A 55,475-nucleotide genomic window follows, 5' to 3' on the forward strand; every position below is an offset into this window, starting at 1 on the left:
GGGCGGGGATGGCAGGAACGCCTGTCCGGTCGGGCAGGAACGCCTGTCCGGTCGGGGGCCGGGCGGGGCACGGCATACCCTGCGTGCATGACCTCCGCGCTCGTCCTCGCCGCCACGCCCATCGGGGACGCCCGCGACGCGAGCCCCCGGCTGCTCGAGGAGCTCGCGAGCGCCGACGTCGTGGCCGCCGAGGACACGAGGCGGCTGCGGCGGCTGACCGAACGGCTCGGCGTGACCGTCGGGGGCGAGATCGTCAGCTACCACGAGCACAACGAGGCGTCGCGGACCCCGGACCTGGTCCAGAGGATCGCCGCGGGTGCGCGGGTGCTCCTGGTCACGGATGCCGGTATGCCGTCCGTCTCCGACCCCGGCTACCGGCTCGTCGCCGCGTGCGTGGCCGCCGACCTGCCCGTGACCTGTGTGCCGGGGCCCTCGGCCGTGCTCATGGCGCTGGCGGTGAGCGGTCTGCCGGTGGACCGCTTCTGCTTCGAGGGCTTCCTGCCGCGCAAGGCCGGCGACCGGGCGCGGTCCCTGTCCGCGCTGGCGGCCGAGCCCCGGACGATGGTCTTCTTCGAGGCGCCGCACCGGCTGGCGGCCACGCTCACCGCGATGGCGGACGCGCTCGGCGCGGACAGACCGGCGGCGGTCTGCCGCGAGCTGACCAAGACCTATGAGGAGGTCCGGCGCGGCGGGCTGGGCGAGCTCGCGGGATGGGCCGCCGAGGGGGTGAAGGGGGAGATCACGGTCGTGGTCGCGGGCCTGGACCCGGCCGCGCTGACGGCGCCCGACCCCGAGGACGTCGTGCCCGAGATCCTCGCCCGTGCCGCGGCCGGTGAGCGGCTGAAGGACGTGTGCCGCGACCTCGCGGCCAGCACGGGTCTGTCGGCCAAGGAGCTCTACGACCGGGCGGTCGCCGCCCGCTGAGCGGCTCGCGCGAGAGCGCCGGCGCGGTCAGGTCACGAGGACATCACGATGCGTCGCGCACGCCCCCCGGGGTCTTGTGCGACCGACCGTGATGCGGCATAGTCACGCGCGTGGTCCGACAACGGCGTCGGGCCCGTCTTGTGTCCCGGAGGAGCCCGTGTCCCCCAATCTCTCTGCACTTGTCTCCGGCCTGCTCGGCGGCCTCGTTGCCGGGGTCTTCTGCGCCTGGGCGACCACGCAGGTGCTGCCGGTCGGCACCACCGGCTACAGCACGCGCGTCGTCGGGCTGGCCGTCGCGCTGGCCGTGCTCGGGGCCGTGATCGGTGTCCTCGTGGGCTGGCTCGTGGCCGGCCGCCGGGCGCTGTCGCTGGGCCGGATCGCGGCCGTGGTCACGGTCGTCGGCACCTCGGTGGGTGGGACGGCGTGGGCCCGCCGGGCGATCGCGGAGCAGGCGGACGGCCATCTCGTCGGCACGATCCTGCTCGTGGGCGGTCTCGTCATCGTGCTCGCCCTGGCCGCCGGGTTCACCGCGGCCATGCTCGGCCCGGCGTCGCTCGACGACGGTGACGCGGACGGTGACGGGGACGCGGACGCGGATGACCGGCAGGAGCCTCAGCTGTAGCCCGCGTCGCTCATCAGCCGGTCCTCACGCGTCCGGCGCCGGCGGTGGGCCCGCCGCCAGAGCGCGAAGAGCGCCCACAGCAGGAGCAGCAGCAGGAAGATCACCAGCACGGGCAGGAAGATCGCGACGAGCGACAGGGTCAGCGACACCCCGTCCTCGGCGGCCGACACGACCGGGGTGCCCAGGCCGCCTGTCGTGGTGTTGACGACCGGGCGGGTGACCGCCTTGCCGGTGTGCACGATGCCCGCCGTGACGATGCCGAGCAGCACCCCGACCCAGGGGTTGTCCTGCATGAACGACGATCCCTGCTCGAAGTCCTCGGCGGCGGTGGTCGCGGCGAAGATCAGGCCACCGGTCGCCGGGCGCACGAACGTGCCGACGGCGTCGTTGACGTGGTCGACGAGCGCGACCTTGTCGAGCACCACCTCGGACAGCAGCAGCACAGCGGCGACCCCGATGGCCCACGGCGACTCGATCCAGGCGTACTGGTGCGGCAGGTTGATCACGTCGGTGTACCGCGCGATGAGCGCCACGAGGATGAACGGGATGTAGGCGTTCAGCCCCGCGGCCGCGGACAGGCCGGCTCCGGTGAGGGCAGCGAGCATGAGGTGCCTCGCCTTTCGTCTCGGCGTCCCCCGGCGGAGGACGTCGGTCCAGTCAACCACGGGGTATGCCGCGGATCTTCCCTCCGCGGCATACCCCGTGGTTCTTTTCTCCGCGCCGCGGAGCGGTCAGAGCACCCGCACGTCGATCTGCCTCACCGTGGCCGAGCAGCTGGCGCTGGCGTAGGCCCACGGCCCGCCGGCGCCGACCCAGGTCTCCACCTCGACCATCGCGGAGTACTGCCGCCCGCTGCCGCCCCAGAACTCCGTGGCCATCGTGATGCTGAGGTCCCTGGCGGTGATCTCGCTGTTCCAGAAGACCGCTGCGATCGCGCGTCCCAGGCTGCGCCGGTCGTGGGCGACCACCTGCGAGCCGTTCATGATGCGCAGGTTGAGGATCGCCTCAGCGGAGGAGTACCCGAAGAACGCGGGTGTCCAGACGCGGAACCACCCGACGTCGATGGCCGCCTCGGCCCGGATGAGCCGGGTGCCGGACGGGCCGTAGAAGGCGCTGCCGACCTGGGCGACGTTCTGGTAGGACCCGGCGATCGCGATGAACTGGTAGCTGTAGAGGCGTCCTGTCGAGCGGTCTGCCGTGGTGGTGTCTCCCCGCTTGTAGTTCAGCCCGTAGGGGGCGACCAGGGCGACCATCACTCCACCTCCATGACCCAGCCGAGGCTGTCGTCACCGGCCGTGGCAGGTCGGCCCCCGCCACCTTTGGCTCCGCGACGTCCCACCGCCCGGGCATGCTCCGGCACCTGCACCGTGGCCATCAGCTCCTCGGCCAGGTCGTCGGCGTCGATGCCGGCGGCGGCGAGCAGGTCGTCGCGGGACGGGCGGTGCTGCTCCGCGATGGCGGCACCGCGACGCTCGGCCTCGCGCGCCTCCTCCTCGGTGGTCACGGGCAGCCCGCGCAACGCCTCCAGGTCGGCCTGGAGGGCGTCACGGTCGACGCCGGCCTTGGCGGCCGCCTTCTCCGCCTTCGCCGCATGCTTGGCCTGCACCCTCTCCAGCGCCTTGAGCTCCTTGTCCAGCCGCGCCTTGCCGTCCTTGCGCTGCTGCTCGTCCGCCTGCCTGAGGCTGTCCTGCAGGGACGCCTCCTCCTGGCCCGGGGGCACCGGCCTGATCTCCTCCGTGCCCGGGTCGTCCTGCGGTGTCATGTGCTGCTCCCTCCGAGTCGTGCGGCGGGACCACCCGCCGGAGGCAGGATGCCTGCCCCGCCACGACGCTCCCACCGCTCCGCCCCGGGCGTCGTCAGCCGCGAGGAGGTGCTGCCTCATCCCTCGGGAGGATGCGGCCCCCAACCTTTCCGGTGGCCCGCTCCGTTACCGGGGGGAAGATAGGGCGACCCGGAGCAGGGGAGTGAGCAGGTGCGCAGCAGTGACGACGTGGCCTACGTCGAGTTCGTGGACGCGTCGAGAGCGACGCTCCTGGCCTACGCCTGGCTGCTGACCGGGGACGCGCACGCGGCCGAGGACCTGGTGCAGGAGACCTTCGTCCGGGTCTACGTCCGGTGGCGCAAGGTACGCGACGGCCGGCCGCTCGCCTACGCCCGCAGGATCCTGAGCAACCTGCACACCGACCGCTGGCGCAGCCGCCGCCGTGAGGTGCTGCGGGACGAGGTGCCGGAGACGGCATACTCCACCGACCCCATGACCACGGACCTGGTGCGGGCGCTGCAGCGGCTGTCACCGCGCGAGCGCGAGTGCGTCGTGCTGCGCCACTACCTGGACCTGTCCGAGAAGGACACCGCCGCCACGCTGGGGATCAGCGTCGGCAGCGTCAAGGGCTACACGTCCAAGGGCCTCGCGGGCCTGCGTCCGCTGCTCGCCACGACCGAGGAGGAGCGCTATGTCTGATCCGCAGATCACCGACCTGCTGGACCGTGCCGTGCACCACGCGCCGGCGATGCACCTGGACGCGGACGACATGCTCGCCGCCGGCAGGGGGCGGGTCCGCCGGCGTCGCGCCACCGCAGCCGGGGCGCTGGCAGGGTCGCTCGCGGTCGTCGCCGCGGTGTGGGGCGGTCTCACGGGTGGGTCCGACCTTCTCGGGACGCGCGAGATCCAGCCCGCCACCACGGTCTTCGAGGAGGGCGAGACCTTCGAGGCAACCCTGTTCGACGGATTCCAGACCGTCGACGACGACCAGGTGGGGCACTCCTACGACGTCCGGCTGTCGAGGACCACGGCGGACGGGGCGGTGACCCTCGTCCTGTCCGATGGTGGCGCCGTCGTCGAGGAGGTGCAGGCCGAGTCGCCCGTGCCGGGGCTGGAGGTCTTCGCCGGCGAGCGCCTGACGGTGGCGCTCTGGGTCGAGCCTGAAGGCGTCGTCGCGTCGGTGCCGCTCGTCGGCCCGGTCGACCCCGGTGGCCCCTCGGACGTGCGGCACACCGACGTGGACGGGCAGCAGGTCGCGTATGCCGTCTGGGCCGGCGACGTGGTCCCGATGCCCGACGCGGTGCGCGACGTCTATCTCGTGGGGCACGACGACGTCGTGACACTTTCCGGCAGGGACCTCGAGACCGCCGAGCTGCGAGCCGGTGACGAGCACGCTGTCGTGTGGTCCGACCCGTCCGTCGCGGTCTGGGGGTATGCAGTGACCGTCACCTGGGTGGGGCTTCCCCCGCAGACCGGACTGAGCCAGTTCGTCGACGGGCCGGCGATGCTGGCATCCAGCTCATGGACGTCGGAGGACGGCACCGTCGGGCTGAGCCTGCTGCCGGACGGTGCCGGACGGGTGGAGACCGTCGACGGCGGGGACCTGGCGAGCACGACGCTCGACGGCCGGGCCGTGGTGCTGACCGACACGACAGGTCCCACGGAGCTCACGGTCCGGTTCGGTCTCGGCGGCACGACATACACCGTCCAGGACTACTCCGCAGACCTCTTCACCCTGGACACCGCCGACGGCACGGCGGCATCCCTCCAGCCGCGTGTCGAGGCACGCGACCCGGCGTTGGCTCTCGTCGCGCACTCCGGAGCGCGGCTTCTGGAGGTCGGTGACGGCCACCTCCTCGCCGGGCCGGTCGTGCGAGACCTGGCTGGGGGCGCGGTCGTCCTCGTGACGGGTGGCGACCCGGTCCCGGCCGTGCTGACGGACCTGCGGGTCGAGGTCGCCGGCCGGTGGGTCACACCCGTGGATGTCGCGCAGGTGCTGCTGGCGGACGGGCGCATCGCGACGGCCGCCTCGGTCGCCGCCGCAGCCGACGAGGTCACCGCTGTCGGTCGTCTCGTCAACGGGCAGGTCGAGCGGTGGAGTCCAGGGGCCGGCTGACGAGAAGCTGCTGGGCGACCACTCAGGTGAGTGAGTTCTGCACGGCTGGGGCCGTGATGCCGTGCCTGAGCCACTCAGGTGAGTGGGTTCGGCACAGCTGGCGGGCCGGTTGGGGGTGGGGCCTGGTGGCCGCCGACCTTCCGGTACCTACCTCCGCACCAGCACCCGCACGAGGTGCTCCAGCGTCGCGGCCGGGTCCTCGGTCGTCCCGCCGTGCACCGGGCCCGGCTGGACGATCGTGCTGCGCGGCGCGCTGAGCCACCCGAACCGCGGGCCGAGCTTGTCCAGCCGCGGCGTGGTGGGAGAGTGCTCGCCGGCGGCGACACGGCATACCTGGGCGAGCGCGGAGCGCACCGCGTCGAGGTCCAGGTCGGGGTCGAGCGCCCACGCGCGCGCCTCGTCGAGCGCGAACTCGCCGCGCAGGAACTCGGCCTCCTGGCTGTAGAGCACGACGCCGACGTTGATGAACTCCTCGCGCTCGACGCGGGGGACGAGGCGCAGCACGACGTACTGGTAGTCCACGGTGGTGCTCATGCCGCGCCTCCCGGCAGCCAGACCTGCGGCGTCTCGACTCGCGCCAGCAGATGCTCGAGGTATGCCGCGCGCACCGCGGGTGCGTCCGGCAGGTGGTCCGTGGTCTCGAGCCACTCGTCCGGCACCTGGTCGAGCACGTCGGTGACGAGGTCGGCGGTGACCAGCGGCGCGAGCGCCTCGTGGGCGCGGGGCAGGTCCGTGGCGACGGCTCCGAGGACGTGGTCGTCGGCGCCGACGCGGAAGGGCTGCCGGGCGAACCGCTCGGCGTCGGGGGCCTTGCTCGGCCAGGAGTGGTGGAAGTAGAGCGCCGCGCCGTGGTCGATGAGCCAGGTCCTGCGGTGCCAGGTGAGCAGGTTGGGGTTGGACCAGGTGCGGTCGACGTTGGCGGTGAACGCGTCGAGCCAGACGATGCGCGAGGCGAGCGCCTCCTCCGGGGGGCGAGAACCGTCATACCCCAGCGCGCCGGGGAGGAGATCGACGCCGAGGTTGGTGCCGGGCGAGGCGTTGAGCAGGTCCTGGACCTCCTCGTCGGCCTCGTAACGGGCCATCGCCGGCGGCAGGTCGATCGTCACGAGGCGGGGCACCGGCAGCTCGAGCCGCCGGGCCAGCTCGCCGACGACCACCTCGGCGACGAGGACCTTGAGTCCCTGGCCGGCGCCGCGGAACTTCACGACGTAGGTGCCCAGGTCGGCGCCCTCGACCACGCCGGGCATCGAGCCGCCCTCGCGCAGGGGCGTGACGTAGCGGACGGCGGTGACGTGGTCGAGCACGAGCGACAGGCTAGTCGTTGGATCGGCTGGTGGAGACCGGATCTGAGGTTCCCATCGGCGGTGCGCGATCGTGGCTACACTCCCGTCCATGACGATGCGGGGCGGCAGGGGTGTGGCGGGGAGAGTGCTCGTGGGAGCGGTGATCGCGGCCCTCGCCGGCTGGCTGGCCGCTCTCGGGGGGTGGGGCGTCGGTGCGGCCGCAGCGGTCCCCGCTCCCGGGCGCGTCGCGGTCGCCCTGCTGCTCCTGCTCGGAGGGCTGCTGCTCGCCCTGCGGGTCGCCGGCAGCTACCGCGTCCACGGCTGGGGGGTCCTCGTCCTCGCGCTGGCGCTGACGCTCGGTCTCCTCGTCACGGGGTGGGTCATCTCGGGGCGGCGGGACCTCGAGGGCTGGGGCCAGATGACGATCGCCGCCGCCGCCCCGGTCGTGCTCGGCGCCGCAGTGGTGGTGGGGCTGGTCCTGCGGGCAAGGCTGGAGAGTCGCGGGATCGATCCGCTGCCCTGAGCGCAGCCGCCGGCCTGTGCCGAGAGCGTCCCGCGAGGATCGTCACGCGAGAGTCGGGAGGGGTCCCGACTTCTACGTGACGATCCTCGCGGGACGCTCGCGGCGCGACAGCGTGCTCGCGGCGTCCAGGCGTGCGCTCGCGTCAGCCCTCGAGGTCGGCGAGGGTCATCGCCTCGGGGTCGAACTCCTTCTTCTCCACCAGCAGCATCCAGTTGCCGGAGTTGTCGCGCATGAGCGCCTCGACACCGTAGGGACGCTCGGTCGGCTCCTGGAGGAAGGTCACGCCCTTGGCGCTCAGCTCCTCGTAGGTCTTGCGGCAGTCGGCGACGTTGAGCCCGACGCCGGGAAGCCCGCCATGTGCCTGGGCTCGCTTCATCGCCTCGATGAGCTCCGGGGACAGCGGCTCTCCCGGGGTGGTGAGGTGCAGGTGCAGCTCGGGCTGGTTGGGGTGGACGACGGTGAGCCAGCGGAAGTCGGGGCCCAGCCGCACGTCGTCGCCCTTCTCGAAGCCGAGGACGTCGGTGTAGAAGGCGAGGGACTCGTCCAGGTCGGTGACCCAGACGCTGACGAGGGCGACGTTGGTGATCATGGGCACGACGCTAGCCGTCACCTGCCCGCCCCGGCTTCTCCTGCGTTGCGGTCCTCGCACCGGGCCCCGCCTCTCCGTCGGCCCGCTCGGCCAGCCCCCACATGAACACGTAGCAGCCGGGGATGCGCGGGGCGCCGGACTCGGCATACCGGCGCTGGTAGGCGCTCGGCGTCTCGCCCGTGATCTGACGGAACCGGCCGCTGAACGACCCCAGGCTGCTGAAGCCGACGGCGAAGCACACCTCCGTCACCGTGAGGTTGCTCGTGCGCAGCAGGTCCTGCGCTCGCTCGACCCGTCGCTCGGAGAGATAGACGCCCGGGGTGCGCCCGTAGGCCAGGCGGAACATCCGCAGGAAGTGGTACTTGCTCAGCCCCGCGATCGCCGCCACGGTGTCCAGGTCGACCGGGTCGCGGTAGTGACGGTCGATGTGATCCCGTGCCCGCCGCAGGTGGACGAGCACGTCACCGGGGGCCCGGACCGACGGCATACCTCCAGACTCTCATCCGCGGGACAACCTTCCGGCGGGCGCCCACGGTTGGCCGCGCCTGATGGACCACCACTGGACGCGTCGGGTGGGTGGAGAGGCGACCTAGACTGGGGCCCCATGAGCCATGTCCTGACCGCGGTCGCCTGGCCGTACGCCAACGGCCCGCGCCACATCGGTCACGTCGCCGGGTTCGGCGTCCCCTCCGACGTCTTCAGCCGTTACATGCGGATGGCGGGTCACGACGTGCTCATGGTGAGCGGCTCCGACGAGCACGGCACGCCGATCCTGGTGCAGGCGGACAAGGCGGGCATGACCCCGCAGGAGTTCATCGACGTCAACCACCGGCTGATCGTCGAGGATCTGGTGCGGCTGGGCGTCTCCTACGACCTCTACACCCGCACGACCACGGCCAACCAGTACTCCGTCGTGCAGGAGATGTTCCTGGCCTGCTACCGCAACGGCTACATGATCGAGCAGACCCAGCAGGTCGCCATCAGCCCGTCGACGGGCCGGACGCTGCCCGACCGCTACATCGAGGGCACCTGCCCGATCTGCGGGTATGGCGAGGCGCGCGGCGACCAGTGTGACAACTGCGGCAACCAGCTCGATCCGGCCGACCTCATCGACCCGCGCTCGAAGGTGAACGGCGAGACGCCGGAGTTCAAGGACACCCAGCACTTCTTCCTCGACCTGCCCGCGCTCGCCGACGCGTTGGCCGCGTGGCTGGCCGAGCGCGAGGCCTCGGGCCTGTGGCGGCCCAACGTCATCGCCTTCTCCAAGAACATCCTCAAGGAGATCCGGCCGCGCGCGATGACCCGCGACATCGACTGGGGCATCCCGGTCCCGCTCGACGGCTGGCGCGACCAGAGCCACAAGCGTCTCTACGTGTGGTTCGACGCGGTCATCGGCTACCTCGCGGCCTCGGTGGAGTGGGCGCGCCGGCTGCCCGGCGACCAGGACGAGCGCTGGCGCGAGTGGTGGAACGACCCGGAGGCGCTGTCCTACTACTTCATGGGTAAGGACAACATCACCTTCCACTCCCAGATCTGGCCGGCCGAGATGCTCGCGCACAACGGTCGGGGAGCCAAGGGCGGGGAGCAGGGGCCGTTCGGCGAGCTCAACCTGCCGACGGAGGTCGTCTCCAGCGAGTTCCTGACGATGGAGGGCAAGCAGTTCTCCACCTCGCGGGCGGTGGTGATCTACGTCCGGGACGTCCTCGACCGCTACCAGCCGGACGCGCTGCGCTACTTCCTTTCCGCGGCGGCCCCGGAGACCGCGGACTCGGACTTCTCCTGGTCGGAGTTCCTCAAGCGCACCAACACCGAGCTCGTCGCCGCCTGGGGCAACCTGGTCAACCGCACGGCCTCGATGATCGCCAAGAACTTCGGCGAGATCCCGCAGGCCGGCGAGCTGGAGGACGTGGACCGGGCGCTGCTGGACCAGGTCCGGGCCGGGTTCGACACGGTCGGCGGCCTGATCGCCACGCACAAGCAGAAGGCCGGGCTGGCCGAGGCGATGCGGCTGGTCGGCGAGGCCAACGCCTACGTCTCGACCACCGAGCCCTTCAAGCTCAAGGGTGAGGACCAGCGCGAGCGGCTGGGCACCGTGCTCCACGTCCTCGCACAGGCGGTCGTCGACCTCAACACGATCCTCTCGCCCTACCTGCCGCACAGCTCCACCGCGGTGCACCAGGCGCTGGGCGGGGAGGGCGTCTTCCAGCCGATGCCGCAGATCGCGGAGGTGAGCGACCTCGACGACGCGGGACGCCCTGACTACCCAGTCATCACCGGCGAGTACTCCGCCGTCCCGCGCTGGGAGCACCGACCCGTCACCGTGGGGGCCCCTGTCGCTAAGCCGTCACCGATCTTCACCAAGCTGGACCCGTCCGTGGTCGACGAGGAGCGCGCGCGCCTCGGCCTGGTCGACGCGTCGTGACCGACCAGCGGCTCGCCGAGCGACCGGAGCTGCCCGACAGGCTCCCCCTGCCCGTCGTCGACAACCACTGTCACCTCGACATCCAGCGGGACGACTCCCCGGCCGTCGCCGTGGAGCAGATCATCGCCGAGGCCGCGTCGGTGGGCGTCGACCGCCTGGTCCAGATCGGCTGCGACATCGGCTCCGCCCGCTGGACGGTCTCGCTCCTCGACGACCACCCGGCCCTGCTCGGCGGCGTCGCCATCCATCCCAACGAGGTCCCCCGCCACGAGGCGGCCGGGGACCTCGACGAGGTCTTCGACGAGATCGCCTCCCTGGCAAGGCATCCGAAGATCCGCGTGATAGGGGAGACCGGTCTCGACTACTTCCGCACGGGACCCGAGGGTGTTGCGGTGCAGCAGGAGTCGTTCCGTCGTCATATTGCGCTGGCCAAGGAGCTCGGCGTCGCGCTCCAGATCCACGACCGCGACGCCCACGACGACGTGCTGCGCATCCTCGCCGAGGAGGGCGCGCCCGAGAAGACGGTCCTGCACTGCTACTCGGGCGACATGGAGATGGCCCGTGAGTGCGTCCGTCGGGGTTACTTCCTCTCCTTCGCCGGCACCGTGACCTTCAGGTCGGCCAAGGACCTGCGCAACGCGCTCGCGGTGACCCCCATGGAGCACCTGCTGGTCGAGACGGACGCTCCCTACCTGACCCCGACCCCGCACCGCGGCCGCGCCAACGCGCCATACCTCATCCCGCACACGGTCCGGGCCATGGCCGCGACCCTCAACACGAGCGTCCCCCAGCTGTGCCAGGCGTTGTCGGACAACAGCGAGCGAGTCTACGGGCCCTGGTCCTGAAGCCCGGCCCGACAGGGGTCCTTGACCCACGTGAGACTGCTTCCGCTCCGGAAGCAACTGACAGTCTGCGTCCGCTCCGGAAGCGGCGGACTGATTGCTGCCGGAGGGGAAGCAGCGGACTGATTGCTTCCGGAGGGGACGCAGCGGACTGATTGCTTCCGGAGGGGAAGCAGCGGACTGATTGCTTCCGGAGGGGAAGCAGTGTCACGTTGTCGCGGGACCCTCCTGGGTGATCGTCGCCAACGGCGCGTCGATCATCGCCCGGCCGGTCGGGCGCACGACACGGTCGACCTCCACGCCGTCGCGCAGGAAGATGAGCGTCGGCCAGAGCTTCACCCGGTAGGACCGACCCAGCCGCCGCCCCTTGCCGTCCTCGACGGCGATGACGGGCACCTCCGGATGCGCCGCGAGGGCAGGCGTGAGGTAGCGGTCGGCGGCCAGGCAGTGGCCGCACCAGGTGGTCCCGAAGATGACCACGGCAGGCCCCTCGGTGGCGTCCAGGTCGGCACGGTCCGGCTGCTCACTGCTGTAGGTGGTCATGGACCCAGCATCTGTCATCGCCTTCGCGTGGGATCATGCAGCCGTGACCCATCCCGAGGAGACCAGTCCCGAGGAGACCAGTCCCGAGGAGACCAGTCCCGAGGAGACCAGTCCCGAGGAGACCGCAGTCGAGACCCTGCTCGGCCCTGCCGAGATCCGCGACCTGGCGTCCCAGCTGGGGATCAGGCCGACCAAGCAATGGGGGCAGAACTTCGTCATCGACAAGGGGACGGTCCGCCGCATCGTCCGCGCCGCCGAGGTCACCGCCGGCGACGTGGTCCTCGAGGTGGGTCCGGGGCTCGGCTCATTGACGCTCGCGCTGCTGCCGCACGTCAGGCGGGTGACGGCCGTCGAGATCGACCCCGCACTGGCGGGCCAGCTGCCCCGGACGGTCGCCGCGCTGGCGCCGGACCTGGCCGACCGCCTCGAGGTGCTGCATACCGACGCCCTGCGGGTGCGCGACCTGCCGGGCCCGCAGCCCACCGCGCTCGTGGCCAACCTGCCCTACAACGTCGCGGTCCCCGTCGTGCTGCACCTGCTCGCGACCGTGCCGACCATCGAGAAGGTCCTGGTCATGGTCCAGCTCGAGGTCGCCGAGCGGCTCGCCGCCCAGCCGGGCAGCCGGGTCTACGGCGTGCCCAGCGTCAAGGCAGCCTGGTATGCCGAGGTGTCGGGGGCCGGACGGATCGGCCGCAACGTCTTCTGGCCCGCGCCCAACGTGGACTCCGGCCTGGTCCGCATGGTCCGGCGCGACCCGCCCAGCACCACGGCGACCCGCGAGGAGGTCTTCGCGGTGGTCGACGCGGCCTTCGCGCAGCGGCGCAAGACCCTGCGCGCCGCGCTCTCCGGCTGGGCCGGCTCCGGGGCGGAGGCGGAGGAGATCCTGCGCGCTGCCGGGGTGGACCCGAGGGCGCGCGGCGAGGTGCTCCGGGTCGAGGACTTCGCACGCATCGCGGAAGCGGCGCGGGCGCGCGCGGCCGGGTGATCGACTCGGGTGATCGACTCGGGTGATCGACCACCCCTGCGGCCACACCGGCGGTCCCACCTCGCCTATGGTGACGCCATGAGGTCAGCGGAGCTGTCGGGCGTCGTGTGCTGCCGCGTGCCCGGCAAGATCAACCTCGAGCTGGCGGTCGGGCCGCTGCGCGACGACGGTTACCACGAGCTGTCCACCGTCTTCCACGCCGTCAGCGTCTACGACCGGATCACCGTGCAGGCCGCGACCTCCTGGTCGGTGCACGTCACCGGCCCCTATGCCGACCGCGTCCCCACCGACGACTCCAACCTCGCCCTGGTCGCGGCCAAGGCCCTGGCCCGACGCCGGCCCCGCGGCATCCGCCTCACGCCCGTCCGCATCGACATCGACAAGCAGATCCCCGTCGCCGGGGGCATGGCCGGCGGCAGCGCCGACGCCGCGGGAACCCTCGTGGCCTGCCGCGAGCTGTGGGGACTGGACCACGTCGAGAACGACCTGCTCGAGGAGATCGCCGGCAGCCTCGGCTCCGACATCCCGTTCCTGCTGCACGGAGGCACCGCCATCGGCTCCGGCCGTGGCGAGCAGGTCACGCCGGTCCTCGCCCGCGGCGAGCTGCACTGGGTGCTGTGGGCGGGGGAGGGGCTGGGTCTGTCGACCCCGGCCGTTTATGCGGAGTGCGACCGGCTCCGCGCGGAGCGGGGCGAGGAGATCCCGCCCCCCACGCCGTCGGGCGAGCTGATGCAGGCGCTGCGCCGGATGGACGCGGACGCGGTGGCCGGGCACCTGCGCAACGACCTGCAGGAGGCGGCGATCTCGCTGCAGCCGGTCCTCGCCGAGGTCCTGCAGGCCGGCCGGGAGCTGGGCGCACGGGCCGGGATCGTCTCCGGCTCGGGCCCCACCGTCGCGTTCCTGGTGGGCTCGCAGGCCGAGGCGATCGACCTGTCGGTGGGTCTCGCCGCCCGCGGGCCGGCCGGAGACATCCTGCGCGCGATCGGTCCCGTGCCGGGGGCCCAGCTCGTGCAGTCGCGCGCCACCGCCCCGGCCGGGCCGACGGTGCCCCCGGTCTCCGGCTGAGTCCACCCGCTCACGGGCGCGACGTAGGATCGGGGGTCGTCCCACCCCGTCCCAGGAGTTCCCGTATGCCTGCTCCCGCCAGCCTCGTGGCGCTCGACCACGCCCACCTGCTGGCCGGCACCCAGGTGCTCCTCGACGACGAGTCCGTCGGTGTCCTCGACGGCGACCGGATCGGCGTGGTCGGCCGCAACGGCGGTGGCAAGTCGAGCCTGCTCGGCGTCGTCGTCGGGACGAGGCCGCTGGACGGCGGTCGGGTGATCCGCACGGGCGGGGTGACGACCGGCATGCTGGGACAGGTCGACGCGCTGGACCCGCGGGCGACGGTGGCCGACGTCGTGCTCGGAGACCTCGCGGAGCACGAGTGGGCCGGGGACGCGCGGGTGCGAGAGATCCTGGCCGGTCTGCTCGGGGGCACCGACGCGCAGGCCCTGGGCGGCTGGGACCGCGAGGTCGGCCCGATGTCCGGGGGCGAACGGCGCCGCCTGGCGCTCGCCGCACTCCTCGTCCAGGACCCCGACCTTCTCGTGCTCGACGAGCCGACCAACCACCTCGACGTCGAGGGGGTGGCCTGGCTCGCGTCATACCTGTCGACGAAGCGGCCCCGCCCCGGCAACGCCCTGCTCGTCGTCACGCACGACCGCTGGTTCCTCGACGCGGTCTCGACCCGCACCTGGGAGGTCGCGGACGGTCACGTGCACACCTACGAGGGCGGGTATGCCGCATACGTCCTCGCCAAGGTCGAGCGTGCCCGCGTGGCGCAGGTAACCGAGGAGCGCCGGGCCAACCTGGCCCGCAAGGAGCTGGCCTGGCTGCGACGCGGTGCCCCCGCGCGGACGAGCAAGCCGCGCTTCCGCATCGAGGCGGCCAACCAGCTCATCGAGGGGGAGCCGCCGCCGCGGGACACCGTCGAGCTGGTGCGGTTCGCGACGACGCGGCTGGGCAAGGACGTGCTCGACCTGCTCGACGCGACGGTCCTGGCCGGTGAGAAGACGTTGCTGGACAAGGTCACCTGGCGGATCGGGCCGGGCGACCGCTACGGGATCGTCGGGGTCAACGGCGCGGGCAAGTCCACCCTCCTGAGGGTCCTGCAGGGGCATCACCCGCTGGCGGCCGGCAAGCTCAAGACCGGCAAGACGGTGAAGATCGCCTGCCTCACCCAGGAGCTGCGCGAGCTCGAGCCGCTCGCCGGGTGGACGGTGATCGACGCGATCACCGAGGTGCGGTCGTTCACGACGATCGGCGGCAAGGAGGTCTCGGCGTCCTCGCTGGCGCAGCGGCTCGGCTTCAGCGGGGGGCGGCAGCAGTCACGCGTGGGTGACCTGTCCGGTGGCGAGCGGCGACGGCTGCAGTTCGTGCGGCTGCTCATGGACGAGCCCAACGTCCTCCTGCTGGACGAGCCCACCAACGACCTCGACATCGACACCCTGACCTCGATGGAGGACGTGCTCGACGGGTGGGCCGGGACGCTCATCGTGGTCTCCCACGACCGCTACCTGCTGGAGCGGATGACGGACCGGCAGGTGGCGCTGCTCGGGGACCGGGCGCTGCGCGACCTGCCGGGCGGCGTCGAGCAGTACCTCGAGCTGCGCCAGCAGCTGCGCGCCTCCGGCGGTGCGGCACCGGCACGCGCCGCGGCGCCGGCGGGCACGGGCGGCCCCGCAGCGGCAGCGGCATACACCCCGGCGCAGGTGCGAGAGGCGCGCAAGACCCTGGCCAGGGTCGAGAAGGCCCTCGACCGCATCCACGCCGAGGAGGCGCTCGTCCACGAGCAGATGGTCCAGGTCTCCACGGACCCGGCGCGGCTCGCCGAGCTGACCGAGGCCCTGCGCACGCTGGGCGAGCAGGAGGAGGCGCTGGAGCTCGAGTGGCTCGAGGCCTCGGACGTGGCGGAGGGCTAGCGGCCCGACGGCCGTCAGGCCTGAGGTGCTGCCTTGTCCTTCGGGACGATCGTGATGTGCCCCGAGGCCTCGAGCACCGCCCACTTGATCTGGTCGAGGCGTTCGAGCCCCTGTTTGTCGCGGGCCGCCTCCAGGATGTCGGCCTCCTTGACCTTGTTCGCGGCCAGCGCCTTCTTCAGGACCTCGCCGTCGGACACCAGCAGCGACGGGACTCCCTCGGTGACGCGGTCGAAGGCGTCGAACTTCCAGGCCAGGTAGTCGCTGCCCCGTTGGAGCAGGACCAGGCTGACGATGACCAGGGTCGCGTGCACGATCGAGAAGTCCTCGCCGAGCATCGCCTGCTGCGTCGACTCGCCGACGATGAGCAGGATGACCAGGTCGAAGGTCGTGATCTGGGCGAGCGTGCGCTTGCCGGTGAGACGGAAGACGACCAGCAGGATCAGGTAGATCGCGACAGCGCGGAGCACGGCGTCCACGGGGCCTCCTCAGGGCAGGATGAACTGGTCGACGGTGACGGTCGAGCCGCCCGCCGCAGCGGTCAGCTCGAGGTCGCCGAGCTTCTGGGGTCGGAAGCTCAGCACGATCGCGACGTCGCCGGGACGTTCTACGGCGAACTCAAGCACGGCGCCCCCGGGGACGACACGCTGGGCGTCCGGCTCCGGGAAGACGGCGGAGAGGTCGGTGCCCCGGAGCCAGTCGCCGGTGAGCTCGAGGTCGAGAGTGTCGCCGTCGATGGCCTCCTCGGCCACGTGGATCGTCAGGACGTCCTCGGCCTCGTAGTGGCTGACCCGCTGGTGCTCGACACGGACGACGTCGCCCTCCGCGCCTGTGGTGCGGTTGCTCCAGGGCCCGGCACCCAGGAACCCCACGAGACCCGCGAGGACGAAGAGTCCGAGGACCACCCAACCGACGTTGGCGAGACGGTGCTCGCGCTGGACGTGGGTCGGGTGGCCGCCGATCTCCAGTGCACGTGCCTGGTCGTCGCTCATGGCGCCATCCTGGCCCTGACGAGCTCGGTCCGCACGCCCGACCCGGGCGTCGGCCGCCGACCACGGCACTAGTCTCGTCGGCATGGGACGCGAAGGACGCCAGGTGCGCGCCGGCGAGGGAGTCGACGACGAGGTGGACGCTGTCGTCGAGGCCTGGCGCCGCGAGCGTCCTGACCTCGACGTCGCCCCGCTGGAGGTGCTCTCCCGGGTGTCCCGGCTCGCGCGCCTGCTGGACCTGGAGCGACGGAGGGCGTTTGCCGAGCAGGGCCTGGAGGCATGGGAGTTCGACGTGCTCTCGGCGCTGCGCAGATCGGGAGAGCCCTACCAGCTCACGCCCGGTGACCTGCTGCGCGAGACGCTGGTGACGAGCGGCACGATGACCAACCGCCTCGACCGGCTCGCCGACCGTGGGCTGCTGCGGCGCGAGACCTCGCCGCGCGACCGCCGGGCGGTGCTCGTCACCCTCACTCCCGAGGGTCTTGGGCTCGCGGACCGGGCGCTGGAGGCGCTGCTCGAGGGTGAGCGTGAGCTGCTCGCGGTCCTGGACGTGGAGGGCAGGGCCGACCTGGCGGCATACCTGAAAGAACTGCTCGTCGACCTCGAGCCGAGCCGGGCGCCGTCGCGGGGCTCCCGCGGGTAGCCCGAGCGGGCGGAGCGGTCGGCGGCTCCCCGGGAAGGAATCGAACCTTCGTCGCTAATCCTGATTCAAAGTCAGGCGGCCCCTGCCAGCAGAGCAACCGGGGAACGTCCCGAAGGACCACCCAAGCCTAGGCCACCGTGGGCCGGGCACCCGTCCGTGGCGGGACGGTCAGCCCCGGCGGGCGCGGCTGCGCAGGGTCGGCTTGGCCTCCATGCCGGCCAGGCCGTTCCAGGCGAGGTTGACGAGGTGGGCGGCCACGTCCTCCTTCTTCATCCGCCGGGAGTCCAGCCACCACCCTCCGGGGATCGCCACCATCCCGACCAGCATCTGGGCGTAGAGCGGCGCGGTCTTGGGGTCGAGCCGGCGGCGCCTGAACTCGGCGGCGAGGATGTGCTCGACCTGGCTGGCGATGTCGCTGATCAGGCTCGCGAAGGAGCCGGTCGACTGCCCCGGCGGGCTGTCGCGGACGAGGATCCGGAAGCCGTCGGTCGAGGTCTCGATGTAGTCGAGCAGGGCCAGCGCGGCCGCCTCCAGCAGCGCGCGGGCGTTGCCCTCGTGCTCGGTCAGCGCGTCGGTGATCTGCCCCAGCAGCGCCGAGATCTCGCGGTCGACGACGACGGCGTAGAGCCCCTCCTTGCCCCCGAAGTGCTCGTAGATCACCGGCTTGGAGACCCCCGCGGTCGCCGCGATCTCCTCGACGCTGGTGCCCTCGAAACCCTTCTCGGCGAACAGTGCCCGACCGATCGAGATGAGCTGCTGGCGCCGCTGCGGGCCCGTCATCCGGTTGCGGGTGGCGGTCTTGGGCGGGGAGGAGGTCACCGGCCCATCATGCCAAGTAGAGTCGGGCGGGTGACGACACACCATCCCGCCGCCGTCATCGTCCTGGCCGCCGGGGAAGGCACCCGGATGAAGTCAGCGACCCCCAAGGTCCTGCACCGCATCGGCGGGCGCACCCTGCTCGGTCATGCCCTGTATGCCGCGCGCCAGGCCTCCCCGCAGCACCTCGCCGTGGTGGTGCGTCACGAGCGGGACCAGGTCGCCGCGCACGTCGGCGAGCTCGACCCGCAGGTGGTCGTCGCCGACCAGGACGAGGTCAAGGGCACCGGTCGGGCCTGCGAGTGCGGGCTGGACGCGCTGCCCGCCGACCTCGCCGGCACCGTGCTGGTGACGATGGGGGACGTGCCCCTGCTGACCGGGCAGACGCTGGTGGAGCTGACCGAGCGCCACGAGAGCAGCGGCGCCGCCGTCACCGTGATCACCGCCGAGCTCGACGACGCCAAGGCCTACGGCCGGGTGGTGCGCGACGAGGCCGGCGACGTGGTGGCGATCATGGAGTACAAGGACGCCCTGGCCCACCGCTCGGCGGGCGACGACCTGGCGCACGTCGTCGACGTCCGCGAGATCAACTCCGGGATCTACGCCTTCGACGCGCAGGTGCTGCGGGCGGCCCTCGCCGAGGTCGGCACCGACAACGCGCAGGGGGAGAAGTACCTCACCGACGTCATCGCCATCGCCCGGCGGGACGGTCGCAAGGTCAGCGCGCACCTCGTCGACGACCTGTGGCAGACGGAAGGTGTCAACGACCGCGTGCAGCTGGCGGCCCTGGGCAAGGAGCTCAACCGGCGCACCGTCGAGCACTGGATGCGGGAGGGGGTCACCGTCGTCGACCCGGACACGACCTGGATCGACGCCGAGGTGACGATCGGCCGCGACACGGTGGTGCGGCCCGGCACCCAGCTGCTCGGTGCCACGACGATCGGTGCCGACGCGGTCATCGGGCCCGACACCACGCTGACCGACACCGAGGTCGGCGACGGCGCCAGCGTCGTCCGGACCCAGGCCGAGGCCGCCCTCATCGGCGCCGAGGCGACGGTCGGACCGTTCTCCTACCTGCGTCCGGGCACGGTCCTGGGCGCCAGGGGCAAGATCGGCGGCTTCGTCGAGACCAAGAACGCCCAGATCGGTGACGGCGCCAAGGTGCCGCACCTGACCTACTGCGGCGACGCCACGATCGGCGAGGGTGCCAACATCGGCGCCGGCACGATCTTCGCCAACTACGACGGTGTCGCCAAGCACCACACCACCGTCGGGCGGCACTCCTTCGTCGGCTCCGACTCCGTGCTGGTCGCGCCGGTCCACATCGCCGACGGGGCCTACGTCGCCGCGGGGTCGACGATCGAGGGCACCGTCGCTCCCGGCCAGATCGCCGTCGCCCGCAGCCGTCAGCGCAACGTCGACGGCTGGGTCGCCCGGCGCCGGGCCGGCACCAGGACCGCCGCCGCCGCCGAGGCCGCGCTGGCGGCGCAGGCCTCCGAGGCGCCGAGCGGGCAGGCACCGCATACCTCCGCCCCCACCCCACCACCCAGGAGAGCTGAATGACCGGCATCCAGAAGGCCACCCAGAAGAACCTCATGGTCTTCACGGGCAGGGCGCACCCCGCCCTCGCCGGGGAGATCGCCGAGAACCTGGGCACCGAGCTGGTGCCGACCGAGGCGTACGCCTTCGCCAACAGCGAGATCTACGTCCGCTTCGCCGAGAGCGTGCGCGGGTGCGACGCCTTCGTCATCCAGAGCCACACGGCCCCGGTCAACGAGTGGATCATGGAGCACCTGATCATGGTCGACGCGCTCAAGCGTGCCTCGGCCAAGCGGATCACGGTCGTGCTGCCCTTCTACGGCTACGCGCGCCAGGACAAGAAGCACCGCGGCCGTGAGCCGATCTCCGCCCGCCTGATGGCCGACCTGTTCAAGACCGCCGGCGCCGACCGGCTCATGGCGGTCGACCTGCACACGGCGCAGATCCAGGGCTTCTTCGACGGCCCCGTCGACCACCTGATGGCGCTGCCGATCCTGGCCGACTACGTGCGCGACAAGTACGGCGACGAGGAGCTGGCCGTCGTCTCGCCCGACGCCGGCCGCATCAAGGTCGCGGAGTACTGGTCGAACAGCCTCGGCGGGGTGCCGCTGGCGTTCATCCACAAGACCCGCGACATCACCCGCCCCAACCAGTCGGTGGCCAAGCGCGTCGTGGGCGAGGTCAAGGGCCGCACCTGCGTGCTCGTCGACGACATGATCGACTCCGGCGGCACGATCTGCCAGGCGGCCGACGCCCTGATGGCCGACGGTGCCGCGAGCGTCATCATCGCCGCGACCCACGGGTTGTTCTCCGGCCCGGCGATCGAGCGGCTGTCCGCCTCGGTGGCCAGGGAGGTCGTCGTGACCAACACGCTGCCGCTGTCGGAGGAGGCGCGCGCGCTGGACAAGCTCACCGAGCTGTCCATCGCACCGCTGATCAGCCGCGCCATCCGGGAGGTCTTCGAGGACGGCTCGGTCACCTCGATGTTCGACGGTCGGGCCTGAGGCGATTTCCGCTCCCCGCTCGACCCTGGCTAGAATGCCCGGGTTGCCTCGGCGAGGGACACCGCACGGACGTGCGGTGGCCGTGATTCGACGAAGCGCGTCGCGTCGCCCGACTGTCTCGGGTGAGTCCTGACGCCTCCGTGGAGCCCGCCGTGCCGTGTCCCGCGTCGAGGCCCACCGAAGTGATCACCCGAGAAGAAGAGGCCTAGACGCATGTCCGACCAGCTGAAGATCTCCGCCGAGAAGCGCACCGAGTTCGGCAAGGGCGCTGCGCGCCGCATCCGCCGCGCCGACAAGATCCCCGCCGTCCTCTACGGCCACGGCACCGACCCGATCCACGTCACCCTGCCGGGTCACGAGACCCTCCTCGCCCTGCGCGCGAGCAACGCGGTCCTGACCCTGAACGTCGAGGGCGACGAGCACCTGGCTCTTGCCAAGGACGTCCAGCGTGACCCGATCAAGCGCGTCATCGAGCACGTCGACCTCGTCATCGTGCGCCGCGGCGAGAAGGTCGTCGTGGATGTCCCCGTCCACGTCGAGGGCGAGGCCGGTCCCGAGACCGTCGTGACCGTCGATCACGCGACGCTGTCGGTCGAGGCCGAGGCGCTGCACATCCCGGAGACCTTCGTCGTCTCCGTCGAGGGCGCCGAGGCCGGCACCCAGATCCTGGCCGGCCAGGTGGAGCTGCCCTCGGGCGTCACCCTGGTCACCGACGCCGAGGCCCTCGTCGTCAACGTCACCCAGGCCATCTCCGAGGAGGCCCTCGAGGCCGAGCTCGCCGAGGCCGAGGCTGAGGCCGGCATCGAGCACGAGGAGTCCGACGCTGCGGCCGAGGGCGCCGAGGGCGAGGCAGCCGAGGGCGAGGCCGCCGAGGCCGACGCCGAGGAGAAGACCGAGGAGGCCTGAGCCCCCCGCTCTTCCGAGCACCGCACCACGCACGCGCGGCCACGTCCCCAGCCGGGGCCGTGGCCGCGCGGCGTTCCACCACCCCGTCCGGGCATCACACTCGCGACCGCGTCCTGTTCTGTGAGTCGGATGCATCAGACTCACAGAACAGAATCCGGTCGCGAGAAGCCCGGGCGGCAGACTGGCCCTCGGACCCACCACCTCGAAGGAGCAGCCCGACATGGACGCCCCCTGGCTCGTCGTCGGCCTCGGCAACCCCGGCCCGAAGTATGCCGGGCACCGCCACAACATCGGTGCGATGGTCGTCGCCGAGCTGGCGCGGCAGGCGTCGGCGACCCTGAAGCAGCACAAGGCGGCCCAGGCGTGGGCGGCCGAGGTGCGGCTCGGCACCGGCGCAGGCGGGGTCCCCGGCCCGCGCGGCGTGATCGCGCAGCCGATGACCTACATGAACGTCTCGGGCGGACCGGTGTCCGGCCTGGCGAAGTTCTACAAGGTGCCCGCCGAGCAGGTGGTCGTCGTGCACGACGAGCTGGACATCGAGCCCGGGCAGGTGCGCCTGAAGCAGGGCGGTGGCGAGGGCGGCCACAACGGCCTGAGGTCGATCAGCCAGAGCCTCGGCACGCGCGACTACCTGAGGGTGCGGCTCGGGATCGGGCGCCCTCCCGGCCGGCAGGACCCGGCCGACTACGTCCTGTCCGACTTCCCCGCCCGCGACAAGGTGGAGACCGAGATCCTGATCGCTGACGGCGTCGACGCCGTGGTGGACCTCGTGACGCAGGGGCTGCTCGACGCGCAGCAGCGCTGGCACTCGCGCTGAGCGACGACGACGGGCCCGGGCCGCCGTGACGGCGACCCGGGCCCGTGCGTCGGTCAGACCTGGTGTCGGTCAGCCGTGCTGCTTGAGCTGCTGCAGGCGCGCCTCGACCTCGGCGTCGCCGCTGGCGGTCTCGAGCTCGGCGAACTGGTCCTCCAGCCTGGTCGCCGCAGCCTCGGCGCGGCCCTGGACGACGGCCTCCTGTCGACGGATGCTGTCCTCCCAGCGGGCGAGGTCGCTCGAGGGGTCCATCACGTCGATGGAGGACATCGCGTCCTGCACCTTCTCCTGGGCCTCGACGCTGCGGGCGCGGGCGACCAGGGTGCCGCGACGCGACTTGAGGTCCTCCAGCTTGGTCTTCATCTGGGTCAGACCGTCCTTGAGCTGGTCGACCGTGGCGTTCTGCTGCGCGATGACGGGCTCGGAGGTCTTGATGTCGTTCTCGTGCTGGATCTGGCGGCTGAGCGCCACCCGCGCCAGGTCGTCGAACTTGAACGCCCCGTCCGGGTCGCCCGCCGCCCGCAGCTCCTCGGCCTTGGCGGAGGCGGCTGCGGCCTTGCGGCCCCACTCGGCCACGGACTCACGGTCGGACTGCAGGTCGGCCTCGGCCATCCGCACGTTGGCGATGGTCTGGGCGACCGCCTCCTCCGCCTCGGCGATGCTGTTGGTGTAGTCGCGGATCAGCTGGTCCAGCATCTTCTCCGGGTTCTCGGCGCGGTCGAGCAGCGCGTTGATGTTGGCCCGGGCGAGCTGGCTGATGCGGCCGAGGATGGTCTGCTTCTGGGTCATGCTCGTTCCTTTCCGTACCGCCGTGCCGGCGGGGCCTTCTCGGGTATGACGTGTCGTGCAGGTCTGTGGTCTGTGGTCAGTGCCGGTGGCCGGGCCTCTAGAAGCGGCCTCCTGTGAAGGTGCCGCCGCCGCCCCCTCCGCCGAAGCCCCCGCCGCCGAAGCCGCCTCCGCCGAAGCCTCCGCCGCCGCCGAAGGAGCCGCCGCCGCCCCACCCGCCGGAGTGGTGGTGACCGCCGCCCCGGCCGCCCAGCAGGATGCCGCCGAGGATCACGGAGAGGGGGTCGATGCCGCCGCCGTAGGTGCGACCCGGTCCGCCGAACCCGCCGCCGTAGCCGCCAGAGCCGCCCCAGGACGACAGGTCGTTCTGGGCCTCGGTGAGCGCCTGCTCGCCGAGCTGCTCGGCCCGGGTCAGGAGCCCCATGGCCACCCCGGGGTCGGTGCGGGCCTGCGACTGCGCCTCGTCGAAGACGCGCAGAGCCTCGGAGATCCGGGTGCGGGCACCGCTGCTCACCGCGCCGCGACGGGTCGAGATCGTCTCGTCGATGCTGCGCAGACGGGCCCCGACCCGGGCCACGCGCTGGTCGAAGTTCTCGCGCATCCGGGTCAGGTGGGCCTCGGCGTCACGCATCGGCTGCAGGAGGGTGTCGAGGTCGTGCTCGGCGCGGTCGAGCTCGGCGAGCGCACGGAGCGGGTCGCCGGTGGAGCGGCTGGACTGCGCCGACTCCACCGCAGCGCGGGCCCGCTGGACCGCCTGGGCAACGACGGGCTCGCGCGGGGCGAGGCGCTGGGCGTCCTGCAGGTCGGAGCTGATGGAGGTGACCCGTCGGCTCAGCTCGGTGGAGGCGTTCTCCAGGTCCTCGCCGGCGCGGGAGATCTGGTCGAGGAGCCTGCTGGCCTGCCCGATGGCCTCCTCCGCTGCACGGGCCGCGGCGACCGCGGCCGGGCGGTCGTCCCGCTCCACGGACTGCCGGCCTGCGGTGACGAACCCGTCTGCGGATCGCAGGAGGGAGTCGACCTGCGTCAGGTGCTCGCGGACGGTGCCCAGGGCCTGGGCCGGGTAGCGCGCGGCGAGCCCTTCGACCTCCTGGCTGGCCGCGGGCACCCGCTCGCGGGTCTCCCGCGCGCGGGTGGCCAGCTCGTCGAGGAACTGCGGCGCACGGTCCTGCAGCGAGCGCAGGGTCGCGAACTCCTGGGTGTGCTCGTCGAGCGTGCGCCGTGAGGTGCCCGTGAGCTCCACGATGCGCGCGAGCATCGAGCGCTGGACGTCCTCGGGCTCCTGCTGGTCGTCGTCGAGCTGCTGGCGCAGCGAGAACGCCTCCGTGGCGGCCTGCCGGGCCTGGCCCAGGACCTCGCGGAACTGCTCGGTGCGCTGGGTCCCGAACTGGGCCTCGGCGAAGGCGAGCTCCTCCTCGGCCGAGCGCAGCGCGTTGTCCATCCCGACCAGGGCCTCGGACGCCTCGCGCTGCAGGTCCTGCAGCGAGACCCCCTGCGCACCCGCCGGCACCGGCACCCCGGCACTGGGGCGACGCCTGCGGCGCGCCACGGACCTGATCAGACCGGAACCGACCAGCAGCACGACCGGCGCGCCGATGAGCAGGCCGGGGATGGCGCCCATCCCGAGCCCGCTGTCGGTGTCGTTGTAGACCGGGCCCTGGGGCTCCAGCGCCCCGCCAGAGCCCCCGGAGTACTCCCGAGCCAGTCCCTCGACCGCGCCGCTGACCGCGCCTGCCCAGTCGTCCTGGCTCAGCGCCGGCTCGACGTCCTGGAGCTGCACGTCCTGGAGCTGGCCCTGGGGCAGGGTGCTGCCGACGTCGCCCAGGCCGTACTGGCGCTGCTCCACCGCCACCGCGAGCACCAGGTCGCCGGTCCCCAGGCCGGAGGCCTCGGCGGTCAGCTCGGCCCACGTGGGCCCGTCCACCTGCTCGCCGCTGTCGGTGAACTCGTCCACGAAGGCGACGAACAGCTGGAGCCCGGTCTCCTCGCGGAGCTGGTCGATCTCCTCCTGCGCCCGCGCCTCCTCGGCGCTGCTCAGCGCGTCGGCCGGGTCGTAGACGCTCTCCTGAAGGTTGAGCGGCTCCTCGGCGGACGCCGGTGGAGCGGCCACCAGCGCGCCCACCACGAAGGTGAGGGCGGCGGCATACCCAGCACGTCGGGCCCTGCGAACTGCACTGACCATCACGACTGTGATCCTCCCTGACCTGGTTCGCGCGCGTCCACCGCAAGCGGTGGCAGGTGCTCCCAGCATGTCACGCCCACATCGAGGGGCTGTCGGCCCCGGCACCTAGAATCAGGAGGCCACCGACCGCCCCTCCCGGCCAAGGATCCTGCACCCATGCACCTGTCACCCGTCGTCGACCTGCTCTGCGCCGACCCGGCCTTCTCCGCCGTGCTCGACGCCGCCCGCAGCGGTGAGCCGACCGTCGACGTCTCGCTCGTCGGCGGCGCGCACGCTGCCGCGGTGGCGGCGCTCGTGCGCAGCGACAGCAGTCCGGTGCTCGCTGTCACGGCGACCGGGCGGGAGGCCGACGACCTCGTGGCGATGCTGGGCGAGCTGCTCGACGAGGACGGCGCCGCCGGGGTGGCGGGGTTCCCGAGCTGGGAGACGCTGCCGCACGAACGGCTCAGCCCCCGCTCGGACACGGTCGGCCGCCGGCTCGCGACCCTGCGGCGCCTGGCCCACCCGGAGCCGGAGGACCCGCAGGCGGGCCCGGTGCGCGTCGTCGTCGCGTCGGTCCGCGCGCTGCTCCAGCCGATCGTGAGGGGTCTGGGCGAGCTTCGCCCGGTCCGGCTGCGTGCGGGGGACGAGCGGCCGCTGGCCGAGGTGGTCGAGGCGCTGGTGGGCGCGGCATACACCCGCACGGACATGGTCGAGCGGCGCGGCGAGTTCGCGGTCCGCGGCGGCATCCTCGACGTCTTCCCGCCGACCGAGGAGCACCCGGTCCGCGTCGAGTTCTGGGGAGACACGGTCGAGGAGGTCCGGTGGTTCAAGGTGGCCGACCAGCGCTCGCTCGAGATCGCCGCGCACGGCCTCTACGCGCCGCCCTGCCGTGAGGTGCTGCTGACCGACGACGTGCGCGAGCGTGCACGGCAGCTCGTCGGCAGCCTGCCGGGCGCCGCCGAGATGCTGGCCAAGGTCGCCGAGGGCGTGGCCGTGGAGGGTATGGAGTCGCTCGCGCCGGTCCTCGTCGACGGCATGGAGACTCTCGTCGACGTCCTGCCGGCCGGGTCACGGGTCGTGCTGCTCGACCCCGAACGGGTCCGGACCCGGGCGCACGACCTCGTCGCGACCTCCGAGGAGTTCCTGCAGGCCAGCTGGGCAGCGGCGGCGACGTCGGAGGCCGCCGCGCCGATCGACCTGCAGCGCCTGCTGGGCACGGCGTCGTCGTGGTCCCTGGGCGACATGCGTCAGCACGCGCTCACGACCGGGCGACCGTGGTGGTCGCTCACCCCCTTCCTCGTCGACACCGAGCTCGAGGAGCTCACGGACGGCGCCGACGACCGCGTCGCGACCCTCGTGGTGCCCAGCGCCCCGATCGAGTCCTACCGCAGCGACGCCGAGGCCATCGTGCGCGACCTGCGCTCCTGGCTGGACGAGGGACGTCGCGTGCTGGTCAGCCCGGACGGTGCCGGTATGGCGCGCCGCGTCGCCGAGGTCCTGGGCGAGCACGGCATACCTCATCGGTTGGTGAGCCCGCTAACCAGCGCCGACGACGTCACCGCGGACCTGGTCACGGTGACGACCGGGGCGGTCGGGCGCGGGTTCGTGCTCACGGGGACGGGCTTCGTGCTCGTGGGCGAGACCGACCTGACCGGTCAGGCGGGGTCGGGCGGCTCGACGCGCGACATGCGTCGGATGCCCTCGCGTCGGCGTCAGCAGGTGGACCCGCTGGCGCTGCGGCCCGGCGACTACGTCGTGCACGAGCAGCACGGCGTGGGCAAGTTCGTGGAGATGGCCAAGCGGCAGGTGCAGGGGGCCACGCGGGAGTACGTCGTGCTCGAGTACGCCTCCTCCAAGCGGGGGCAGCCGGCCGACCGGCTGTTCCTGCCGACCGACCAGCTCGACCAGCTGACCAAGTACGTCGGCGGAGAGGCGCCCACCCTCAACCGCCTCGGTGGATCGGACTGGCAGAAGACCAAGGCGAGGGCACGCAAGCACGTCAAGCAGATCGCGGCCGAGCTGATCCGTCTCTACTCCGCCCGGATGGCGACCGAGGGTCACGCGTTCGCTCCGGACAGCCCGTGGCAGCGCGAGCTCGAGGACGCCTTCGCCTTCGTCGAGACCCCCGACCAGCTGTCGACGATCGACGAGGTCAAGGCCGACATGGAGAAGACGGTCCCGATGGACCGCCTGATCTGCGGCGACGTGGGTTACGGCAAGACCGAGATCGCGGTGCGTGCGGCCTTCAAGGCGATCCAGGACGGCAAGCAGGTGGCGGTGCTTGTGCCGACGACGCTGCTGGTGCAGCAGCACTTCAACACCTTCTCCGAGCGCTACGCGCAGTTCCCTGTCACGGTGCGGGCGCTGTCGCGCTTCCAGAGCGACAAGGAGGCCAAGGAGACGATCGATGGTCTGGCCGACGGGTCGGTCGACCTCGTCATCGGCACCCACCGCATCTTCGGGTCGACGGTCCGCTTCAAGGACCTGGGCCTGGTGATCATCGACGAGGAGCAGCGCTTCGGCGTCGAGCACAAGGAGCAGCTCAAGGCGCTGCGCACCAACGTGGACGTGCTCGCGATGTCGGCGACCCCGATCCCGCGGACGCTCGAGATGGCCGTGACGGGCATCCGTGAGATGTCCACGCTGGCGACCCCTCCGGAGGAGCGCCACCCCGTCCTGACGTTCGTCGGTGGCTATGACGAGAAGCAGATCGCCGCCGCGATCCGGCGCGAGCTGCTGCGCGAGGGACAGGTGTTCTACGTCCACAACAAGGTGGGCACGATCGAGAAGACCGCGTCGCGGCTGCGCGAGCTCGTGCCCGAGGCTCGGATCCAGACCGCCCACGGTCAGATGGGGGAGCACCGGCTGGAGCAGGTCGTCGTGGACTTCTGGGAGCGCAAGTTCGACGTGCTGGTCTGCACCACGATCGTCGAGACGGGCCTGGACATCTCCAACGCCAACACCCTCATCGTCGAGCGGGCCGACACGCTGGGCCTCTCGCAGCTGCACCAGCTGCGCGGACGCGTCGGCCGCGGGCGTGAGCGGGCCTACTCCTACTTCCTCTACCCGCCGGAGAAGCCGCTCACCGAGACCGCGGTCGACCGCCTGCAGACGATCGCCGCCAACACCGATCTGGGCGCTGGTATGGCGGTGGCGATGAAGGACCTGGAGATCCGTGGCGCCGGCAACCTGCTGGGTGGCGAGCAGTCCGGGCACATCGAGGGCGTCGGTTTCGACCTCTACGTCCGGATGGTCGGCGAGGCCGTGGCCTCGTTCAAGGGCGAGGACGAGGCTGCTCCGGTCGAGGTCAAGATCGAGCTGCCGGTCGACGCGCACCTGCCTCACGACTACGTGCCGGGCGAGCGGCTGCGCCTCGAGGCCTACCGCAAGCTCGCGCAGGTCAAGGACGAGCAGGAGCTGGAGGAGATCCGTGCCGAGCTGGTCGACCGCTACGGCGAGCCCCCGGCCGCGGTCGCGACCCTGCTCGAGGTGGCCCGCCTGCGCACGATCGCGCGGGCGGCCGGGATCAGCGACATCGGCGTGCAGGGTCAGATGATCCGGTTCGGGCCTGTCGAGGAGCTGCGCGACAGCCAGCAGCTGCGCCTGACGCGGCTCTACCCGGGGACCATCATCAAGCCGGCCGTGCGCCAGATCCTCGTGCCCGCACCCAAGACCGCGCGGGTCGGGGGCAAGCCGCTGCGTGACCGCGACATCCTCGACTGGGCCGGTCAGCTGGTCAAGGCCGTCCTTCTGGACGACATCGCCGCGGCGGCGGCCCGGCAGGGCTGAGCTCGCCGCCCGCACGACCGGACGTCTGCAACGACCTGAGATGCTGTCTCCCATGACGACGTCGCTCTCTGCCCGCCTGCTCGACCCGACCACGCGGCCCCAGGTGGTCGATGCCCTGGTCCAGCTCATCGAGACGGAGGTGGCCAGCAAGAAGGGCATCTCCGGCACGGTGCTGAAGACGGCCTTCGCGGGCGCGAAGAAGGCGAGCGAGGGGACCGTGAAGAGGTCCGTCAACGCACTGCTGCCCGGCGTCGCGTCGGCGCTCGACCCGCACTGGGCTGCTGCCGACGGACGGGCCTTCGGCGCCTACCTCGCCGACCCGGCCCGCGCGCACCAGGTCGCCGACGAGCTGCTGGCCGTGGCCGACGCCAAGGCCGCCGCGGTCGAGGGCAACCCTCTGGGCAAGGTCTACCGCTCGCTGCGGGGCAAGGGCAAGGAGCACGTCGTCGAGGCGCTGCCCGGCCTCGGGTCGACTCTGGAGCGCTTCGCCCGCTGAGGGGCTTCCCCCGCTGAGGGGCTTCGCCTGTTGAGGGGCTTCGCCTGTTGAGGGGCTTCCCCTGCTGAGGGCCTTCTCCCGCTGAACTGCCGTAGGGCGAATCTCGGTTCTGGAGGCTCAGGCGGCGTCGCCGGGCGGGTCGTCGGTCAGGCCCAGGAGATCGATCAAGGTCGGGTGGCCCGATGTCGGCCCTTCGTGGATCTGCCCGTCATCGCTGGTGCCGGTCAGCCGGATGCAGGTCTCGCCGCTCCTGGCTCGATAGCGGTTGGCCGGGTGCTCGGCGAGGGCGGCGTAGACCAGTCGGTTTGCCCGGTCCCGGCGGCCAGCCGGCTCCGCACCGCGCAGGTAGGTGCGGTAGTCGAAGGTGCGGGTGGTGACCATCTGCCCCAGCAGCGTGGTGACGGTCAGGTCGCGGCGGGCACCGAGGCTGAGGTGCCACATCCCCTCTGTCTTGAACCGGTGCGGCCGCTTCGCGAGCAGAGCGAGGTTGAGCTCTCCTGTCGGACCACCGGCCCAGCCGTACGGCGTGACGTGGTCCAGCTCGCCTCCATGGGCACCGAGCCGGGGGCCTGGTGCCCTGTTGAGCTGGTCGGCGGCGATCACCTGGCGGCGCATGTCGGTGTCCGGGCGGTAGGAGGCGATCGTCCGCTCGATGAGGCGACCGTCCAGGGGATCCGTGACCAGTCGGTGCAGCGTCGTGCCGGGGAAGAGCGCCAGCTCGCGCACATGGTTGTCGGTGACGAAGAAGGGATGAGGTCCCATCACCTGTCCCACTCGCCCGCGCCTGGGCGGGCGCGCTCCCTCGTCGGGCGGTGTGCCGGCCGGGGGGCCCTCGTCCGGAGGTATGCGGCACGGCGAACCGTCCTCTGGTGGGCTGTCGTCCGGAAGTGTCTCGGTTGGCGGTGGGTGGTCGGACGGCCGGTGCGTCGCGTGACCGCAGCGGACGCAGACCGGAAAGCCCCCGGCCAAAGCGCTGTAGGGCACCACAACCTGGAGGGTCACCGTCGGGAGGGCGTTGAGCACGCGGATCAGCTGGTCCACATCCTCCGGGGCCAGGATGTCGTCGAAGCCAGAGCTCGTGACCCGGCCGTCCGGCGACGCCTCGGACTCGGGAGTGGGCGCGGGCTCGGGCGCGGGAGTGGGCTCGGGCTCCGGAGCGGGTGCGCCGTCCCTATGACCGGCGGCGGCTTGAGCGTTCGTCCCGGAGGCCGATTGAACGTCGGTTCCGTCGGCCGGCGGTGCGTCGGACGTCGCCGCTGAGGCTGAGGTGCTGGTGATCGTGCTGCTGCTGGTGCTGGGCAGGGGAAAGGTGCCGTACATGAGCAGCACCTGTGCGGTGTCGGCGCGCAGCTGGTCGAGGGTGCGTGCGTCGCCCTCGCGGCGCAGGGTGCGGGCGGCGCGGTCCAGCCGCTGGCCTCCGGCGACCACGGAGGCGGCCGGCCCGGTCAGACGCAGGGTCGCGGTGCCGTCGTCGTGGACGCGGACGGTGACCCGGCGACGCTGGTAGGCGCGCTCGCGGCGACGGCGTTCGTCGTCGGGATCGGCCGCGCGGGCAGCGGTGACCTCGGCCTCGAGCGCGGCGGTGAACGACGAGTGTCCCCACGGCCGGCCGTGCAGCTCACCGTCGGGGTCGAGCCGGTCGCCGACCGCCTGCGAGGCCTGGTCGCCGAAGAGTGACCCGGCCACCAGGAGGCGCTGGTCCGCCGACAGCGACGCGGTGGAGTCGAAGAAGGCCCGCACCAGCGGCCACGACGCCTCGCCCCTGCGCAGCGCCGCGTCGACCTGCCGCGCCAGCTCGGACGGCGCCGACGCCGCGCGGATCAGGGTCCGCGACTCACCGACCCCGAAGCCCGCTGCGATCTCCAGCTCCGCGGCCGCGAGAGAGCGGGCCGCCGAATCGACGGTGGCCCTCTGTGTCGTGGTCAGCTCCACGCCCACCAGGCCGCGCTTGTCGATCACCCCGTCGCGGACCCGCGCGAGGACCGCCGCTGCGGCGCTGATCAGCTCGGCGTCCTCCACCGCACGCCGCGCCGCCACCCCGCGCAGCGTGAGCACCGTCTCGTCGACCTGCGACTCGCCGGGCCAGCGCGCCCCCGAGGAGGCGTCCGTCACGGACCGCTCGGACTGCTCGAACCGCTCGCTCTCACCGGGCATACCCTCGCCCGTCCCGATCTCCGCCATGCGCACACCCCTCCCCACGTGACGCGGTCGCCGCCACCTTTCCCGTGGCCCCGAACCTGCCTCCATTCTAGAACACCAGTCCGACATTCCTGGCGTCGACACTAGGCTTGTGGACAGGTGAGCGAACATCTCTTCCTGGCCCGGCTCCCGGCTCCCGCCCCCAGGGGCGCACCCCGCCGCGCGTGCGATGATGGCCCGCGTGAAGCGCCATCCCCTCAAGACCGCCCTCGCCCTCACCGCCGTGCTCGCCCTGGCCGGCTGCTCGACCGGTATCGGCTCGGACACCGCGGTCAGCGTCGACGGGACCGACTACACCGTCGCCGAGCTGCAGGAGGCGACCACCCAGCTCAACGCCCTGGCCCAGCAGCCGGGCGAGCCGCAGCAGGTCGTCGCCGACCTCGCGCTCCTGCCGCTGCTCGACGAGGTCTTCGCCGGCTCGCCGGCGGAGACGACCGAGTCGGCGGTCCGCCAGCTGCTCGCGACGAACGGCGTCAACGACCCGGGCCGGGCCACGCTGGACGCTGCGCGCTCGCGCCAGTACCAGCAGGTGCTCGGTGACCAGGCCACCTTCCAGGACCCCGCCATGGCCGAGGCTCTCCAGCGCGCGCAGTCGGTGACCACCGAGGACCTCGCCGCGGTGGAGGTCGACGTCAACCCGCGCTACGGCACCTGGGACGCCACCAACGGCGGGCTCAGCCCCGTCGTGCCGGACTGGATCCAGGCCGACGACGCGGCCGCCGACAGCTGATCGTGACCGACGGGCGGGTGCTGCACGGTGACCGACAGGTCGAGCAGGACGCGCCCGCGGTGACCCCACCGACGCACGCCGGAGCCCGCCGGCTGAGCCTGCTGACCACCAGCCCCCGGGTCGCCCCGGGTCTGCTGGCCGCCTCCGCCTGGGACGCGCTCCGCGAGGCGGACCTCGTCGTCGCGGCCGACCCGGCAGCGGACCAGCCCACCGCGCTCCGAGCGGCAGGGTTGCCGGTCGCGGGCCTCCCCGAGCCGGTGGCCACGGCATACACCGCGAGCCCGCAGGCCCTGGCACGGCACCTGCTCGACCTGCTGGACACCCATCCGCACGTGCTGTGGGTCGGCTCGCCCGACGGCGACCCCGGGCTCTCCGAGGCGCTCGCGGTCGCGCTGCCGGACGACGCCCCGACCCTCGAGCTGGTCGTGGGCTCCTGGGACACGCCCGGCGCCCGCCTGCTCGACGCGGTCGCCGTCATGGACCGCCTCCGCTCGCCCGGGGGTTGCCCGTGGGACGCGCGGCAGACGCACAGCAGCCTCACGCCCTACCTCGTCGAGGAGGCCCACGAGGCCGTCGAGGCCCTCGAGGTGCTCGACGGGGCCGAGAGCGACGCGGCCCGCGAGCACGCCGCCGAGGAGCTCGGCGACGTCCTCCTGCAGGTGCTGTTCCACGCGCGCGTCGCCGCCGAGCACGAGGTCGACCCGTTCGACATCGACGACGTCGCGGCGGCCCTGGTCGCCAAGCTCGTCCACCGCCACCCGCACGTCTTCGCCGACGTCGAGGCCGACACGCCCGAGGCGGTCGAGGCCAACTGGGAGCAGCTCAAGGCAGCCGAGAAGCCGCACCGCACGCACGCCCTGGACGGCATCGCCCCGGGTATGCCGGAGCTCGCCCGGGCGACCAAGGTCGCCTCGCGCCTGCGGCGGGCCGGGCTCGAGGAGTGGCTGCGCGACTGGGTCGAGAGCCGGCTCGACCAGCACGACCCGGGCGCCCTGCTGCTCGACGCCGTCCTGGACCTGCACGACGGCGACGTCGACGCGGGCGCCGCCCTGCGGCATACCCTCCGCGACCTGGACGCGGCCGCACGATCCTCGACCGGCCCGACGGCACCTGCCGACTAGGCTCTAGCACCGAGACCGCCCACCAGCACCACCCTCAACGAAGGAGCGCCCATGGCCGCCATCGACGCCATCATCGCCCGCGAGATCCTCGACTCCCGAGGCAACCCGACCGTCGAGGTCGAGGTGGGTCTGGACGACGGCACCGTCGCCCGCGCCGCCGTGCCCTCCGGCGCCTCGACGGGCGCCTTCGAGGCGGTCGAGCGTCGCGACGGTGACGAGGGCCGCTACCTCGGCAAGGGCGTCGAGAACGCCGTGGCCGCCGTCATGGACGACCTCGAGCCGCGCCTGCTCGGCTTCGACGCCTCCGAGCAGCGCCTCGTCGACGCCGAGATGCTTGCCGCCGACGGCACCGACAACAAGGCCGAGATCGGCGCCAACGCCATCCTCGGCGTCTCCCTGGCCGTGGCCCGCGCCGCGGCCGACTCGGCCGGCCTGCCGCTGTTCCGCTACGTCGGCGGCCCCAACGCCCATGTGCTGCCCGTCCCGATGATGAACATCCTCAACGGCGGCTCGCACGCCGACTCCAACGTCGACATCCAGGAGTTCATGATCGCCCCGATCGGCGCGGGCTCCTTCCGCGAGGCGCTGCGCTGGGGCGCGGAGGTCTACCACGCGCTCAAGGGCGTGCTCAAGGAGCGCGGGCTGGCCACCGGTCTCGGGGACGAGGGTGGCTTCGCGCCGAACCTGGAGTCCAACCGGGCCGCCCTCGACCTGATCGTCGAGGCCATCGAGAAGGCCGGCTACGCCGTCGGCTCCGACATCGCCCTGGCGCTCGACGTCGCGGCCAGCGAGTTCCACGAGGACGGCTCCTACGCCTTCGAGGGCGCGTCGAGGTCGGCGGACGAGATGATCGCCTACTACTCCGAGCTCGTCGACGCCTACCCGCTGGTCTCGATCGAGGACCCGCTGAACGAGGACGACTGGGAGGGCTGGCAGAAGATCACCGCCGCGCTCGGCGACAAGGTCCAGCTCGTCGGCGACGACCTGTTCGTCACCAACCCCGAGCGCCTGCAGCGCGGGATCAGCGACAAGGCCGGGAACGCGCTGCTGGTGAAGGTCAACCAGATCGGCACGCTGACCGAGACCCTCGACGCGGTCGCCCTGGCCCAGTCCAACGGCTTCCGCTGCATGATGTCCCACCGCTCCGGAGAGACCGAGGACACCACGATCGCCGACCTGGCCGTCGCCACCAACTGCGGCCAGATCAAGACCGGCGCGCCGGCCCGCTCCGAGCGCGTCGCCAAGTACAACCAGCTGCTGCGCATCGAGGAGGAGCTCGACGACGCCGCCGTGTATGCCGGTGCCGGCGCCTTCCCGCGCTTCCGCGGCTGACGGGAGCCTGGCCAGGCGCCCGGCGCGGCCTGCCGGGGAGAGCCGGGCGCGCGGCATACCCTGAAGAGGACCGCACCAGCCGACCCAGGAGCATCATGAGTCCCGCACGCACGCCGCGCGGTGCCCGCCCGGTCTCGACGCGCCCCGGTGCCCGGCGCGGCGGGCCGCGGCCAGGGGTCCGCGGTGTGTCGCAGGCGGCCGCCCAGGTGCGCAGGGCGCCGGCGCACGTGCGGCGGATGCTCACGCTCGTCGTGCTCGTCGTGGTGATGGGCGCGATCCTGGCTCCGGTGCTGTCGGGCTACCTGCGCCAGCGCGCGGAGATCGGTGAGGCGCGGCGGGCCATCGCAGAGGAGCAGGCGCAGATCGCCGACCTGGAGGCGGAGCTGAAGAAGTGGGACGACCCGGCCTTCGTGGAACGGCAGGCGCGGGAGCGACTCAGGTTCGTCAAGGAGGGCGAGACGGCCTTCACGGTGATCGACGACACGGGGACGGATTACACTGAGACGCTCCCTGGAATGGCACCCGTCGCCGACGACGTACTCGCGGCAAGCCCGTGGTACGGCCAGGTCTGGGAGTCGGTCAAGATCGCCAACGAAGGTCTCCCCGAGACCAAGGAGCCATGAGCACCCCAGACCGCACCACCCTGGAGCAGTCCCCGACACCGGAGGACCTCCGCGTCATCAGTCGTCAGCTCGGCCGCGAGCCCCGTAGCGTCGTCTCCATCGCCCACCGGTGCCCCTGCGGGTGCCCGACCGTGGTGCGCACGGAGCCCCGACTGCCGGACGGCACGCCGTTCCCGACGAGCTTCTACGCCACGTGCCCCCGGCTCACGGCCGAGATCTCCACCCTGGAGAGCACGGGTCTCATGCGCGAGATGTCGCAGCGTCTGCTCCAGGACGAGCAGCTCGCCTGGCACTACGCCCAGGCGCACGACGACTACCTGCGCCGGCGCGAGGAGCTCGCGCACGTGCCGGAGATCGCCGGCATCAGCGCCGGCGGCATGCCTAACCGCGTCAAGTGCCTCCACGTCCTCGTCGCCCACGCCCTGGCAGCCGGCCCGGGGGTCAACCCCTTGGGTGACGAGGCGCTGGAGATGCTCCCCGAGTGGTGGCACGGGGGGTGCTGCGGCGCGCTCGACGAGGACCAGCCGCAGCCGGAGCACGTCGTCAACACCTGCCCCAAGCACCATCCGCTCGAGCCGATCCTCGAGCCCGAGGCGGCCGCGGACGAGGCGTCGTGACCCGGGTCGGTGCCGTGGACTGCGGCACCAACTCGATCCGGCTGCTGATCGCCGACCTCGACGGCGCCGGCGGACTCACCGAGGTGACCCGCACGATGCAGATCGTCCGGCTGGGCGAGGGGATCGACGCCACGGGCCGGATCTCCGACGGTGCGATGATGCGCACCCTCGCCGCTGCCGAGGGGTATGCCGCGCTGTGCCGGGATGCGGGGTGCGAGTCCGTGCGCTTCGTCGCCACGTCGGCCTCGCGGGACGCGGCCAACGCCGACGACTTCGTGGCAGGGGTGCGCGAGGCGTTCGGCGAGCTCGACGTCGCGCCCGAGGTGGTCTCCGGCGCCGAGGAGGCCGAGCTCTCCTTCGTGGGCGCGACGGGCAGCCTGCGGGCCGCCGGGGCCCCCGGGCCCTACCTCGTCGTCGACATCGGTGGCGGCTCCACCGAGTTCGTGCGCGGCACGGAGCACGTCCAGGCTGCCCGGTCGGTTGACATCGGCTGCGTGCGGATGACCGAGCGCCATCTCCACGACGACCCGCCGACCGAGGACCAGGTGTGGGCCGCGCTGGCCGACATCGTGCGGGCCGTCGAGGCCGCGGCCCAGGAGGTCGACCTCACCGGGATCGGCACCCTCGTCGGGCTCGCCGGGTCGGTCACCACGGTGACGGCGCACGCGCTGGACCTGCCCACCTACGACTCCACCCGCATCCACGGTGCCGAGCTGCCGGTCGAGGCCGTCATCGACGCGTGCACCGACCTGCTGCTGAGCCCTCGCTCGCGGCGTCGAGAGCTGCCGTTCATGCACGAGGGTCGGGTCGACGTCATCGGCGCCGGCGCCCTGATCTGGCGCACCGTCGTGCAGCGGGTCGCCCACGACTCCGGGCTGGCCACCGTCCGGGCCTCCGAGACCGACATCCTCGACGGGATCGCGCTCTCCCAGCACCCCTGACCGACCGAACGCGTCGTGTGGTTTCCCCGGGAGCGACCGGGCGCGTCGTGTGGTTTCCCCGGGAGCGACCGGGCGCGTCGTGTGGTTGCTGCAGGATGGGGTCGTGACGACCAACCTCCCGCACCCGTTGACCGGCGAGCTTTTCCCGAGCCCGGTCCCGCCCGGGACGGGCTGGCCGCAGGACCCGGCGGAACGGCATACCAGGAGGGCGCGAAGCGCGGCCGGGGTCCGCAGACTGGCGACGGGCTCAGGCGACCTCGCGACCCTGGACGCGCGGGTGTCGGTGTGCACCGCCTGCCCTCGCCTGGTCGGCTGGCGGGAGACCGTGGCCAGGACCAAGCGTGCGAGCTTCGCGGACCAGCCGTACTGGGGGCGTCCCGCCCCAGGGATCGGGCCGAGCGACGCGGGCGTGCTGGTCGTCGGTCTGGCTCCCGCGGCCCACGGCGCCAACCGCACCGGACGGATGTTCACGGGGGACAGGTCGGGTGACTGGATCTACGCCGCGCTCCACCGGGCGGGATACGCCAGCCAGGCGACCTCCACCCACGCCGGGGACGGTATGACGCTGCGAGACCTGCGTATCACCGCGCCCGTCCACTGCGCCCCGCCGGACAACGCCCCGACGGTGGAGGAACGTGCGACCTGCCGGCCCTGGCTGCAGCGTGAGCTCACCCTGCTCGAGCCGGGGCTACGCTCGATCCTCGCGCTCGGCGGGATCGGATGGGACGCGGTGCTGACCGCTGCCCGGGCGCTGGAGTGGCGTGTGCCGCGGCCCAGACCGCGGTTCGGCCACGGGGCGGAGGCTGTGCTGACGACGGCCGCGGGACGGGACGTGCGACTGGTCGGCAGCTATCACGTCAGTCAGCAGAACACCTTCACCGGCCGGCTCACCGAGTCGATGCTGGACGACGTCGTCAGCCGCCTCTGACCGGCTGGCTATCCTTGCCGGGCACGACCGATCGCTTCGACGTCCCGGTCCCGCCCCCGTAGCCCAACCGGCAGAGGCAGCCCACTTAAAATGGGTTCAGTGCGGGTTCGAATCCCGCCGGGGGCACCGAGCCGCAGCACCCACACGACGCGTTCGGTCAGGGGGTGGGGGTGTCGTCGCCGGCCGTCCAGAGCAGGGCGCGGGCGACGAGGGCGTACTGGCCCTTGGGGTGGGCCCGGAAGAGCGGCTCGGAACCGAACAGCACCGTGCGCGCACCGGTGACCTCATCCTCGCCGCGGACCACCACGGCCTGACCTGCGGCGGCCTTGGGGCCGCCCGCTCCCTGGGCGTCGGCGCGCCAGTGGCCGCTGACGAGCGGGGCGGTGGCGTAGCTCTGGTCCGCGCTGACGCCGTCGCCGAGATCGGTGAACCACAGGGGGGAGTAGACGAAGGTGTGCGGTGTGGCGTCGCCGGTGACGGGTCCGCCCGCGTTCTCCACGGCCACCACGCCGTTGGCGTCGGAGCGCCCAGCAGCCGTGGTCACCTCCAGCAGGTCGAGCGCGTCGTTGACGGCCGCGCCGGCCCGGCCCCGTCCGACGACGCCGCCGCCGTCCGCGACGAACTCGCGCAGCTCGGCCCGGCCGCGCTCGTCGAGGTCGCGCCAGACCAGACCGCTGGACACGTAGAGCGTGTCCAGCCCGTCCAGCTCCAGCCCGTCGTTGAGCGCGCGGGTCGACACCGGCTCCACCGACAGCCCCATCTCGCCGAAGGCCCACAGCTCCTCGGCCGTGCCGGCCACCCCGATGGTCGGTTCGTCGAGCTCCTCGCCGGAGGCGCCTGCCGGCGCCGAGGCCAGCTCCACCCCCAGGTCAGCGACCACCTGGGTCGCCACCGCCCGCGCCGGCGCGGGCACGAGCACGCCACCGTCAGGCAGACGCTCCAGCGCCGCGCCCGCCTCGAGCAGCCGACCGAGCGCCCGGACGTCGGCCGGGTCCTCGAGCGAGAGCACCCACCCGGTGTCCGACGGCGCCAGCGAGCCGGCGGCCACGGCGTCAGCGACGAGGCCGCCCACCACCTGCAGCGGCTCACCCTCGGGCACGCTGACCACCGACGCTCCCCAGAGCAGCCCGTGGCTCCAGCCGGAGATGTCGTACATCGCGTCCACGCGCCCGGAGATGTCGGTCCCCGCGCCGAGGATGGTGTTGGCCAGGCCGCGTCGCGACTGGTGCAGGTCGACGACGTAGCTCCCGACCGGGTAGGCCGAGCCCGCGATCTGCGCGGGCTGGGTCAGCTGCCGCACCTGCACCCCGTTGGCGACCAGGTGGTCGACCAGTCGCGCGGCGGCGGGCGCCGACCGCTGCGCGTCCCCGCTCGGTATGACGTACGCGCGCGGGTAGTCGGTGAGGTAGACGTCGTCCGGCCCGATCACCCCGAACAGGCCGTCCTTCACCGGACGCTGCTCCTCGCCGGCGACGCCCCGGCGGAAGATCTCCACCTGGTCGGCGAGCAGCTCGTCGCGGTGCTCGTCGACGTAGGCCAGGGACGCCGTCATGGCTGCGTGGGCGATGTCGGTGTTGATCGCGGCCCGCCGGCGCAGCTCCGTCTCGGTGAGCGAGGAGTAGGAGGCGTTGTTGACCCGGAGCGGGATCTCGATCGTGTGCGCGACGGCGCCGTGGTAGGCGGCGTACTGCGGCGTGAAGATCGGCGGCCAGTCGTCCCAACCCTCGCTCCAGTCGCGCAGCGGGATCTGCGGGGGCTCGACACCGTCCTCCGCGCCGTAGCCGAGGTCGAGGATGGCCTGCTCGATGCCGAGCGCGTTGGGGTAGGCGTGCTTGACGAACAGGTCGTACTCGTAGTTCTCGCCGTGCGGCGGCGTGGTCGGCTCCACGAGCGTGCCGTTGACATAGCCGTGCAGGTCGAGCATGAGCACGGGCTGGATGCGCGCGATCGCGTCGCGCACTGCGACGGTCTCCGGCTGGGTCGCCGTGATGAGGTCGCGGTTGAGGTCGAAGCCCGCGCTGTTGCGGCGGGCGTTGTCGTGGCGGCCGTCGGGGTTCATCGACACGACCAGGTGGATGCGCGTCCGTTCGAGCATCTCGGCCACGGCCGGGTCGTCGGAGGCTGCGTAGTCCTCGATGAGCCGCAGCGCCGCGTCGGTGCCCTCGAACTCGTTGCCGTGGATGTTGGCGTTGAGGAAGACCGGCGTCTTGTAGGCGCGGGCCAGCCCCGCATCCCTGGCCGCCTGCGCGGGCCGGGTGGCGATGCGGTCGCGCATCGTCGCCTGCTGCCGAGCCTGCGCCACGCTCTCCGGCGCCGTCAGGGTGACCATCACCACCTGCCTCCCTGTGGCGGTGGTCGCCAGGACCTCGGCGGAGACGCGGTCGGAGGCGCGCTGCGCGGCGTTGAGACGCCGGGCGATGTCGTGGTATGCCGCGAGGCCGAGTCTCAGGGCGGCGTCCCCCTCGTCGACGGCCGGCTCGACGAGGACGGTCTGGCGGGGGTACCCCCGGTCGACGCCGGCAGCCGGCCCGGTCTGCGCGGCGGGGGTCACCGGGTCGGCCCCGGCCACGATCGCGCTCCCGGCCCCCGTCAGCCCGAGGACGCCCGCGAGGAGCACGACCGACCAGCGGGCACGCAGCGGTGAGGGGGCGAGACGCGCCATACCCTCACTCCTTCGCATCGGGGACCCCCCGAGCCTAACCGGCGCCCCCGACAAACGGAATATCCGCCCGGGGACGACCCTCCGGGTGCCTTCGGCCCCGCCGTCGGATAGACAAGAGCCCATGTCATCGACTCACGACGTCCAGGGCGACTGGTCCGGTCAGCTCGTCGCTGCCGCGGTCCACGCCGGCCACGAGCTGCGCCCCGAGATCGCTGCCGCGATGGTCCTCGACGAGCAGGTGCGCCTGCGGGAGGAGGACCCCTTCACCGACCTGATCGGGGCCGCGGCCCCGGCCCGCATCGTGGCGCGCCGTTCCCGCTTCGAGGTCGACCTCAACCGTCCCCGCGACACCGCGGTCTACCGGGAGCCCGAGGACTGCTGGGGGCTCGAGGTATGGCGCGACTCACCCCTGGACGACGCGCTCGTCGAGGGGAGCCTGGCTGTCTACGACGCCTTCTACGCCGACCTGGGCCGGCGGCTGGACGAGGTGGCGGCGCGCGGGCCGTTCGTCGTCTATGACGTGCACTCGTACAACCACCGCCGAGACGACCCCGACGGGGGCGAGGCCGACGTGGACGGCAACCCGGAGGTCAACCTCGGCACCGGCACGGTCGACCCGGTCTTCGCGCCGGTGGTCGCGACCTTCACGGAGTCCCTGCAGGCGCAGCAGGTGCAGGGCCACCACCTCGACGTGCGGGAGAACGTGAAGTTCAAGGGCCGCGCCCTGTCCTGGTGGGTCCACGAGCGCTACGCCGGGGTGGGCGTCTGCCTGGCCCTGGAGTTCAAGAAGACCTTCATGGACGAGTGGACGGGTGAGCCCGACCCCCAGCACGTGCAGGAGCTGCGCGACGCGCTCGCGGCCACCCACGCCCCGGTCCTGGAGGCGCTGCGCGGTCTGGAGCGGGGATGACCACGCAGCCCCACGCCGCCCTGGGGGCCGAGGACCTCGCGGTCGACCACACGCTGGCCATGCTCTCGGCAGGCGTCCGCTTCCTGCTCGACGTCACGCCGGTGGACGCGGACGAGCACCGGGCGGACTTCCTGGCGGGCCTCGTCGACGAGCCGGTCTTCGCCTACCGCGAGCTGGACGCTGACCCGGCCGTCTTCGGCGCCCAGCTGGACCACGTCGCCCTCGACCGCGTGGCCGACCCGACGCTGGGCGACCTGCTGCGCGGCAAGCACCGCGAGATGCGGCTGCAGCTGGAGATGCTCCGGGCGCGTGGCACCGACGACTTCCGGCAGCTGTCGGTCGAGCTCTACGGCGCGGTCGGGCCCACCCTGCGTGAGCAGGCCGAGGACCTCGTCGCCCGGCTCGACGTGGGCGGCCAGCCCGGCGGGTCGCTGACCGCCGAGGAGTTCCTGGTGCTGGCCGACGCCGAGATCGCGGCCTACCGCGAGGAGGACCCGGACGCCGGCATCCATGCCGAGGTCCGGCCCGACGTCAGCGGTGTGCTCGTGGAGGGCAGCACCCTGCTCATCAGCGAGTCCTCCACGATCGCGGAGGTCCGGGCGCACGCGCTTCTGCAGCACGAGGTCGGCACCCACCTGGTCACGCAGGTCAACGGCGCCGGGCAGCCGGTCAGGACGCTCGGTGAGGGCCTGGCCGGTTACGACGAGACCCAGGAAGGCCTCGCGGTCCTGGCCGAGATCGGCTCCGGCGGCCTGACGCCCTTCCGGCTGCGCCAGCTCGCCGTGCGGGTGCTCACCGTGCACCGGATGCTCGCCGGTGCCTCCTTCCGCGAGGCGCACACGGCGCTGGTGGACGAGGGCGTGCCCGCGGGCACGGCATACACGACCGTCATGCGGGTCTATCGCTCCGGCGGGCTGACCAAGGACGCGATCTACCTGCGCGGCCTCCTCGACCTGCGTGAGCACCTCGCCGCCGGCGGAGGCCTCGACCTGTTCTTCCTCGGCAAGTTCGCGCTGCGCGACCTGCCTCTGGTGCAGGATCTTCACGACCGCGGCATCCTCCGGCCGCCCCGGCTCACCCCCCGGTGGCTGCGCGATCCTCGCGCCGTCACCCGCCTCGCCGAGGTCGCTCGCACCGACGACCTCACCACCCTCACGAAAGGCCTGGGATGAAGATCGCCTTCGTCGTCAACGACGTCATGACCGAGAAGCCCGTCTACACGACCACCCGGCTGGCGATGACGGCCGCCAACATGGGCCACGAGGCGTGGGTGATGGGGATGGGCGACTTCGGCTACGAGCCGGACGGCTCGCTCAGCGCCCGCGCCCGGGCGGGCGGGGGCAAGACCTACCGCTCGCTCGAGCGCTACCTCGAGGACGTCCAGAAGCCGGAGGAGGACGAGCAGATCCCGCTCAACGAGTTCGACGTGGTGATGCTCCGCAGCGACCCCGCCGACGACGCGGACGGTGCGGCCTGGGCCAACAATGCCCTCGTCGGCTTCGGCGACCTCATCGCCTCGGGCGGCGTCCTGGTGGTCAACGACCCCGGCAGCCTGGCGACCGCACTGTCGAAGGCCTACTTCCAGCACTTCCCGGAGGCGGTGCGGCCCCGGACGCTCATCTCCCGCGACGCCACGAGGATCGAGGCGTTCGTGGAGGAGCTGAAGGGCAAGGCCGTGCTCAAGCCGCTCCAGGGCTCGGGCGGCTCCGGCGTCTTCATGGTCAACTCCGCGGAGTCGCCCAACCTCAACCAGATCATCGAGGCGATCGCCCGGGACGGCTACGTCGTGGTGCAGGAGTACCTCCCGCAGGCCAAGGAGGGTGACGTGCGGATGTTCGTGATGAACGGCCGGCCCCTGACGAGGGACGGGAAGTACGCAGCCTTCCGGCGCCGGAGCACCAGCGCCGACATCCGCTCCAACATGTCGGCCGGCGGCAAGGCCGTCGCGGTGGAGGTCACCGACGAGATGCTCGGGCTCGTCGACGCGGTCCGTCCCAAGCTGGTCGCGGACGGGATGTTCCTGGTGGGCCTCGACATCGTGGGCGACAAGCTCATGGAGGTCAACGTCTTCAGCCCGGGCGGGCTCGGCAGCTGCCAGCAGCTCTACGGCGTGGACTTCGCCCCGGCCGTCATCGAGGACCTGGAGCACAAGGTGGCGATGAGGGCGCACTACGGCCGCGAGCTGGCCAACGTCTCGCTCGCCACGCTGTGAGCCGGGGCGTCGGAATCCCCCGGGCGGCTCGGTCGTTCTAGGGTGAGAAGTGACACGCGGGGGGACTTTCCCCGCGTGCCGAACGACATCGGAGGTCCCATGGCCGTCAACCCGGTCTTCAACCGCATCGACAAGGAGGCGTCGCAGGGCGGCTACGCCGGCTTCGGCTCGCAGCCGAGCGGCTACGCGCCCCCGCAGGGCGCCCCCACCATCCCCGCCGGCTACCAGCCCGGTCCCAGCGAGACGCTGACCGACCAGCAGCTGCGCGACATGTACGCCTCGGCGCCCGCCGGGCCCGTCGAGACGGGTCGCCTGACCCTCGACGACGTGGTCGTGAAGTCGCTGTTCCTGTTCGGCATCCTGCTCGCCGCCACCGCCGTCTCCTGGTTCATGGTCGGCGCCCAGCCGGGCCTGGCCACGCCGTTCTGGCTGGGCGGCATGGTCGGCTCGCTCGTGCTGAGCTTCGTCATCGGCTTCTCCAAGAAGGTCAACGTCCCGCTCATCGTGGTGCACGCGGTGCTGCAGGGCCTGTTCCTCGGAGCGATCAGCGTCACCTTCAACCAGATCTACGACGGCGTCGTGACGACCGCCGTGGTCGCCACCCTGGCCACCTTCGTCGGGATGTTCGTCGGCTGGAAGATGGGCTTCATCAAGGTCACCAGCCGCACCCGCCGGATCTTCGGCATGGTGGCGATGGGCTACCTCGTCTTCCTCCTCATCAACCTCGCCGCCTCGTTCATGGGCTTCGGCGACGGCTGGGGCATCTACGGTAGCCAGTTCGGTTGGCTGATCGCCCTGCTCGGCGTGGCGCTCGCGTCGTACTCGCTGGCCGTCGACTTCGACTCGATCGACGGTGCGGTCCGCGCCGGCGCGCCGCAGAAGTACTCGTGGCTGCTCGGCCACGGTCTCGTCGCGAGCCTGGTGTGGCTGTACATCGAGTTCCTGCGGCTCTTCGCGATCCTGCAGAGCAACGACTGATGACCGATCCCGACGAGATCGTCGGGACGGAGCTGGAGCGCGTGGTCCGGCGGTGGCAGCAGCTGCCGCTGGACCGCGCGCTTCCTGCTGTCCCGGGCGTGGCCGCGGTCGTGCAGGGCCTCGCCGACGCGGTCTCCGTCGCCCGGGGTATGCCGCTCGACCGCGTCCCCGACCTGGGGCCGGCGGTGCTCATGGACCAGCTGGCGGTGATGGTCTACGACTGGAGGCAGGCGGGGCTGCCCACCACGGAGCTGGCTGACCGCCTCACCGCCCTGCGCCGCACCCTGCCGTGATGCGCCACGGCCGCATCAGCCGCGGTCGCGTGCACAACTCACTCACGGGAGTGAGCCGTGGGCGCTCAGCCGCCCAGGGGCGTGCACAACCCACTCACGTGAGTGAGTGCTGCACGGCATGCAGGGTGAACGCGTCCACAACCCACTCACGTGAGTGAGTGCTGTACGGCATGCAGGGTGAACGCGTCCACAACCCACTCACGTGAGTGAGTGCTGCACGGCATGCAGCCTGAACACGTGCACAACTCACTCACGCCCCACCGGCACGTGGTCGCTGAGCCTCGGCGTGGGCGTCGTCCTTGGCGCGCCGGGGACGAGTGGAGTGGGTTCGGCTCGGTCTGCAGCACCCGCGTGCACAACTCACTCACGTGCGTGACATATGGGCGCTCAGCCGCCCAGGGGCGTGCACAACCCACTCACGTGAGTGAGTGCTGCACGGCATACAGGGTGAGCGCGTGCACAACCCACTCACGCCCCACCGGCACGTGGTCAGTGCGCCTCAGCGGCGTGGGCGTCGTCCTTGGCGCGCCGGGGGACCAGCTTGACGATCCCGACGATCACCAGGCCGACCGCCAGGCCCAGCAGGGCGGAGAAGAAGGTGTTGGTCAGCCAGGCGAGCGTGCCGGAGGCCCAGGAGGGCACGGCGTGCGCCACGACCTCCTCGGCGTGGTGCACGAACTCGTAGATCGGGTGGAAGCCGAGCTCGTCGATGCCCACGAGCAGGATGTGACCGCCGACCCAGAGCATCGCCACGACGCCCACCGTCGACAGTACCCGGAGGACGATCGGCATCGCCTTGACGAGGCGCTCGCCGAGGCGACGGGCCCCGGCGCTGGGCCGCGCCGCGAGGTGCAGGCCCACGTCGTCCATCTTGACGATGAGCGCCACGACGCCGTAGACGAGCACCGTGATGCCGATGGCCACGACCACGAGGATGATGGCCCGCGTCCAGAACGGCTGGTCGGTCACTTCCCGCAGCGCGATGACCATGATCTCCGCCGACAGGATGAAGTCGGTGCGGATGGCTCCGGCGACCATCTTGTCCTCGTGCGCCTTGTCCTGGGTGACGACGGGCTGGTCGTCCTCGGCGTGGTGGCCGATCCCGAACCACTCGAGGACCTTGTGCGCGCCCTCGAAGGACAGGTAGGCGCCACCCAGCATCAGCAGCGGCGTGACCGCCCAGGGCAGGAACTGGCTCAGCAGCAGGATCGCCGGGAGGATGAAGAGCAGCTTGTTGCGCATCGAGCCGATCGCGATCTTCTTGATGATCGGCAGCTCGCGGCTCGGGTCGAAGCCGGTGACGTAACGCGGAGTGACCGCCGTGTCGTCCACGACCACGCCGGCGGCCTTGGCGCTGGCCTTCCCGGCGGCGGCGGCGACGTCGTCGACCGACGCGGCGGCGAGGCGGGCGATGGCCGCGATGTCGTCGAGCAGGGCGGCAAGTCCAGCGGCCACGGGGGCACCTCGTTCGGGGTCGGGGGACGGGCTGGCCTCAGGTTACCTGCAGCCCGCCACCCGAGCCGTCACGAGAGGCGCTCGAGGACGATCGCCATACCCTGTCCACCGCCGACGCACATGGTCTCCAGGCCGAACTGCTTGTCGTGGGTCTGGAGGGCGTTGATCAGCGTCGTCGAGATGCGCGCGCCGGTAGAGCCGAACGGGTGGCCGAGGGCGATCGCACCGCCGTGCACGTTGAGCCTGTCGTAGTCCATGCCCAGCGCGTCCGCGGAGCCGAGAACCTGCACGGCGAAGGCCTCGTTGATCTCGTAGAGGTCCATGTCGTCGATGGTCATGCCGGCCCGCGCCAGCGCCTGCCTCGACGCCTCGATCGGCCCCAGGCCCATGATCTCGGGGGAGAGGGCGGACACGCCCGTGGAGACCACGCGCGCCAGCGGGGTGAGCCCGAGCTCTCTGGCGCGCGTGTCGCTCATGACGACCAGCGCCGCCGCCCCGTCGTTGAGCGGGCAGCAGTTGCCCGCGGTCACGGTGCCGTCCTCGCGGAAGACCGGCTGGAGCTGGGAGACCTTCTCCATCGTCACGCCCGGACGCGGCCCGTCGTCGGTCGTCACCACCGTCCCGTCCGCGAGGGTCACGGGTGCGATCTCGCGCTCGAAGACGCCGTCCGCGATGGCCTTCTCGGCCCGGTTCTGCGACGTCACGCCCCACTCGTCCTGCCGCTCGCGGGAGATGCCGAGGGAGGTGGCGACGTTCTCGGCCGTCTGGCCCATCGCGAGGTAGACGTCCGGGAGCAGGCCCTGCTCTCGCGGGTCGGTCCACGTCTCGTTGGTCCTGGCCATCTCGGCCGAGCGCGCGACCGCCTCGACGAAGAGCGGGTTGCGCCAGGACTCCCGGCCCCCGCCCGCGCCGGCGAAGTCGGCATACCGCGAGACCGCCTCGACACCCGCGCTGACGAAGACATCCCCCTCGCCGGCCTTGATCGCGTGGAAGGCCTGGCGCGTCGTCTGGACCGAGGAGGCGCAGAAGCGGTTGACGGTCGCACCAGGCACCCCGTCGAGGCCGAGGAGCACGGACACGACCCGTGCCATGTTGAAGCCGTGCTCGCCCCAGGGCTCGGCGCACCCGAGGTAGAGGTCGTCGATCGTGGTCGGGTCGAGCGCGGGCACCTGCTCCAGCGCGGCGCGGATCACGCCGGCGGCGAGGTCGTCGGGTCGGGCGGAGACGAGCGAGCCCTTGAAGGCTCGTCCGATGGGCGTGCGGGCTGCGGCGACGATGACGGCCTCGACCATGGGGTCCTCCTCGAGGAGTTCGGGTATGCCGCGAGTCTAGGCGAGCGCGCCCGCTCTACCCGCGACGGTCCCGGCCCGCCCGGCACCCGTCCTCGCGGCCACCGCGACCAGCAGCACGACCACCATGCCGAAGAGCGTGGCGAGCGTGAGGCCGATGCCGTAGGACATCGACTCCTCGCCCGAGCCCTCGAGCAGATAGCCGCTGCGCACGTCGAGCCAGACGTCGACCGCGGCCAGCAGCACCAGCAGCGGAAGCTGCGGCACGGAGAGCACGAGGGTGCGGTAGCTGTCGGTAGCCAGCGGGGTGCGGCGGTTGAGCACGTAGGCCACGACGGGAGCCGCCGTGGCGAGCGCCACCACCCAGATCACCGTCAGGACGGGCGCCCCGGCCGAGTCCTGCGGGTTGCGGAAGAACTCCACGGAGAACACGGCCGCGGTGACCGTCACGAGCAGCAGAGCCGCCCGGACGATCCCCGGCCACAGTGGCCGCGGCGGGCGATCGACAGGTGTACTCATGCTCTGAAGTGTCGTGGACCGCCGCCGTGTTGCACAGGTGATGAGGCGCAGCCGGAGTGGTGTGCTGCTGAGCTCGCCCCGGCTAGGAGCGCTCGGCCAGGCGCGCCAGCCCCTCGTCGATGCTCACCCTCGGCCTCCAGCCGAGGACCTCGCGGGTATGCCGCTGGTCGAACCAGTGCGCCGTGCTCAGCTGTTCCGCGAGGAAGCGGGTCAGGGGCGGCTGGCTGATCGCCGGAAGTCCGGGCACCCGCTCGGCCACGGCCACCACGCCCTCGACGGCGGCTCCCAGCCCCCACGCGAGGGGCGTCGGCACCCGCAGGCGCGGCGGTGGGGCCCCGACGGCCCGGCAGATGTCGGCGACGAGCTCGCCAACCGGCCGGGGCTCCCCGTTGGTCACGACGAGCGCCTGGCCGTGCGCGACGTCGGCCCGGTCCAGGGCCGCCACCATCGCCTCGGCGGCGTTGTCGACGTAGGTGGTGTCCATCAGCGCCGTCCCGCGGCCCACGAGCGCGAGCCGGCCCCGCCGGGCGCGCTCGGCGATCCGACCGACCAGCTGGGTGTCGCCCGGTCCCCACACCAGATGCGGCCGCACGGCCACGACCGGCAGGTCGGGGGCGTCGGCGTTCAGCGCGAACAGCTCGGCCGCCGCCTTGGTGCGCGCGTAGTGTCCCCGCGCCCGCATCGGGGTCGCCGGGGCTGCCGGCGCACCGACCAGCGACCGCCCCGTGTGGGCCACCGACGGCGAGGACACCTGCACGAGGCGTCCGCCGCCCTGCGCGCGGAGGGCCTCCACCACATACATCGTGCCGCGCGCGTTGGTGTCGACGAAGTCCATCCACGGCCCGACCACGTCGACCTTGGCGGCGAGGTGGACCACTGCGTCCTGGCCGCGCACCGCGCGCTCGACGTCGGCGCGCGAGCGCACGTCGCCGAGCCGCTCCCGATGGCGCCCGCCGGCTGTCCGCCGCTGCATCACCGTCACGTCGTCGCCGCGCCGGGCGAGCAGGTCGGCGACCGCCCGCCCGAGCATCCCGCTGGCGCCGGTGACGAGCACCGTGCGCGCCATCAGCGGCTCCGCCTGCGCGGCGCCCCGTGAGGCAGCAGCCTCCGCAGCCGCCCGGCGGGCGAACGCCCGTGCAGCACCCCGTCGGCCCAGTCCGCGAGCGCGGTCCGGTCGACCTTGCTCGCGTGCCGCACGTCAACGGGGAGCCAGTCGCGCACGAGCACCGCCGAGACAGGCACGGGTGCCGCAGCCCGACGCACCGCCGCCGCCACCCCGGCCGGCGCCAGGACCGCGCCGCCCAGGGGCGCCCCGAGCAGCCGTGCGGGGGCAGCGGCGCGCAACGCGGGCACCACGACGACCACGACCTGCTGCGCCCCCTCCGGGCCCACGCCCACCACCGCGGCGGTCTCCACCCCGGCGACGCCCCGCACGCGGTCCTCGACCGGGTAGGGCGTCACCGGTCCGTCGGCGCCGCGCACCACGTGCGCGAGCCGCCCCTCGACCCAGAGCCTCCCGTGCAGGTCGAGCCGGCCGACGTCGCCGGTCCGGTGCCAGCCGGGTGGCGTCGTGCTGGCCCGCTGCCGCGCCCAGTCGCGGTCGTAACGGTCCTTGACGTGCGCGCCGCGCACGAGGATCTCGCCGACCACGCCCGGCTCCGTCGCGGGCCTGGTCGCGGGCACGCCGAGGGCGTCCAGCCCCGCGATGCCCACCTGGACGCCCGCTACGGGTGCGCCGACGCACACGCCGCCCTTCCCGCCGCCCCCACGGACGTCCCCCTCAGCGGTCCCGACCGTCGTCGGGTCCAGGGTCGCGACGGGCAGCGCCTCGGTCATCCCGTAGGGCGTCTGCGTCTCCGCCGCGGGCAGCAGCCGGCGTACCTCCTCAAGGAGGGCGAGCGGCACCGGCGCCCCCGCCGACAGCACCAGCCGCGGGCCGGCCAGCGCCGCGCGCCGCGCCGCGTCCAGACCCTCGGCCGTCGCGACCACGTTGCGGAGCGCGGCCGGTGCGGCGAAGACCACCGAGGCGTCGACCGCTCGCACCGCGTCCGCGAGCGCGCTCGCGGTCAGCGTCCCCGGCGCGGTCACGTCCATGTCCGGGACCGCGCTCGTCATCCCCAGCGCCGGCCCGTAGAGGGCGAAGGGCGCGAACGCCGCCACCAGCCGCTCCCCGGGCGCGAGGCCGAAGGTGTCACGCAGCACCGCCAGCTGCGCCGCCAGCTGGTCGCGCGTGTAGACGACACCCTTCGGCGGGCCGGTCGCGCCGGAGGTGAAGAGGACCGCGCCGTCGGCGTCCTCCGCCACCTCGTCCGGGCCCGGCAGCCCGGCCCCGTCGCGCCCCGCGCCGAGACCCCTGCCGAGCAGCGCCAGGGCCTCCAGCTCGGGGCCGCCGGGCTCGACCCGCAGGCGTTCGCCCGGCACCCGTGTCGTCGCGGCCAGGGCGAGCGCCCGCACGATCCCGACGACCAGCCGCGGGGCAGCGGAGCGCAGCGCCCCGCCGAGCCGCCCCAGACCGAGCCCGGCGTCCGCGACGACCACGACCGCGCCGAGCCGCCACACGGCATACACGAGGGTGGTCAGCTCGGCACCGGGCGGCACGAGGAGGGCCACGCGGTCCCCGGGACGGATCCCGCGCAGCGCGAGGCCGCGGGCGACGTCGTCGACCGCGGCGGCCAGCTCGGCGAAGCTCACCGACCGACCGCCCTCGCGCAGCTCGACGACCGCCGGCCGGTCAGGATGGGTGAGGTCCACGCGCACCGGCAGGCGCGGCCCGCCGGGCTCCCGCTCCGCGTGGTCCCGGTATGCCGTGGCGCTCGCCCCGAGCGTCTCCTCCAGCCAGCGCCAGAGGACGTCGACGCCCTCAGGCCGGTCCTCGAGCACGAGGTGCGAGGCGTCCGCGTAGCGCTGGACGTCGGCCTGGGGGAGGCGCTCGACGAGGTCGGCCAGGTAGCGCTCGCCGAACACCGGGTCGCGCGGCCCCCAGACGAGCAGCGCCGGGACCTCGAGCTCCCGGACCCCCTCGGCGATCCGCTCGAGCGCGGCGCGGCTGGGGTGGTCGTCCTCGAAGGGGATGTCACGCACGAAGTCGGCGACGGCCGCCCGCCGCCCGGAGGTCAGGTAGGGCGCCGCGAAGCCGGCACGGACCTCCCGCGGCAGCGGGGGCAGCGACAGTGCGGTGGTCGCCCGCACGAACAGGGGGGAGCGACGGCATACCTGGTCCAGCAGCGCCGGTGTCCGCGCCAGCCGAATGAGAGCCGGCGGCGCACTGTCCGCAGGCTGGTGGACGGCCGTGTTGGTGAGCACGATCCCGGCCAGCCGCTCCCGGTGGCGCAGCGCCCAGCCGAGGCTGACCGGCCCGCCCCAGTCGTGCGCCAGCGTGAAGACCGGGCCCTCGAGCGCGAGGGCCTCCGTGATGCCGTCGAGGTCGTCGACGCGCTGGGCGAGGGTGCGCGGGACCGCCGGGCGGGTGGAGAAGCCCATCCCCAGCTGGTCGACGGCGACCACGCGCCAGCCGGGCGGGGCCTGGGCGAGCACGCGGCGCCACAGGTAGGACCACGTCGGGTTGCCGTGCACGCACAGCAGCGTCGCGACGACCGCCTCGCCACGCTCCGCCAGCAGCGGACCGGTGTCCAGCACGTGCCAGCCGCGTCGCACGCCGTCGGCGTCGGGCGCGTCCACCACGCGGGACCAGCGAGGGTCCAGGCCGGGGACGCCGGGCGCCGGCAGCCCCGCGGCGTCCTGCGTCGAGACCCCGGCCGGTCCGTGGACGTGCTGGCGGGCCGGCCCCCTGACGTCGCTCACCAGACCAGCTCGAGGCAGGTCATGTTGAGGCCCGACCCGATCCCCATGAGCAGCACGCGGTCGCCCTGCTCCAGGTGCGGGGCCTCCTTGGCGAGCGTGATCGGCACGGCCGCCGGGCCGACGTTGCCGTAGGTGGGGAAGGTCAGCGGGATGCGCGACCGGTCCAGGCCCAGCGCCTGGGCGGTCCGGCTGGTGTGCACCCTGGAGACCTGGTGGACGATGTAGCGGTCCATGTCGGCCCAGTCGAACTCGGCGGACGCCTCCTTCCACAGGTCGGCGGCCAGACCCATCCCCGAGACGAGCAGTCCCTGGGTGTCGGTGCGCATCCGGTCGAAGTCGCCGACGCAGAGGTCGTGGTGCTCGGTCGCGGCCCGGCTCGCGCCCCCGACCACCCGGTGCCCCTCGGGGTGGGCGCTGGCCCGGCCCAGGACCATCGCCGCGGCGCCGGAGCCGAGGGTGAGCGTCGCGAACTGGCTGACGATGTCCTCCGCCGTCGAGTCCTCGCCCGACAGGCGCGCGATCGTGCGCTCCTGCGGCTCCCGCGAGCCCTCGCCGTCGACGATGAGCGCGTAGTCGATCTGACCGGCGTCGATCATGCTGGCCGCGAGCTGCATCCCGTTGACGAAGCCCAGGCAGGCGTTGGTGAGGTCGAAGTTGAGGCAGTGCGTGGCCAGGCCGAGCTCGTGGTGGACCCGGACCGCGATCGAGGGCTCCAGGTGCGCGCGGCTCACCGAGGTGTTGACCAGGAGGCCGACCCGGGACGGGTCGACCTCCGCCTCCTCCAGCGCCAGACGGCCCGCCTCGATCGCCCCGTCGACGAAGTCCTGGCCCTCCTCCCACCAGCGGCGCTCGGTGATCCCCGCCAGAGCCGCCAGCATCCCCGGACGCAGCCCGTTGCGCGCGTAGGCGTCCCCGATCATCGCGTCGAACTCCTCCGACGTCCGGACGACGGGAGCGTCCACGGCGGTGACCGAGAGCACGGCGGTGTCGGTGGTGCGGAAGGTGGCGTTGCCGTTCACGGAAGGGGACCTCGCAGTCGGTGGGGAACACGTCATTCGACCACAGCGCCCTGACGTGGCGAGAACTCAAGAGCCTTCCAGCCGCCTGTGACACGATGGGCGGCGTACGGGCTCGCGACGCTGCCCGCCGGCGCTCGCCGGCCGCTTCCACGGGGAAGGACACCACCGATGACCACCACCCGCACCCGCCTGGCCTCGGTCCTCGGCGCAGGGGCGCTCGTGCTCGCGCTCGGCGCCTGCAGCGACGACTCCGGGACCGACGCCGGCGCGCCGACCTCGGGCGAGAGCACCTCCGCCCAGCCCACCGCCCCCGAGGTCGCGGAGGGGGAGGAGGTCGACATCGCCGAGTTCGTGGCGATGATGAAGTCCCCCGGCGAGGAGAAGCTCTCGTCCTACACCATGACGATGAACATGAAGACGGGCGGCGAGGACCTCACCATGGAGGGCGCCGTGGACGTCTCCGGCGAGGACCCTGCCCTGGACCTCGACATGGCCGTCCCCGGCGCCGGCAAGATGCAGATGCGCATGGTCGACGGGCGCCTCTTCATGGCGATGCCCGGGATCACCCCTGAGGGAAAGTTCATGGAGGTGCCGCCGGAGCAGCTCGGGGACACCGCGAGCGCGCTCGAGGAGGTGGACATCACCTCCCAGATGGACACCTGGGAGCAGGCCGCTCGCAAGGTCGTCTACGTCGGTGAGGAGGACGTCGACGGCACCACGATGCGCCACTACTCCGTCACCGTCGACAGCGCCGCCGCCATGGACGCGGCCGGCGTGACCGGTGGCGACGCCGCGGCGGCCTCCTCGGCGATGGGTGAGGAGTTCGTCTACGAGGTCTGGCTGGACGACGACAACCTCATGCGCAAGCTGGCCTTCGACATGGAGGGCACCATCACCGAGATGTTCGCCGACAACTGGGGCGAGCCCCAGGACATCCAGGCACCGCCGGCCGAGGACATCGTCGACGGAATCGGTGGCGACGCCGACTCCGACAGCGAGACCAGCGACGGCTGACGCACCGCCGGCTCAGGAGGGCGGGAGCACGTCCTCCTGGGCCGGCAGCTCGTCCTGCCGCACCAGGCCCACCGGGCAGGTGTAGCCGTTGGGCCCGTGGTTGCAGTACCCGCCGGGGTTCTTGTGGAGGTACTGCTGGTGGTAGTCCTCGGCGTAGTAGAACGGCCCGGCGTCCTGCGCCGACCGCAGCTCGGTGACGATCCGTCCGTGGCCCGCGGCCATGATCACCTGCTCGAAGGCGTCGCGGGTCGCGCGCGCGGCGGCCTCCTGCTCCGGAGTGGTCCAGAAGATCGCCGAGCGGTACTGCGTGCCGATGTCGTTGCCCTGGCGGTTCGGGGTGGTCGGGTCGTGGTTCTCCCAGAACGCCTTGAGCAGCAGCTCCGGACTCGTCCGGGACCGGTCGTAGGCGACCAGCACGGTCTCGGTGTGGCCGGTGCGCCCGGTGCACGTCTCCTGGTAGGTGGGGTTGGGGGTCTGCCCGCCCATGTAGCCGGCCGCCGTGCTCACCACTCCCGGCAGCTGCCAGAAGATGCGCTCGGCTCCCCAGAAGCAGCCCATCGCGACGTAGAGGACCTCGGTGCCCTCCGGCCACGGCCCCTGCAGCTGCGTGCCGAGGACCTCGTGACGCGTGGGGATGCCGGGCAGCGGCTTCGCCCGGCCTGGCAGGTAGGTGGTCTCCATCCCTCGAGTCTCGCACGGGCGACCGACGGACCCGGCCTGTCCGGTGGCGAAGCACCCGCCCGCTGTGGCACCTTGCCCTCATGCCCATGCTCCCTCACGCTCCGCTCGTGACGGCCGCCGTCGAGGACGGCCTGGCCGGCAGCGACTGGCTGGTCTACGTGATCCTGCCCGTGCTGCTGATCCTCGCCGGCGCCTACCTCTACCTCAGGGGACGGGCCGCGCACCGGGAGGCCACCCGCCTGCGGTCGGGCTTCGGCGGCCCGCCCGGGTCGGCCGACATCGGCACCGAGCTGGGCTTCGGCGTCGAGAACAACCGGGCCACCGTCCTTGCCGCCCAGCGCCAGATGCTCTGGGGCGGCATCCTCGGCGGCGTCGGGCTGGTCTGGCTCGTCGTCGGCCTGCTGGTCGCCCTCCTGTGACGCGCCTCCTGGTCGACGTCGGGTCGACGTTCACCAAGGCCGCCCTCGTCGACGACGGGGGCGGTCTCGTCGCGAGGGCCTCGGTGCCGACCACCGTGGGTCCCGGCCGCGACGTCCTGGAGGGTGTGGTCTCGGTATGCCGTGAGCTCGCCCTGCAGGGCTCGGTCGCCCGGGCGGGGGCGGGGGCCGCCGCGGCGCGCGTGCCCGATCCGCTCGAC

General features: G+C 72.5%; 54 protein-coding genes and 2 tRNA genes (1 of these 56 only partly in view). 33 read left to right on the forward strand and 23 right to left on the reverse strand.

Annotated elements, in window-relative coordinates:
* Positions 1-87 precede the first annotated feature (87 nt).
* Together rsmI and IEV65_RS01410 are read left to right on the forward strand one after the other, a co-directional pair.
* Positions 88-924 carry a 16S rRNA (cytidine(1402)-2'-O)-methyltransferase gene (gene rsmI, locus IEV65_RS01405; RefSeq protein WP_188427824.1) on the forward strand — a complete coding sequence of 279 codons (837 nt, stop codon included), beginning with the start codon at positions 88-90 and terminating at the stop codon, positions 922-924.
* A 157-nt stretch (positions 925-1,081) separates the two neighbouring features.
* Positions 1,082-1,546, forward strand: coding sequence for a hypothetical protein (locus IEV65_RS01410; RefSeq protein WP_188427825.1), 465 nt, complete (start codon positions 1,082-1,084; stop codon positions 1,544-1,546).
* On the opposite strand, the gene IEV65_RS01415 is transcribed toward IEV65_RS01410, so the two are convergent.
* From IEV65_RS01415 to IEV65_RS01425, 3 genes are all read right to left on the reverse strand, one after another.
* The gene (locus IEV65_RS01415; protein ID WP_188427826.1) at positions 1,537-2,151 is read right to left on the reverse strand and encodes a DUF4126 domain-containing protein; all 615 of its coding nucleotides are present in this window, start codon (positions 2,149-2,151) and stop codon (positions 1,537-1,539) included. The genes IEV65_RS01410 and IEV65_RS01415 overlap by 10 nt on opposite strands.
* Before the next feature lie 126 nt (positions 2,152-2,277).
* Positions 2,278-2,799 carry a hypothetical protein gene (locus IEV65_RS01420; protein WP_188427827.1) on the reverse strand — a complete coding sequence of 174 codons (522 nt, stop codon included), beginning with the start codon at positions 2,797-2,799 and terminating at the stop codon, positions 2,278-2,280.
* Complete coding sequence (locus IEV65_RS01425) at positions 2,799-3,308, reverse strand: hypothetical protein (protein ID WP_188427828.1); 510 nt, start codon at positions 3,306-3,308, stop codon at positions 2,799-2,801. Before IEV65_RS01425 ends, IEV65_RS01420 begins: the two co-directional genes overlap by 1 nt.
* A 210-nt stretch (positions 3,309-3,518) precedes the next feature.
* Here IEV65_RS01425 and IEV65_RS01430 point away from each other — a divergent pair, with 210 nt between their 5' ends.
* Both IEV65_RS01430 and IEV65_RS01435 read left to right on the forward strand, forming a co-directional pair.
* Positions 3,519-4,007, forward strand: a complete 489-nt coding sequence (locus IEV65_RS01430; protein ID WP_229734779.1) for a SigE family RNA polymerase sigma factor — start codon at positions 3,519-3,521, stop codon at positions 4,005-4,007.
* Positions 4,000-5,424 carry a hypothetical protein gene (locus tag IEV65_RS01435; protein WP_188427829.1) on the forward strand — a complete coding sequence of 475 codons (1,425 nt, stop codon included), beginning with the start codon at positions 4,000-4,002 and terminating at the stop codon, positions 5,422-5,424. The genes IEV65_RS01430 and IEV65_RS01435 overlap by 8 nt, the downstream gene beginning before the upstream one ends.
* 147 nt (positions 5,425-5,571) lie before the next feature.
* On the opposite strand, the gene IEV65_RS01440 is transcribed toward IEV65_RS01435, so the two are convergent.
* Together IEV65_RS01440 and IEV65_RS01445 are read right to left on the reverse strand one after the other, a co-directional pair.
* Positions 5,572-5,958 carry a DUF3037 domain-containing protein gene (locus IEV65_RS01440; RefSeq protein WP_188427830.1) on the reverse strand — a complete coding sequence of 129 codons (387 nt, stop codon included), beginning with the start codon at positions 5,956-5,958 and terminating at the stop codon, positions 5,572-5,574.
* Positions 5,955-6,728: a HipA family kinase gene (locus tag IEV65_RS01445; protein WP_188427831.1), complete on the reverse strand. Its 774-nt coding sequence runs from the start codon at positions 6,726-6,728 to the stop codon at positions 5,955-5,957. Before IEV65_RS01445 ends, IEV65_RS01440 begins: the two co-directional genes overlap by 4 nt.
* An 88-nt stretch (positions 6,729-6,816) precedes the next feature.
* Between IEV65_RS01445 and IEV65_RS01450 the strand changes: the two genes are divergently transcribed.
* The gene (locus tag IEV65_RS01450; protein ID WP_188427832.1) at positions 6,817-7,230 is read left to right on the forward strand and encodes a hypothetical protein; all 414 of its coding nucleotides are present in this window, start codon (positions 6,817-6,819) and stop codon (positions 7,228-7,230) included.
* Positions 7,231-7,372: 142 nt separating this feature from the next.
* Here the strand turns inward: IEV65_RS01450 and IEV65_RS01455 are convergent, their stop codons facing one another.
* Together IEV65_RS01455 and IEV65_RS01460 are read right to left on the reverse strand one after the other, a co-directional pair.
* Positions 7,373-7,819, reverse strand: coding sequence for a VOC family protein (locus IEV65_RS01455; protein WP_188427833.1), 447 nt, complete (start codon positions 7,817-7,819; stop codon positions 7,373-7,375).
* A 10-nt stretch (positions 7,820-7,829) separates the two neighbouring features.
* On the reverse strand, positions 7,830-8,306 hold the full coding sequence (locus tag IEV65_RS01460; protein ID WP_188427834.1) for a helix-turn-helix domain-containing protein: 477 nt from the start codon (positions 8,304-8,306) through the stop codon (positions 7,830-7,832).
* 117 nt (positions 8,307-8,423) lie between these two features.
* On the opposite strand from IEV65_RS01460, the gene metG reads away from it, so the two are divergent.
* Entirely contained in the window at positions 8,424-10,241 is a 1,818-nt protein-coding gene (gene metG / locus IEV65_RS01465; RefSeq protein WP_188427835.1) for a methionine--tRNA ligase, read from the forward strand.
* Positions 10,238-11,086 (forward strand): TatD family hydrolase, encoded by an 849-nt coding sequence (locus tag IEV65_RS01470; protein WP_188427836.1) that lies wholly within the window; start codon positions 10,238-10,240, stop codon positions 11,084-11,086. The genes metG and IEV65_RS01470 overlap by 4 nt, the downstream gene beginning before the upstream one ends.
* 204 nt (positions 11,087-11,290) lie before the next feature.
* Here the strand turns inward: IEV65_RS01470 and IEV65_RS01475 are convergent, their stop codons facing one another.
* Positions 11,291-11,626 carry a thioredoxin family protein gene (locus IEV65_RS01475; RefSeq protein WP_188427837.1) on the reverse strand — a complete coding sequence of 112 codons (336 nt, stop codon included), beginning with the start codon at positions 11,624-11,626 and terminating at the stop codon, positions 11,291-11,293.
* 136 nt (positions 11,627-11,762) lie between these two features.
* Between IEV65_RS01475 and rsmA the strand changes: the two genes are divergently transcribed.
* The 3 genes from rsmA (at position 11,763) to IEV65_RS01490 (ending at position 15,574) form a co-directional block, all read left to right on the forward strand.
* On the forward strand, positions 11,763-12,611 hold the full coding sequence (gene rsmA / locus IEV65_RS01480) for a 16S rRNA (adenine(1518)-N(6)/adenine(1519)-N(6))-dimethyltransferase RsmA (RefSeq protein ID WP_229735035.1): 849 nt from the start codon (positions 11,763-11,765) through the stop codon (positions 12,609-12,611).
* A 78-nt stretch (positions 12,612-12,689) separates the two neighbouring features.
* Positions 12,690-13,676 (forward strand): 4-(cytidine 5'-diphospho)-2-C-methyl-D-erythritol kinase, encoded by a 987-nt coding sequence (locus IEV65_RS01485; protein ID WP_188427839.1) that lies wholly within the window; start codon positions 12,690-12,692, stop codon positions 13,674-13,676.
* Between the two features lie 65 nt (positions 13,677-13,741).
* Positions 13,742-15,574, forward strand: coding sequence for an ABC-F family ATP-binding cassette domain-containing protein (locus IEV65_RS01490; RefSeq protein ID WP_188427840.1), 1,833 nt, complete (start codon positions 13,742-13,744; stop codon positions 15,572-15,574).
* Between the two features lie 14 nt (positions 15,575-15,588).
* Here IEV65_RS01490 and IEV65_RS01495 read toward each other — a convergent pair whose 3' ends face one another.
* Both IEV65_RS01495 and IEV65_RS01500 read right to left on the reverse strand, forming a co-directional pair.
* Complete coding sequence (locus IEV65_RS01495; protein WP_188427841.1) at positions 15,589-16,050, reverse strand: DUF421 domain-containing protein; 462 nt, start codon at positions 16,048-16,050, stop codon at positions 15,589-15,591.
* Positions 16,051-16,059: 9 nt separating this feature from the next.
* Positions 16,060-16,563: a hypothetical protein gene (locus IEV65_RS01500; protein WP_188427842.1), complete on the reverse strand. Its 504-nt coding sequence runs from the start codon at positions 16,561-16,563 to the stop codon at positions 16,060-16,062.
* A gap of 82 nt (positions 16,564-16,645) precedes the next feature.
* Between IEV65_RS01500 and IEV65_RS01505 the strand changes: the two genes are divergently transcribed.
* Positions 16,646-17,203: a MarR family winged helix-turn-helix transcriptional regulator gene (locus IEV65_RS01505; RefSeq protein WP_188427843.1), complete on the forward strand. Its 558-nt coding sequence runs from the start codon at positions 16,646-16,648 to the stop codon at positions 17,201-17,203.
* Positions 17,204-17,228: 25 nt separating this feature from the next.
* On the opposite strand, the gene IEV65_RS01510 is transcribed toward IEV65_RS01505, so the two are convergent.
* Both IEV65_RS01510 and IEV65_RS01515 read right to left on the reverse strand, forming a co-directional pair.
* Positions 17,229-17,307 (reverse strand) — tRNA-Gln (locus tag IEV65_RS01510).
* 64 nt (positions 17,308-17,371) lie between these two features.
* On the reverse strand, positions 17,372-17,983 hold the full coding sequence (locus IEV65_RS01515) for a TetR/AcrR family transcriptional regulator (RefSeq protein ID WP_188429362.1): 612 nt from the start codon (positions 17,981-17,983) through the stop codon (positions 17,372-17,374).
* 69 nt (positions 17,984-18,052) lie between these two features.
* On the opposite strand from IEV65_RS01515, the gene glmU reads away from it, so the two are divergent.
* The 4 genes from glmU (at position 18,053) to pth (ending at position 22,285) form a co-directional block, all read left to right on the forward strand.
* Positions 18,053-19,582: a bifunctional UDP-N-acetylglucosamine diphosphorylase/glucosamine-1-phosphate N-acetyltransferase GlmU gene (gene glmU, locus IEV65_RS01520; RefSeq protein WP_188427844.1), complete on the forward strand. Its 1,530-nt coding sequence runs from the start codon at positions 18,053-18,055 to the stop codon at positions 19,580-19,582.
* Positions 19,579-20,562 carry a ribose-phosphate diphosphokinase gene (locus tag IEV65_RS01525; protein ID WP_188427845.1) on the forward strand — a complete coding sequence of 328 codons (984 nt, stop codon included), beginning with the start codon at positions 19,579-19,581 and terminating at the stop codon, positions 20,560-20,562. The genes glmU and IEV65_RS01525 overlap by 4 nt, the downstream gene beginning before the upstream one ends.
* A 213-nt stretch (positions 20,563-20,775) precedes the next feature.
* Positions 20,776-21,468 (forward strand): 50S ribosomal protein L25/general stress protein Ctc, encoded by a 693-nt coding sequence (locus tag IEV65_RS01530; protein ID WP_188427846.1) that lies wholly within the window; start codon positions 20,776-20,778, stop codon positions 21,466-21,468.
* 220 nt (positions 21,469-21,688) lie between these two features.
* Positions 21,689-22,285 carry an aminoacyl-tRNA hydrolase gene (gene pth / locus IEV65_RS01535; RefSeq protein WP_188427847.1) on the forward strand — a complete coding sequence of 199 codons (597 nt, stop codon included), beginning with the start codon at positions 21,689-21,691 and terminating at the stop codon, positions 22,283-22,285.
* A gap of 69 nt (positions 22,286-22,354) precedes the next feature.
* Here the strand turns inward: pth and IEV65_RS01540 are convergent, their stop codons facing one another.
* Positions 22,355-23,071, reverse strand: coding sequence for a PspA/IM30 family protein (locus IEV65_RS01540; RefSeq protein WP_188427848.1), 717 nt, complete (start codon positions 23,069-23,071; stop codon positions 22,355-22,357).
* Positions 23,072-23,168: 97 nt separating this feature from the next.
* On the reverse strand, positions 23,169-25,247 hold the full coding sequence (locus IEV65_RS15825) for a TPM domain-containing protein (RefSeq protein ID WP_188427849.1): 2,079 nt from the start codon (positions 25,245-25,247) through the stop codon (positions 23,169-23,171).
* Positions 25,248-25,403: 156 nt separating this feature from the next.
* Here IEV65_RS15825 and mfd point away from each other — a divergent pair, with 156 nt between their 5' ends.
* Both mfd and IEV65_RS01555 read left to right on the forward strand, forming a co-directional pair.
* Positions 25,404-29,018, forward strand: coding sequence for a transcription-repair coupling factor (mfd, locus tag IEV65_RS01550; protein ID WP_188427850.1), 3,615 nt, complete (start codon positions 25,404-25,406; stop codon positions 29,016-29,018).
* Between the two features lie 52 nt (positions 29,019-29,070).
* Entirely contained in the window at positions 29,071-29,514 is a 444-nt protein-coding gene (locus tag IEV65_RS01555; RefSeq protein ID WP_188427851.1) for a DUF6918 family protein, read from the forward strand.
* 117 nt (positions 29,515-29,631) lie between these two features.
* On the opposite strand, the gene IEV65_RS01560 is transcribed toward IEV65_RS01555, so the two are convergent.
* A complete protein-coding gene (locus tag IEV65_RS01560) occupies positions 29,632-31,695 on the reverse strand; it encodes a hypothetical protein (protein WP_188427852.1) in 2,064 nt (687 codons plus the stop codon).
* A 199-nt stretch (positions 31,696-31,894) separates the two neighbouring features.
* Here IEV65_RS01560 and IEV65_RS01565 point away from each other — a divergent pair, with 199 nt between their 5' ends.
* From IEV65_RS01565 to IEV65_RS01600, 8 genes are all read left to right on the forward strand, one after another.
* On the forward strand, positions 31,895-32,443 hold the full coding sequence (locus tag IEV65_RS01565; protein WP_188427853.1) for a hypothetical protein: 549 nt from the start codon (positions 31,895-31,897) through the stop codon (positions 32,441-32,443).
* Positions 32,444-32,445: 2 nt separating this feature from the next.
* On the forward strand, positions 32,446-33,564 hold the full coding sequence (locus IEV65_RS01570; protein ID WP_229734781.1) for a nucleoside triphosphate pyrophosphohydrolase: 1,119 nt from the start codon (positions 32,446-32,448) through the stop codon (positions 33,562-33,564).
* 51 nt (positions 33,565-33,615) lie between these two features.
* Positions 33,616-34,896, forward strand: coding sequence for a phosphopyruvate hydratase (eno, locus tag IEV65_RS01575; protein ID WP_188427854.1), 1,281 nt, complete (start codon positions 33,616-33,618; stop codon positions 34,894-34,896).
* Between the two features lie 95 nt (positions 34,897-34,991).
* The gene (locus IEV65_RS01580; protein WP_188427855.1) at positions 34,992-35,519 is read left to right on the forward strand and encodes a septum formation initiator family protein; all 528 of its coding nucleotides are present in this window, start codon (positions 34,992-34,994) and stop codon (positions 35,517-35,519) included.
* Complete coding sequence (locus IEV65_RS01585; RefSeq protein WP_188427856.1) at positions 35,516-36,136, forward strand: DUF501 domain-containing protein; 621 nt, start codon at positions 35,516-35,518, stop codon at positions 36,134-36,136. Before IEV65_RS01580 ends, IEV65_RS01585 begins: the two co-directional genes overlap by 4 nt.
* Positions 36,133-37,077, forward strand: coding sequence for a Ppx/GppA phosphatase family protein (locus tag IEV65_RS01590; protein WP_188427857.1), 945 nt, complete (start codon positions 36,133-36,135; stop codon positions 37,075-37,077). Before IEV65_RS01585 ends, IEV65_RS01590 begins: the two co-directional genes overlap by 4 nt.
* 103 nt (positions 37,078-37,180) lie before the next feature.
* A complete protein-coding gene (locus IEV65_RS01595) occupies positions 37,181-38,005 on the forward strand; it encodes a uracil-DNA glycosylase (RefSeq protein ID WP_188427858.1) in 825 nt (274 codons plus the stop codon).
* A gap of 52 nt (positions 38,006-38,057) precedes the next feature.
* Positions 38,058-38,131: transfer RNA gene (locus tag IEV65_RS01600), tRNA-Leu, on the forward strand.
* Positions 38,132-38,162: 31 nt separating this feature from the next.
* Here the strand turns inward: IEV65_RS01600 and IEV65_RS01605 are convergent.
* Entirely contained in the window at positions 38,163-40,667 is a 2,505-nt protein-coding gene (locus IEV65_RS01605) for a M14 family zinc carboxypeptidase (RefSeq protein ID WP_188427859.1), read from the reverse strand.
* A gap of 121 nt (positions 40,668-40,788) precedes the next feature.
* On the opposite strand from IEV65_RS01605, the gene IEV65_RS01610 reads away from it, so the two are divergent.
* From IEV65_RS01610 to IEV65_RS01630, 5 genes are all read left to right on the forward strand, one after another.
* Positions 40,789-41,577, forward strand: a complete 789-nt coding sequence (locus tag IEV65_RS01610; RefSeq protein WP_188427860.1) for an N-formylglutamate amidohydrolase — start codon at positions 40,789-40,791, stop codon at positions 41,575-41,577.
* Positions 41,574-42,749 carry a peptidase MATCAP family protein gene (locus tag IEV65_RS01615; protein ID WP_188427861.1) on the forward strand — a complete coding sequence of 392 codons (1,176 nt, stop codon included), beginning with the start codon at positions 41,574-41,576 and terminating at the stop codon, positions 42,747-42,749. The genes IEV65_RS01610 and IEV65_RS01615 overlap by 4 nt, the downstream gene beginning before the upstream one ends.
* Positions 42,746-43,789: a glutathione synthetase gene (locus IEV65_RS01620; protein WP_188427862.1), complete on the forward strand. Its 1,044-nt coding sequence runs from the start codon at positions 42,746-42,748 to the stop codon at positions 43,787-43,789. Before IEV65_RS01615 ends, IEV65_RS01620 begins: the two co-directional genes overlap by 4 nt.
* A 99-nt stretch (positions 43,790-43,888) precedes the next feature.
* A complete protein-coding gene (locus IEV65_RS01625) occupies positions 43,889-44,767 on the forward strand; it encodes a Bax inhibitor-1/YccA family protein (protein ID WP_188429366.1) in 879 nt (292 codons plus the stop codon).
* Positions 44,767-45,060 carry a hypothetical protein gene (locus tag IEV65_RS01630; RefSeq protein WP_188427863.1) on the forward strand — a complete coding sequence of 98 codons (294 nt, stop codon included), beginning with the start codon at positions 44,767-44,769 and terminating at the stop codon, positions 45,058-45,060. The genes IEV65_RS01625 and IEV65_RS01630 overlap by 1 nt, the downstream gene beginning before the upstream one ends.
* Positions 45,061-45,549: 489 nt before the next feature.
* Here the strand turns inward: IEV65_RS01630 and IEV65_RS01635 are convergent, their stop codons facing one another.
* The 6 genes from IEV65_RS01635 to IEV65_RS01660 form a co-directional block, all read right to left on the reverse strand.
* Positions 45,550-46,515: a DUF808 domain-containing protein gene (locus IEV65_RS01635; protein ID WP_188427864.1), complete on the reverse strand. Its 966-nt coding sequence runs from the start codon at positions 46,513-46,515 to the stop codon at positions 45,550-45,552.
* A 68-nt stretch (positions 46,516-46,583) separates the two neighbouring features.
* Entirely contained in the window at positions 46,584-47,807 is a 1,224-nt protein-coding gene (locus IEV65_RS01640; RefSeq protein WP_188427865.1) for an acetyl-CoA C-acetyltransferase, read from the reverse strand.
* A 36-nt stretch (positions 47,808-47,843) separates the two neighbouring features.
* Positions 47,844-48,323 (reverse strand): hypothetical protein, encoded by a 480-nt coding sequence (locus IEV65_RS01645; protein ID WP_188427866.1) that lies wholly within the window; start codon positions 48,321-48,323, stop codon positions 47,844-47,846.
* An 82-nt stretch (positions 48,324-48,405) separates the two neighbouring features.
* Positions 48,406-49,389 carry an NAD-dependent epimerase/dehydratase family protein gene (locus IEV65_RS01650; protein ID WP_188427867.1) on the reverse strand — a complete coding sequence of 328 codons (984 nt, stop codon included), beginning with the start codon at positions 49,387-49,389 and terminating at the stop codon, positions 48,406-48,408.
* Entirely contained in the window at positions 49,389-52,124 is a 2,736-nt protein-coding gene (locus IEV65_RS01655) for an alpha/beta fold hydrolase (protein WP_188427868.1), read from the reverse strand. The genes IEV65_RS01650 and IEV65_RS01655 overlap by 1 nt, the downstream gene beginning before the upstream one ends.
* Positions 52,121-53,143: a 3-oxoacyl-ACP synthase III gene (locus tag IEV65_RS01660; protein ID WP_188427869.1), complete on the reverse strand. Its 1,023-nt coding sequence runs from the start codon at positions 53,141-53,143 to the stop codon at positions 52,121-52,123. The genes IEV65_RS01655 and IEV65_RS01660 overlap by 4 nt, the downstream gene beginning before the upstream one ends.
* 168 nt (positions 53,144-53,311) lie before the next feature.
* On the opposite strand from IEV65_RS01660, the gene IEV65_RS01665 reads away from it, so the two are divergent.
* Positions 53,312-54,157 (forward strand): SCO4651 family lipoprotein, encoded by an 846-nt coding sequence (locus IEV65_RS01665; RefSeq protein WP_188427870.1) that lies wholly within the window; start codon positions 53,312-53,314, stop codon positions 54,155-54,157.
* A gap of 12 nt (positions 54,158-54,169) precedes the next feature.
* Here the strand turns inward: IEV65_RS01665 and msrA are convergent, their stop codons facing one another.
* A complete protein-coding gene (gene msrA, locus IEV65_RS01670) occupies positions 54,170-54,838 on the reverse strand; it encodes a peptide-methionine (S)-S-oxide reductase MsrA (RefSeq protein ID WP_188427871.1) in 669 nt (222 codons plus the stop codon).
* An 80-nt stretch (positions 54,839-54,918) separates the two neighbouring features.
* On the opposite strand from msrA, the gene IEV65_RS01675 reads away from it, so the two are divergent.
* Both IEV65_RS01675 and IEV65_RS01680 read left to right on the forward strand, forming a co-directional pair.
* The gene (locus IEV65_RS01675; RefSeq protein ID WP_188427872.1) at positions 54,919-55,257 is read left to right on the forward strand and encodes a hypothetical protein; all 339 of its coding nucleotides are present in this window, start codon (positions 54,919-54,921) and stop codon (positions 55,255-55,257) included.
* Positions 55,254-55,475, forward strand: the beginning of a protein-coding gene (locus IEV65_RS01680; RefSeq protein ID WP_188427873.1) for a glutamate mutase L. 1,161 nt of this gene lie beyond the right edge of the window; the window shows 222 of its 1,383 coding nt (coding positions 1-222); it begins with the start codon at positions 55,254-55,256; its stop codon lies off the right edge, out of view. Before IEV65_RS01675 ends, IEV65_RS01680 begins: the two co-directional genes overlap by 4 nt.

It is taken from the genome of Ornithinimicrobium tianjinense (genome assembly GCF_014636495.1).
Lineage (GTDB): Bacteria > Actinomycetota > Actinomycetes > Actinomycetales > Dermatophilaceae > Ornithinicoccus > Ornithinicoccus tianjinensis.

Bases quoted from the DNA above. Each gene is read 5' to 3' on its own strand.
- rsmI (WP_188427824.1), top strand. From the start codon at position 88: ATGACCTCCGCGCTCGTCCTCGCCGCCACGCCCATCGGGGACGCCCGC.
- IEV65_RS01625 (WP_188429366.1), top strand. From the start codon at position 43,889: ATGGCCGTCAACCCGGTCTTCAACCGCATCGACAAGGAGGCGTCGCAG.
- IEV65_RS01475 (WP_188427837.1), bottom strand. From the start codon at position 11,626: ATGACCACCTACAGCAGTGAGCAGCCGGACCGTGCCGACCTGGACGCC.
- IEV65_RS01460 (WP_188427834.1), bottom strand. From the start codon at position 8,306: ATGCCGTCGGTCCGGGCCCCCGGTGACGTGCTCGTCCACCTGCGGCGG.
- IEV65_RS01585 (WP_188427856.1), top strand. From the start codon at position 35,516: ATGAGCACCCCAGACCGCACCACCCTGGAGCAGTCCCCGACACCGGAG.
- IEV65_RS01630 (WP_188427863.1), top strand. From the start codon at position 44,767: ATGACCGATCCCGACGAGATCGTCGGGACGGAGCTGGAGCGCGTGGTC.
- IEV65_RS01500 (WP_188427842.1), bottom strand. From the start codon at position 16,563: ATGAGCGACGACCAGGCACGTGCACTGGAGATCGGCGGCCACCCGACC.
- IEV65_RS01515 (WP_188429362.1), bottom strand. From the start codon at position 17,983: ATGACGGGCCCGCAGCGGCGCCAGCAGCTCATCTCGATCGGTCGGGCA.
- IEV65_RS01485 (WP_188427839.1), top strand. From the start codon at position 12,690: ATGAGGTCAGCGGAGCTGTCGGGCGTCGTGTGCTGCCGCGTGCCCGGC.
- IEV65_RS01645 (WP_188427866.1), bottom strand. From the start codon at position 48,323: ATGAGTACACCTGTCGATCGCCCGCCGCGGCCACTGTGGCCGGGGATC.
- IEV65_RS01650 (WP_188427867.1), bottom strand. From the start codon at position 49,389: ATGGCGCGCACGGTGCTCGTCACCGGCGCCAGCGGGATGCTCGGGCGG.
- IEV65_RS01610 (WP_188427860.1), top strand. From the start codon at position 40,789: ATGTCATCGACTCACGACGTCCAGGGCGACTGGTCCGGTCAGCTCGTC.
- pth (WP_188427847.1), top strand. From the start codon at position 21,689: ATGGACGCCCCCTGGCTCGTCGTCGGCCTCGGCAACCCCGGCCCGAAG.
- metG (WP_188427835.1), top strand. From the start codon at position 8,424: ATGAGCCATGTCCTGACCGCGGTCGCCTGGCCGTACGCCAACGGCCCG.
- IEV65_RS01540 (WP_188427848.1), bottom strand. From the start codon at position 23,071: ATGACCCAGAAGCAGACCATCCTCGGCCGCATCAGCCAGCTCGCCCGG.
- IEV65_RS01675 (WP_188427872.1), top strand. From the start codon at position 54,919: ATGCCCATGCTCCCTCACGCTCCGCTCGTGACGGCCGCCGTCGAGGAC.
- IEV65_RS01620 (WP_188427862.1), top strand. From the start codon at position 42,746: ATGAAGATCGCCTTCGTCGTCAACGACGTCATGACCGAGAAGCCCGTC.
- msrA (WP_188427871.1), bottom strand. From the start codon at position 54,838: ATGGAGACCACCTACCTGCCAGGCCGGGCGAAGCCGCTGCCCGGCATC.
- IEV65_RS01425 (WP_188427828.1), bottom strand. From the start codon at position 3,308: ATGACACCGCAGGACGACCCGGGCACGGAGGAGATCAGGCCGGTGCCC.
- eno (WP_188427854.1), top strand. From the start codon at position 33,616: ATGGCCGCCATCGACGCCATCATCGCCCGCGAGATCCTCGACTCCCGA.
- IEV65_RS01560 (WP_188427852.1), bottom strand. From the start codon at position 31,695: ATGGCGGAGATCGGGACGGGCGAGGGTATGCCCGGTGAGAGCGAGCGG.
- IEV65_RS01555 (WP_188427851.1), top strand. From the start codon at position 29,071: ATGACGACGTCGCTCTCTGCCCGCCTGCTCGACCCGACCACGCGGCCC.
- IEV65_RS01440 (WP_188427830.1), bottom strand. From the start codon at position 5,958: ATGAGCACCACCGTGGACTACCAGTACGTCGTGCTGCGCCTCGTCCCC.
- mfd (WP_188427850.1), top strand. From the start codon at position 25,404: ATGCACCTGTCACCCGTCGTCGACCTGCTCTGCGCCGACCCGGCCTTC.
- IEV65_RS01450 (WP_188427832.1), top strand. From the start codon at position 6,817: ATGACGATGCGGGGCGGCAGGGGTGTGGCGGGGAGAGTGCTCGTGGGA.
- IEV65_RS01490 (WP_188427840.1), top strand. From the start codon at position 13,742: ATGCCTGCTCCCGCCAGCCTCGTGGCGCTCGACCACGCCCACCTGCTG.
- IEV65_RS15825 (WP_188427849.1), bottom strand. From the start codon at position 25,247: ATGGTCAGTGCAGTTCGCAGGGCCCGACGTGCTGGGTATGCCGCCGCC.
- IEV65_RS01615 (WP_188427861.1), top strand. From the start codon at position 41,574: ATGACCACGCAGCCCCACGCCGCCCTGGGGGCCGAGGACCTCGCGGTC.
- IEV65_RS01525 (WP_188427845.1), top strand. From the start codon at position 19,579: ATGACCGGCATCCAGAAGGCCACCCAGAAGAACCTCATGGTCTTCACG.
- IEV65_RS01455 (WP_188427833.1), bottom strand. From the start codon at position 7,819: ATGATCACCAACGTCGCCCTCGTCAGCGTCTGGGTCACCGACCTGGAC.
- IEV65_RS01420 (WP_188427827.1), bottom strand. From the start codon at position 2,799: ATGGTCGCCCTGGTCGCCCCCTACGGGCTGAACTACAAGCGGGGAGAC.
- IEV65_RS01640 (WP_188427865.1), bottom strand. From the start codon at position 47,807: ATGGTCGAGGCCGTCATCGTCGCCGCAGCCCGCACGCCCATCGGACGA.
- IEV65_RS01530 (WP_188427846.1), top strand. From the start codon at position 20,776: ATGTCCGACCAGCTGAAGATCTCCGCCGAGAAGCGCACCGAGTTCGGC.
- IEV65_RS01665 (WP_188427870.1), top strand. From the start codon at position 53,312: ATGACCACCACCCGCACCCGCCTGGCCTCGGTCCTCGGCGCAGGGGCG.
- IEV65_RS01580 (WP_188427855.1), top strand. From the start codon at position 34,992: ATGAGTCCCGCACGCACGCCGCGCGGTGCCCGCCCGGTCTCGACGCGC.
- IEV65_RS01605 (WP_188427859.1), bottom strand. From the start codon at position 40,667: ATGGCGCGTCTCGCCCCCTCACCGCTGCGTGCCCGCTGGTCGGTCGTG.
- IEV65_RS01435 (WP_188427829.1), top strand. From the start codon at position 4,000: ATGTCTGATCCGCAGATCACCGACCTGCTGGACCGTGCCGTGCACCAC.
- IEV65_RS01415 (WP_188427826.1), bottom strand. From the start codon at position 2,151: ATGCTCGCTGCCCTCACCGGAGCCGGCCTGTCCGCGGCCGCGGGGCTG.
- IEV65_RS01505 (WP_188427843.1), top strand. From the start codon at position 16,646: ATGGGACGCGAAGGACGCCAGGTGCGCGCCGGCGAGGGAGTCGACGAC.